Raw genomic sequence first — 56510 nt, 5'->3', positions numbered from 1 at the left:
CGTGGAAGGCGACGAGGAGGGGCCGCGGGCCGTCGGCGGCCGGGGCGGGGGGCCGGTGCAGGAGGTACTGGCGGACGTCGCCGTCCACCCGGAGCTGGGCGCGGACCTCCGGCGCCGCGGTGGCAAAGGGGGCGGGGGCCGTCGACGACGCTCCCGGGCGCCCGGAATCGGCGTCGCCGTCGGTGCCGGTGCCGGTGCCGGTGCCGGTGGCGCAGCCGGCCAGGGGGAGGACGAGGGCGAGGGCGAGCCCGCCGGCCCACCGACGGGCGCGGAGCGCGGGGTCACGGTCACGGTCACGGAAGGAGCGCATGGCCCGAGGAGAGCAACCCCGCCGAGCCCCTGTCCAAGACCGATATCAATGTCGGATCGATCAATCCCCGATATGATTACTGGTCGTGGACCTGGTGCGGCACCTGGAGTGCTTTGTGGCTGTTGCAGAAGAGTCACACTTCGGGCGTGCCGCCACCCGGCTCGGCATGGCCCAGCCGCCCCTGTCGCAGCGCATCCAGCGGCTGGAGAAGGAGCTGGGCGTCCGGCTCTTCGAGCGCACCAGCCGCCAGGTGGCGATCACCGAGGCGGGCACGCTGCTGCTCGCCGAGGCCCGCGAGCTGCTGGCCCGCGCCGAGTCACTGCGGACCGCGGCCCGCCGCATCCGGGACGGCGAGAGCGGTCTGCTGCGCGCCGCCCTGTCCCCCGACATCTCCGGCGAGACCGTCGCCGCGCTGCTGGCCGACTTCCGCCGCCGGCACGCGGGCCTCGAACTGGAGCTGCACGAGCTGACCACCGCCCAGCAGCTCGCCGGGTTCGCCGCCCACGAGCTGGACGTCGGCCTCATCCACCACCCGTGCGACGTCACCGGCCTGGAACTGGGCCCGGTGCTCCGCCGCGACCTCGGCGTCCTGCTGCCGCGCGGCGCGCCCCAGACGGAGCTGGACGCCGTGCCGCTCGCCGCCCTCACCGGCTACGACCTGGTCCTCTTCCCGCGCGCCGACGCGCCGGCGGTCTACGACGACCTGCTCACCGCCTGCGCCCGGGGCGGCTACACACCCGCCGCGGTACGGCACGGCCAGGGGGCCAGCTTCGTCCGCGGCCTGGTCCTGTCGTCCGGGGCCGTCGCCCTCGGCCCCCGCGACACCCGGCTCGTGGCCCCCGGCGACCAGGACCTGGTCTGGCGCCCGCTGGCCGGGGCCGCGCCCGCCTGGCGGCACTCCGCGGCCTGGCCCAAGGGGCGCGGCGACGCCGCCGTCGGCGCCTTCGCCGACGCGGCCACCCACGCCCTGCGCACCACGGCCGGCGCCCACTCCGAGGCACCCGCCCGGCCCCTGCACCTTCGCCCGGCATCGGAGTACTGGCTTTGACCGACACCGCCGCCTTCGGCCACCGACCCACGCACCCCACCACCCCCACCGACCCCGACCAGCGCCGCCCGACGGCCCCCGCACGAAGCGGCCCACCCACCACGGCGGCAGCCCGACCGGTGACCCCCCACACCGACACCAGCACCGGCACCGGCGCCAGCGCCGGAGGCCCGGCCATCACCGCCGCCGCCCCGCTCCGGCACCGACCTACGCACCCCACCACCCCCACCGACCCCGGCCACCGCCGCCCGACGGCCCCCGCACGAAGCGGCCCACCCACCACGGCGGCAGCCCGGCCGATGGCCCCCCGCCCCGACACCGGCACTGGCACCGACACCGGCACCGGAGATCCGGCCATTACCGCCGCCACCACCCCCCGGCACCGACCCACGCACCCCACCACCCCCCATGACCCCGACCGAGCACGCCCGGCGGCCGCCGGTCGGCCGATGGGCGCCGGCCCGGCGCCGGAGGAGGGGGCATGAGCGACACCGTCACCGCCGCCCGGCTGGACGCCGCGTTCGCCGATGCCGGGGTCACCGGGTGGCTGCACGCCGTGGACATCGACTCGGGGGCGCAAGTCGGGGCCGGGGCGGACCAGCCGGTCTGCACGGCCAGTGTCCACAAGCTGTGCGTGCTGGTGACGCTGCACGAGCTGGCGGCGGCCGGGGAACTGGACCTCACCGAGCGGATCGAGTGCCCGCCGACCGGCCGCACGCCCGGGCCCACCGGGCTCGCGGCCATGCTCGACCCGGTCCTGCTGTCCCTGCGCGACGCCGCGTTCCTGATGATGTCCGTCAGCGACAACACCGCCGCCGACCTGCTGCTGCGCCGGGTCGGCCTGGATGCCGTCAACCGCACCGCGGCCCGGCTCGGCCTCACCCGGACGCGGGCGGTGTACGGCTTCGGGGAGATGCTGGGCACCATGCGCGAGGACGCCGGGCCCGACGGAGCGCGGGCGCTGACCGACCCGCACGTCATCACCCGGCTGCGCGCCCTGGACCCGGCCCGTACCAACCACAGCACCCCGCGGGACATGACCCGCCTGCTCGGCGCGGTGTGGCGGGACGAGGCCTGCCCGCCCGAGTACGGCGCCGCGATGCGCCGGATCATGGGCCTTCAGGTGTGGCCGCACCGCCTGGCCTCGGGCTTCCCCTTCGACGACGTGCACGTGGCCGGCAAGACCGGCAGCCTGCCCACCCTGCGCAACGAGGTCGGCGTCGTCGAGTACCCCGACGGCGGCCGCTACGCCGTGGCCGTCTTCACCCGCACCGCCCACACGGCGGCCGTACTCCCGGCGGCGGATGCGGTGATCGGCACCGCGGCCCGGATCGCGGTGGACGCCCTGCGGGCACCCTGACGGCCGACGGCCGAGGGCGCCGCGTCACCCCGCGTTGTCGCGCCAGCGTCCGCCGGTCGGCGCCGAGTCGAAACGGGTCGACGCCGAGCCGTTGCCGCTGAAGTCGTTGCCGGAGACCCGGCCGCCCGTCCAGGTGGCCTCGTCCGCGATCCACACGGCGTGGATCTGGGTGCGGGGGTGCCCGTCGTCCCGGACGCGGTTGCCCTGCACGTACGGGTGGGTCACGGCAGCGGCGGCGGTGAGACCGGCGCGCGGGGCCGGGGAGTCCGGGAGGCGGTAGGCGGTGCCGGGCGCGGGGGTGCCGTCGGGCCAGGCGGTGCCGGCGCCGGGGCGTACGGGGGCGAGGGTGAGCCGGGTGGCGGTGTTGTCGGTGACCACGGCGGTGACCTCGGCCCCTCCGGGTCCGCCGCCGACCGTCAGCTCCTTGCCGCGGTGGCCGCCCGGGAGCCAGTCGGCCCGCGCGTCGGTGAGCGACAGCGGCCCGCAGCGGACGCCCTCGCCGCCCCCTGCCGTCCGGGCCGCGGCCCGACGGCCGTTGCCGCGGATCCGGTTGCCGACGATCGCGGGCTCGTGCAGCGGGGCGTCGACGCGGACCCCGTCCAGCGCGTTGTCGTGGATGTCGTTGGACTCCAGGACGATGTCCGTGGCGGGCTCCTGGTCGCCGCCGGCCAGGTTGTGCTCCCAGTAGCCGTACCGCCCGTTGTTGCTGACGCGGTTGCCGTGGAAGCCGTACGGCCCGGGGGTGTTGCCCAGCGCTATCCCGTCCCCCGCGTTGCCGTCGATCACGCACCCGGTGACGAGGCCGCCGCGCCCGCCGACACTCGTCGTGCCCTGCGCCGACACGTCGAACCCGGCGACGTGGTTGCCGAGCATCGAGCAGCCGGTGACCAGGAGGCCGTCGGCGCCCCAGTCGGAGATGCCGTAGCGGTTGTCCTCGGTGTGGCAGGCGGTGATGCGGATGCCGCGGGGCGGGACCCAGTCGTCCTGCTGGAGTTCGAGGAAGATGCCGTTGGTGCCGTTGCCGCGTGCGGTGCAGTCGGTCACCGCCAGCCGCTCGACCGGCCCCCACCCGCCGACCCCGATCCCGATGCCCGCGCCACCCATCTCCTCGCCGGGGTCCTGCCGCCCGCACCGCTCGGCCAGCACCCCCTCCACCACCGTGTCCTGGAGGAAGTCGCACCCGAAGCCGGTGGCGGCGGTGTCGTGCACGTACAGGTCGCTGAAGCGCCCGCGCAGCACGTACTGCAGGCCCAGGCCCTTGGCCAGGACCTCGTACTCCTCGGTCGCCACCCCCAGACCGTCGATCTCGAAGTGGGCGAAGGTGACGTCGGCGATGTGGCGGTCCGGTCCCGCGCCGTGCTGCGCGGTGGTGAACCAGGCGAGCGGCACCGGCAGCGCGGGGGCGCCCGGGTTGGAGAGCGCGAAGCAGGTGGCGCCGCGTCCGGCACCGATCAGCGAGACGCCGCTGCGCCAGAGCACCGGCTCGTTCCGGATCACGTACCGCCCGGCGGGCACGCGCACCGTGCGCGGCCGCCCGTCCTCGGCGGTGGCGTCGCCCAGCACGTCCACCAGCTCCTGAAGGGCCGGCCGGTCGTCGGCGGTGCCGTCCCCGGCCAGGCCGTACTCATGGGCGTCCGCCGTCAACGGCGCGGTCATGGGCTGCTCCTTCCACCGGTGGCGCGGCGCGGGACGGACGGCGGCCCGAGGCCGGCCGGCACCGCCCCGTGCCGACCGGGTACCAGCCACCGGCCCGCCCCAATCGCGCGTTCGCGCGTCAGGACACAGGCACGGACACGGGCGCGGACACAGGCACGGACCCGGGCAGTGGCACAGGCCGGGACATAGACAGGGACATATCAGGCGCTTTATCTCATTTGGGGGTACATAATCAGAACATGAGTACGGCAATGTATGTACTGCTGGCCGCGCCCTCGGGCGGAGCCAAAGTGACAGTGGTCTTCATCATCGGACTGGTGATCGCCGGGGCGTTGGTCTGGGCGGTACGCGTCGGCATGCGGGTCATGGACCGGGAGCCGGACCGCCCCCGCGCCGACGAACAGCCGCACCTCCCGGACACCGGCGCCGTCCACGAGGAGCGCGAGATGCGCGAACCCGACGAGATCCCGCTGAACAACGACGGGAGCCCGCGGCTCATGCCCTACGAGCTGCACCACTCGGGCAGCCGCCGCGGCGAGGACCAGAAGCGGCGCCGCTGGCTGCCGGGGTCGAGCGGGGCCTTCGGCAGCGGTGGGCCGGGACACGTCTGAGGCCGTGGGTGACGCCGCCCCCGGCGCCTTCACGGACGAGGTCTACGCGGCCCGCATGGACCGCACCGCGTACCAGGCCGCCGCCCTCGGGCTCGCCGGGGTGCTGGTCACCCCCGGCCCCGACCTGGTGTGGCTGTGCGGCTACCGGCCCACCGCCCCCATCGAACGCCTCACCCTCCTCGTCCTCACCGCCACCTCCCAGCCCCGGCTGCTGGTGCCCGCGCTCGACCGCCCGACCGCCGAGGCGTCCCCCGGCGCGGGCGCCGTACGGGTCTCCGACTGGTGGGAGGGACAGGACGCCTACGCCGCCGCGGCCGGTCTGCTGCGCCCGCACGGCCGGTACGCCGTCTCCGACGCGACCTGGGCGCTGCACCTGCTCTGCCTCCAGGCGTCCCTGCCGCTGGCCACCTACCAGCCGCTGTCCGTCGTACTGCCCATGCGGCGCGCGGTGAAGGACGAGCAGGAGATGGCCCGGCTGACGGCCGCGGCAGCGGCGGCGGACACCGCGTACGAGGAGGTCCTCGGGCTGCGTTTCGGCGGGCGCAGCGAGCGCGAGCTGGCCGCCGACCTGGCCGGGCTGCTGCGCGCACACGGGCACAGCCGCGTCGACTTCACGGTGGTCGGCGCCGGACCCCACGCGGCCGACCCGCACCACCGGCCCGGTGACCGGGTCATCGGGGACGGGGACATGGTCGTCCTGGACTTCGGCGGCCTCAAGGACGGCTACGGCTTCGACATCGCCCGCACCGTCCACGTCGGAGCGCCCACGGACGAGGAGCGGCGGGTCCACGAGACCGTCCGGGCCGCGCAGCGGGCGGCCTTCGGGGCGGTGCGGCCCGGGGTGTCCTGCCAGGAGGTCGACCGGGCGGCCCGCGCGGTGATCGAGGAGGCCGGGCACGCCGGGCACGGCGCGCGCCGCACCGGCCACGGCGTCGGCGTCACCACCCACGAACCGCCCTATCTGGTGGAGGGCGAGGAGCAGCCCCTCGAACCGGGCATGTGCTTCTCCCTCGAGCCCGGCATCCACCTCCCGGACCGCTTCGGCGTCCGCATCGAGGACGTCGTGACCTGTACGGAGGATGGGGGCCGACGGCTCAACACCACCTCGCACGAGCTGGCGATCGTACGCTGACGGCTTCGCCGGGGCCGGGGAAATCCGCTCGCGCCCGCGCCCGGCGCCGCAGTACCGTCGTCCCCATGAAGCGCGTCCGTCCGTTCTTGGAGACGACGCCGGGGTTCGTCCCGGCGCGCTGACTGCTGACCAGAAGTCCGAAGCCCCGGGGCGAGCGCCCCGGGGCTTCGTCACGTGGTGCTCGTCCCGTGGACCGTTCCGAGGGAGACCACCGTGCACGACCGGAACCACGCCCGGAACCACGACCGGGACCACGACCACCGGCGGCTGGGCCGCGAACTGGCGCTGTTCGACACCGACCCCCTCATGGGCGCGGGCCTGCCGTACTGGCTGCCCGACGGCGCGGTCGTGCGCCACACCCTGGAGGAGTACGTCCGCGAGGCGGAGCGCCGGGCCGGCTACCGGCACGTCTACTCCCCCGTCCTCGGCAAACGCGAGCTGTACGAGATCTCCGGACACTGGGAGCACTACCGCGACGACATGTTCCCGCCGATGGAGCTGGGCGCCGAGGAGGTCGTACTGCGCCCGAGCCTGTGCCCGCACCACGCCCTGGTCTACCGCTCCCGCGCCCGCAGCTACCGCGAACTGCCCCTGCGCATCGCCGAGCTGGGCGCCATGTACCGCTCCGAGCCCTCCGGCGTCCTGGGCGGACTGTCCCGCGTGCGGGCCATCCACCTCAACGACGCGCACATCTTCTGCACCCCGGACCAGGCCGCCGCCGAGGCCCGCGCCGCCCTCGGCCTCATCCGCCGCGCCCACGCCGACCTCGGCATCCGGGCCGCCCGCCACCGCCTGTCCCTGCCGGGCCCCGGCGGCAAGTACGTCGCCGACCCGGAGCTGTGGCGGCGGGCCACCGCGCTGCTCGAAGAGGCCCTGGACGGACTGCCGTACGAGGCGGTGGAGGGCGAGGCGGCCTTCTACGGCCCGAAGATCGACGTGCAGATCGAGGACGCGGCCGGACGCGAGTCCACCTTGTCCACCGTCCAGATCGACTTCCACCAGCCCGAACGCTTCGGCCTGCGCTACCTCGGCCCCGACGGCGCCAGGCACCGCCCGGTCATGGTGCACCGCAGCGTCATCGGCAGCGTGGAGCGAGCGGTCGCCCACCTGATCGAGGCGCACGGCGGCGCGTTCCCGGCGTGGCTGGCCCCGGTGCAGCTGGTGGTGCTGCCGGTGGCCGGGGCGCAGCGGGAGGCGGCGTACGCCCTTGTGCGGCAGGCCACCGACCTGGGCCTGCGGGCCGAGGTCGCCGACCCGGAGCGCGGCAGCCTCGGGGCCCGGGTCCGGGCGGCGCGGAAGGTGCCGTACCAGGCGGTGATCGGCGTCCGGGAGGCGCAGGACGGCGACCTCGTCGACGTACGCCTGCGCGACGGCCGCCGGCCCGGACAGCTGTCCGGCACCGAGCTTCTGCACCGCATCACCGACCGCGTCGAGGCACGCGGCCCCGAGCTGTGGCCGTCCGACTGAGCCCGCCCGCCCGGTGCGGGGCCGCGAACCCGGCGGTCCGCGCCGGGCGGGACGGCGCCGTCGTGGTGCCGGGCTGCGGGGACCCGGCCGGGCCCGCGTAGGGTCACCGGCATCGGCGTCCCCGCGAAGCAACAAGGAGCCCCCGGCCGTGCGCACCGTCTCCGAGCAGCAGCAGCCCATTCCGGTGATCATCGACTGCGACACCGGCATCGACGACGCCCTGGCCCTGCTGCTGGCGGTCCGGCACCCGCGCCTCGACCTGCGCGCGGTGACCTGCGTGGCCGGGAACACGGACGTGGCGGGGGTCGTCCGGAACACGCTGACGGTGCTGGAGCGGGCCGGTGCCCCGGACGTCCCCGTCGCCCGGGGTGCCGAGCGGCCGCTGATCGAGGGCGTGCGCACCGCGCGGCACGTGCACGGGGCCGACGGCATGGGCGACCTCGGGCTGCCCGCGCCCACCCGCGCCCCCGCCGACGTGGACGCGGTGACACTGCTGCGCCGGGAGATCCTCGCCTCCCCGCGGCCGGTCACCCTGATCCCCACCGCGCCGCTGACCAACATCGCGCTGCTGCTGCGCACCCACCCGGAGGTCACCGGCAACATCGAGCGGATCGTGTTCATGGGCGGCGCGGTGGCCACCGGGAACGCGACGCCGGTCGCCGAGTTCAACGTGTGGCACGACCCGGAGGCCGCCGCGATCCTGCTCACCGCCGGGGTGCCGATCACCATGTACGGCCTCGACGTGTTCGAGCGGGTGATCGTGCCCGGCACCGACGTACGGCGGCTGCGCGCGAGCGCCGAGCCCGGCACCCGGCTCGCCGGGGAACTGCTCGCCCACCGGGGCCCGGCCACCGACGCCGCGGACCCCGGCGGCGGGCTCGGCGACGCGGGCGCGGTCTGCGCGGTGATCGACCCGGCGGGCCTGACCACGCACCGGCTGCCCGTCGAGGTGTCCCTGGCCCCCGGGCCGTCCCGCGGCCAGACCCTGGTCGACCGGCGGCTGCGCGTCGGCGAGTCCGAACTGCACGACGGCATGCGCGAACAGCCCCTGGTGGACGTGGCGTTGGACGTGGACGTGACCCGGTACGTGGAGCTGTACCTGGGCACGGTCGAGCGCACGGGAGCGTAGCCACCGGCGCGTCGCGGGCGCACGGGTTCCCTTTTCGGGTGATCTGGACAGACGTACCAGACCGGTTCGTGTCGTCCGACGTACCGACTCGGCATCTCGAAGGAGGCCGCGTGACCGTACGCAGCACCGCCAGCACCCCCGACCTGTCGTCCAAGGATCCCAACTGGTGGCGGCAGGCCGTCATCTACCAGGTCTATCCCCGCAGCTTCGCCGACGCCGACGGCGACGGGCTCGGCGACCTGCGCGGCGTCACCCAGCGCCTGACCCACCTGGCCGCCCTCGGCGTCGACGCCCTGTGGCTCAGCCCCTTCTACCCCTCCGAACTCGCCGACGGCGGCTACGACGTCGACGACTACCGCGACGTCGACCCGCGCCTGGGCACGCTGGACGACTTCGACGAGCTGGCCGCCGAGGCCCACCGGCTGGGCCTGAAGGTGATCGTCGACCTGGTGCCCAACCACACCTCGCACCGCCACGCCTGGTTCCGGGAGGCGCTGGCCGCCGGTCCCGGGTCGGCCGCCCGCGACCGGTACGTCTTCCGCGACGGCCGCGGCGCGCACGGCGAACTCCCGCCCACCGACTGGCAGTCCGTCTTCGGCGGCAGCGCCTGGCAGCGGGTGCCCGACGGGCAGTGGTACCTGCACCTGTTCGCGCCCCAGCAGCCCGACCTGAACTGGGAGAACGAGCAGGTCCGCGCCGACTTCCGCACCACGCTGAAGTTCTGGTGCGACCGGGGCGTCGACGGCTTCCGGGTCGACGTCGCGCACGCGCTGGTCAAGGACCTGACCGAGCCGCTGCGCGACCTCGGCGCCCCCGAGCTGAGCGGCGAGGCGGCCCTCGCGCAGTTCGCGCCCGGCACCCACCCCTTCTACGACCGCGACGACGTCCACGAGGTCTACCGCGACTGGCGCAAGATCCTCGACGCCTACACCCCGCCCCGCACGGCCGTCGCCGAGGCCTGGGTCCCGGGCCCCCGGCGCGTGCTGTACGCCCGCCCGGACGAACTCGGCCAGGCCTTCAACTTCGAGTACCTCCAGACCGGCTGGGACGCCGCCGAGCTGCGCGAGGTCATCACCGGCTCACTGGCCGACGCGCGGGCCGCCGGTGCCTCGGCGACCTGGGTGCTCTCCAACCACGACGTCGTCCGGCACGCCACCCGCCTGGTCCTGTCGCCGGACACCGACACCGACGCCTGGCTGCTGTCCGGCGGCCGGGCGCCCGCCGTCGACCCGGCGGCCGGGCTGCGCCGGGCCCGCGCGGCGACGCTGCTGATGCTGGCGCTGCCCGGCTCGGCGTACCTCTACCAGGGCGAGGAGCTGGGTCTGCCCGAGGTGGCCGGCCTGCCCACCGAGGTACTCCAGGACCCGATCTGGGAGCAGACCGGCCACGTCCGCAAGGGCCGCGACGGCTGCCGGGTGCCGCTGCCCTGGACGACGGAAGGGCCCTCGTACGGCTTCGGCGCGGGCGGGGCGTGGCTGCCGCAGCCGCCGGACTTCGCAGCGTACGCCGTCCAGGCCCAGGACGGGGTGGCGGGCTCGACGCTGGAGCTGTACCGCACGGCGCTGCGCCTGCGCCGCAAGCTGCTCGCCGGCGAGTCGCTGACCTGGTCGGACGACGTACCGGCGGGGGTGCTGCGGTTCGACCGCTCGGACGGCTGGCGCTGCGTCACCAACCTCTCCGGCACGGCGGTGGACCTGCCGGCCGGCGAGGTGCTGCTCAGCAGCGCGCCCCTGGAGGACGGCCGGCTGGGCCCGGACACGACGGTGTGGCTGGGCCTGTAACCGGTCCGCGCGGTCGCCCGGCGCTCACCCGGACGGCCGCGCACGCTGGTGGCGCGGCGGGGACGGTGGTGCCGTGGAGACGTGACCGATCCTGAACGGCGCCGGTCGCACCGGCCCGCCAGGAGGCACCGATGCAGCACGCCCCCGCCGCCCGACCGTCACGCGCCCCCGCCGCCCGACCGTCACGCATCCCCGCCCTCCGTCCGCTGCCCGGTGCCGCGCTCGCGGCGGTGCTGGCGCTGACGGCGACCGCCTGCGTCGGTGGCGGGCGGGGCGCGGACGAGGCGGACGGCACCGTGTCGCCGACCGCGCAGTCCCCGGCCGCGCTTCCGTCGTCCGGCCTGCCGCCGGTGCTCACCCGGGGGCAGGCGCGGGCCGCCCTGATCACGGCGGCCGACCTGGGGGAGGCGTGGGAGCCGACGCGGGGTGCCGCGACCTGGCGGGACGAACTGCTCAAGGCCACCGCCGACCGGCCCGACTGCCGACGGCTGCTGGACGTCCTCTACACCGAGGACCTCTTCGGCTCGGACGCCGCCACCGCGCCCCGGGCCACGGCCGCCCTGGACGACACGGAGGACGGGGCCCAGCTGCACTACCGGGTCACCTCCTACCGCGCCGCCGACCTCGACCGGACGCTGGCGTGGCTCGGGACGCTGCCGGACACGTGCGGGCACTTCACCGCACGGCCCGCCCGCGGCACCGCCCGGGACGTCCGCGTCACCGGCCTGGTCCTGCCGGAGGCGGGGGACGCCCGCCGGGGCCTGCGGGTGACGGTGGGCGGCACGGCGCCGGACGACGGCTCCGGCGGGGAGGCCCGCGACGGGATCCTCACGGTGGACCTGGTCGCCGTCCGCCTCGGCGACGACGCGATCAGCCTCACCAACGGCACCCTCGGCGAACCGGCCGACGACACCACCCGGACGTCCGTCGACATCGGCACCGGCCGCCTGGCGGAGGCCCGGCGACAGGGCCGGGCCCAGGTCTAGGGGGTGTCGTTCGGATCGGGCCGGCCGGGGTCGACGGTGCCTTGTGGCCGACCCGAGCGGGGTCTGGTGCGTGCGGCTGCAAGGCGGAGGAGGGCGACAGGGCAGAGCCCTGGCAACCGACGACAACGCCGCAGACGTGCGTGCCAGACCCCGCGACCCCGGCAAGATCCAAACGACACCCCCGGCGGGGACTACAGCGGCGGCTGGGCGGGGGCCGGGCCCAGAGTGGTCGTGCCGGGCGCGGTGCGGTGCCCGAGGCCGGTGCGGTAGGCGTCCAGGGCCGCCTCGACGCGGCCGGTGCGGCGCAGCAGGTCGCCGAGGAGACGGCACAGGTCGGCCAGGTCGCCCGCCGCGCCGGCCCGCTCCAGCAGGCTCAGCGCCCGGACGTAGTGCTCCTCGGCGGCCTCGGTGTCCCGGGCGTCCTCGGCGATGATGCCGAGCAGCCGGTGCGCGCCCGCGGAGTGCACGGCGCCGCGTTCGGAGGAGAGGTCGTCGAGGACCCCGTGCAGCAGCTCGGCGGCCTCCTCGGACTTGCCGCGCCGGTGCAGTACGTCGGCCAGCTCGACGGCGACCTGGCTGCTGTACAGGGCGGCGCGGGTGGCCGAGAGCATGGCGAGGGCCTCGCGCATCTCCGCCTCGGCGCGCGGCAGTTCGCCGTTCTGGGCGCAGACGTAGCCGCGCATCCAGTGGCAGTTGGCCAGCTCGGTGCCCAGTTGCAGGGTGCGGTACAGCTCGGCCGCCTTGGCGAGCGAGGCGTCGGCCTCGGCGAGGCGGCCCTCGGCGAGCAGGGTGCGGGCGACCGAGCGGTGCATGCGGGCCACCAGCGCGGGGTCACCGGCGCTGGGCGCGAGGGCGAGGGCGAGTTCGGCGGCCTGCGCGGCGCGCGCGTGGGCGCCCATGTCCATGTACGGGCCGATCGCGCTGGCGTAGAGCAGCAGCAGCGCGTCGGGATCGTGCAGACCGCCGCGGTTCAGCTCGTCCAGGGTGGACTCCAGCAGGTACACGGCGTACCGCAGTTCACCGGCGAGGTAGTGCGCGAGCGCGCGTCCGCGCAGGGCGGGGACCCGGGCGGGCAGCGGGGCCCCGGCGTCGACGAGGCACTGCTCGGCCCGCTCGAAGTACTGGCGCCCCGCGGCCAGTTCGCCGGTCTCCACGGCACACTCGCCGAGCCCGAGCAGCGCGGCGGCCCGCTCCTCGGCCAGCTCGTACGTCTCGGCCTCGGCGAGCAGCCCGGTGTACTGCGCGGCCGCCTGCTCCGCGCCCTCGGTGGCGAGGGTGCGCTGCGCCTCGGTGAGCCTGAGCCGCAGGTCGGTGGCGAGGCGGGCGGGCCGTCCGGTGACCAGCTCCTCGTATCCGACACCGAGCCGGTCGGCGAGGTGCCGCAGCGCCTCGTCGGAGGGGCGGACGCGGCCGGCCTCCAGGGTGGAGATGTAGGCGGGTGTGTACGCCGGTTCCGCGAGCTGGCGCTGGGTCATCCCGCGCTCGGCGCGCAGGCGCTGCACCCGGCGTCCGATGTCGTTTCGGTCGTCACGGTCCCCCACTGCCAACTCCCCATGAGGCTCTTGCCGTTCGGCGCGGACGGCTCTAGGTTAAACCGCGTATTAAGCGCGCTTAACCGCGCTTGACACAATCCCTCATCCCCCAGAGGACACCGTGCCCGTACGCTTCCGCACCGCCGAACGTTACGCCAGAGCGCTCACCGCCGCCGTCGCCGCCGTGGCCTGCCTGCTGCTGGCCGCCAACGCGGGCCCCGCGGACACGGCACCGTCCCCGGCCCCGGCCCAGGAGGCCGCCCCGCCCGAGGAGGGCCCGGCCCCGGAGGACGGCTAGGACGCCCGTCGGGAGGGCGCCCCCGGTCCTGGGTCTGGAGCCGGTGCGTTCAGCCCTGGGTCTGGAGCCGGCTCAGTTCGCGCTGGACATGGTCCAGGGCGCCCTCGCGGCGGCCCGGTACGCGGCCGCGCAGCGCGGCGAGGGCCGCGCCCAGTTCGCGGGCCGGTCCGGCGTCGCGGATCCGTCCCCACTGGTGGTGGGCCCGGTCGACGGCCGCCTCCACGGCGGGCGCCTGCGGGAGCTGCCCGGCGCCGAGCCGGGCCTCGGCCACCGTCAGCCAGGACCGGCAGCTGCGCACCGGGTCCCCCGCGAACATGGCCAGGTCGGCCCGGACCTCCGCCCAGTGCAGCGCGTCCTCGGAGGCGGGCCCGTGCGCGTGGGCCGCGGCCCGCTCGTGCCGGGCGGCGAACGCGTCGGCGTCCCCGTGCCGCCCGGAGCGCACGGCGGCGGCGATGACGGCGTGCGGGTCGCCCGCCACCGGCCCCGGCGCCGTCAGCACCAGGTCGGCGCCAGTCACCGCGCCGCTGCCCGGGGCGTCGGCGGCGGCGCGGGCCAGCGCCTGCTGGTGCAGCTCGTCCGGCGGCGGCCGGTGCCCGCTGCGCAGGATCGTCGCCACGCCCCGCATGTACGACGGGACGGCCACCGCCCGCCGTGCGGGCGGCGGCGCGACGCGGCCGTAGACGGCGTTGTTGCGCCCGGAGTCCAGCGGGCTGGTCCGCAGCCACTGCCAGGTCTCGTGGTCGGCGTGCAGATCGAGCAGCAGCGTCGTCGCGCCGCTCGGCCGCAGCCGCAGCTCCTCGCGGATCCAGTGCCAGGGCAGTGCCGTGTAGCGGACGGTCGACGGGGTCGTGCGGGCCAGCGCCAGGTGCGGCAGGCGCTGGCGCCGGTCCAGCTGGAGCTGTCCGGCGACGTAGACCGTGAGCGGTCCGGGGGCCGCCGCCGCGGCCCTCAGCCGGGTCAGGACGGCCTGCGGCTCCAGCGGGTCGGCGAGCTCGACGACGTTCGCCGTGTCCGTGCCGGAGAGCACGGCGGGCGGCACGGCCGCGAGCACGGGGAGCACGGAGGCGGCGTCCACCAGGCATCCGCGGCCCACGGGCGACGCCGCGAGCAGCAGCACGGTTCCGGGCATGTCCCTGTCCCCTCCCCCTGTCGATCACGTACGTCGATCACGTACGGCAGCACCGTAACCGCTGCGGCTGCGAAGCGCGGCACTCAGCCGCCGCCGGACGGCTCCCGGCCGGCCGGTGTCCGCCGTACCGCGAAGACCGTGGTGTCGTCGGCCACCCGCCCCCGGCAGTGCCGCAGCGTGCCGTCCCGGACGAGGGACACCAGCCGCGCGGGCACGGCGCTGCGCGGGTCGGCGGCGAGGGCGAGGGCGATGTCGTCGGCCGGCCGGTAGAAGACCCCGGCGGGGTCCCGGGCCTCCGTCACCCCGTCGGTGACCAGCAGCAGCGTCTCGTCCTCGGCCAGGTGCAGCCGGTGCACCGGCGGCGTCCCGGACCGGCCGGTGGGCGCCAGTTCGGCCATCCCCAGCGGCAGCCCGCCCACGACCGGCAGCAGGCGCACCCCGCGGGGGCCGACCGCCATCGGGGGCTCGTGGCCGAAGACGACGCAGTCCACGGCGTCCGCGATGTCCACGGCGTCCGGCGGGCCGGGCGGGAACCCGATCAGCACGGCGGTGGCGAACCGGTCGCCGTCGGCCCGGCCGAGGGCGGCGGTGTGCTCGCGGTGGCGCACCATGCGGGTCTCCAGGCGCTCGGCGACCGTCGCGAGGTCGGCTTCGTGGTACCCGGCCTCGCGGAAGGTGCCGAGCAGCGCGGCGGCCGTCTCCACCGCGCCGAGCCCCTTGCCCTGCACGTCGCCGACGAGGACCCGGGTGCCGTGCGGTCCGGGCTGGATGTCGTAGAAGTCGCCGCCGACGCGGGCCTCGCTGTCCGCGGAGAGGTAGACGGCGGCGTGGTCGAGGCCGCCGAAACCCACCGGGAGCGGGCGCAGCACGGTGCGGCGGGTGGTCTCGGCGATGTCCCGCATGTGCAGCATGCGCCGCTCGCCGCCGACCCGGACGGCGGCCACCCCCACGGCGACGACACCACCGAGGGCGACGAGCAGCAGGCCGGCCATGCCGGTCTCCTCCCGGTGCTTCCAGACCAGGTCTGCCATCATGTAGACGGCTGTCGACAGCACCGCGAACACGGCCGTGCTCCACACACCGCAGATCGCGGCCGCGACGCCGGGGACGAGCACGGTCCAGGCGATGATCTGGAACACGTTGGTCGTCACGTCGGCCACGGCGATGCCGACGAGCATGAGCAGCGGGAACAGCCACGCCGCACTGTGGCCGCGCACGCTCAGCAGCTCGTGCCGCGACAGGGCGTCGCCCCGGCCCGCGGCCCGGACGAGCCCGCCCAGCAACTCCCACCGGCCACGCACCGGCCCGCGCACGCGACCCCTCACGGGGGAAGCGAAGCACGCGCCGCACCGCCCCGCATCCTGACTTGCCAGTCGGCGGACCCGGGTGTGCGCTGGTAGACGGGGGCAGACGGGGCGAGGCGAGAGGAGTGCTCTCATGGTTCACGCGGTACCCACACGCACAACGTCCACCGGCGCCCGCACCGGCGGCACCGGTACCGGAAGGGGTACGGGAAGGGACACGTCCGGGCGCCGGATGCCCGACGTCTTCGGCGCGCGGACCCACCTGCTGGCGAAGTGGGCGATGCCACTGGCGATCGGCCTGGTCTACGGCTACTGGGCGGCGTCCGTCCGCCGCCACGGCGGCCCCGTCACCGGCTGGAACCTGCTGTTCGGCTTCATGACGGTGCTCGCCTTCGCCCTCCTGTGGTACGTGGTCCGCGCCGTGGCCGACCGGCTGCCGCGCGAGGGCCACGCGGTGCTGTGGGGGGCGTTCGCGGGCAGCGCCCTGGGCTTCCTCTACTCGGGCAGCGGCGTGGCCATGTTCACCTGCGTCCTGGTGTCCCTGCTGCTCGCGGCGGCGGTGACGGCCGGGCTGTACTACTTCTACGCCACCCGCCAGGACGCCGAGGAGGCCCGGGCGGCCAGGCACCGCACCCTCACCCGCACCACCTGACCGGCTCGTCCCCGGGGGCCATATGCAGTCACGCCGGTCGCCCGGCGGGGGCGCGGGGGTTTGCCTGGGAGGGTGTCCCCCCGCCTCCGGAGCGCCCTGTCGGCCGCCCTGATCGTCCTCGCCAGCCTGCTCGCCCCGTGCGCCACGCTGGCCGGCTGGGCGATGCACGGGCCGGCCGACACGGGCCGCTACGTCGCGTCCATGGCCCCGCTCGCCGACGATCCGGACGTGCGGGACGCGGCCGCCGACACGCTGGGCGCCGGGTTCGCGGGGCTCGTCGACGAGGTCGCGGCGGGACCCGTGGACGGCAGCGTGCGGCTCTTCGTGCGGGACGCGGCCCGCTCGTTCACCCGGACCGAGGCCTTCCACGAGGGCTGGGACGCGGCGAACCGCACCGTCCACGCCGCCGTGCTGCGCGCCCTGCGGGACGACGGCGCGGCCGGACACGCGATCACCGTCGACCTGGCCCCCGTCACCGAACGCGTGCGGGACCGGCTCGCCGAGGACCACGTGCCCTTCGCCCGGCGCATCCCGGTCCGGCACACCGCGGTCACCGTGCTCCCGGCCCGCCAGGCGGACCGGCTCAGGGAGGGCTACCACGTGCTCGACGTCGCCGCCTTCTGGCTGCCGCTGGCGGCCGTCGTCTTCGCGGTCACCGCGATCGCCGTCGCCGCCCGCCGCCGCCGCGCCGTCACGGCCGCCGGGATCGGCACCGCCCTCGGCGGCGCCCTGCTCGCCCTCGCCGTCCTGGCCGGCCGCCGGCTCACCGTCGCAGAACTCCCCGGCCCGGTGGACGGCCCCGCCGCGGGCGCCGTGTACGACGCCCTCACCGAAACACTGCGCACCGCCTCCTGGCTCCTCGTCGCCCTCGGCCTCGCGGTCGCCCTGGTCTCGTGGCTCACGGGCCGGTACGGGCGCCCACCGCGCCGCCGGTCCGCCGAGGAGCCCACCGCGGAGCCTGCCTCGAAGCCCTCCGCCGAGCCCGGCCCGCCCCGGCCGACGCGCACCCGGCTCTGAAACCCCTTGGCGGGGACCGCGCCCGGGCGGCTAACGTCGCCGCCCATGACCGAGCGACGGACCGAGAGCGGCACGACGACCCTGTGGCGGCCCACCGGCCCCGAGGAGCTGGCGCTCGTCGAGGCCTCCGGCTGGACGGCCTGGCCCCCGCGCCTGCCCGAGCAGCCGATCTTCTACCCGGTCCTCAACGAGGACTACGCCGTCCGCATCGCCCGCGACTGGAACGTCCCCGCCTCCGGCTCGGGCCACGTGACCCGGTTCGAGGCCGACACCGCCTTCCTGGCCCGCTACCCCGTACGCCGGGCAGGCGGCGAGACCATCCTGGAGCTGTGGGTCCCGGCGGAGGAGCTGGCGGAGTTCAACCGGCACATCGTGGGCCGCATCGAAGTCGTCCGGGAGTTCCACGCCCCGGCGTAGATCCGGGCATCGCACCGCGAGCGAAGGGCCGGGACTTGGACACCGAGACCGACACGGCGAACGGCACGTGGACGGACGCCGACGGCGGACGCACGCCCCGCCGCACCGGACGGCGCCCCGGAGCCTGGTGCGCGGCGCTGCTGTTCGCCGGGGTGAGCGTGGTCGTCGGCTGCCGGACCGCCGACAGCGACGGCGTCACCCCCGTACCGCAGCTCCTCGCCTTCCTGCCCTGGCTGCTGGTGCCGACCGGCGCCGGGCTGCTGCTCACGCTGCTCGCCCGGTGGTGGACCGGCGCGGTGTGGGGCGTCGCGCTGCTCGGGCTCCTCGCGTGGTTCATCGAGCCGTACGGCAAGAGCGTGGAGCCCACCGGGCCGCCCGTCGCCGAGGTCCGGGTGCTGACCTCGAACGTGGAGTTCGGGCAGGGCACCGACGCGCTGATCGCCGCCGTGCGCCGCGAGAAGCCCGACCTCGTGTTCGTACAGGAGTGCGAGCGCACGTGCGGCGCGGCGCTGCGGCGCGACCTGGCCGCCGGCTATCCGCACCGGCGGGCCGTCGAGGGCGACGGCTCCAAGGGCTCCGTGATCCTGAGCGCCTTCCCGCTCCGGGCCGCCCCCGCCGTCCCCGGCACCCTGGGCATGCCCGCCGCCGTCGCCGACGTACGCGGCCACCCCGTACGGCTCCGGCTCGCCCACCCGATGCCGCCGCTGGCGGACCGGGTGGACCTGTGGCGCGAGGAGCTGGCCGCCCTGCGCGACGCCGCCGCGGGGGACCGCGGGACGCCCACCGTCCTGGCCGGCGACTTCAACGCCTCGCAGGACCACGCCGCCTTCCGCCGCATCCTGGACACGGGGCTGCGCGACGCGGCCCGGCTCGCGGGCCAGGACCGCACGCCCAGCTGGCCCGTGCGGACCCTCCCCGTGTTCGGCACGCAGATCGACCACGTCCTGGTGTCCGGGGACTTCGCCGCGCGCGACGCCCGGTTCCTGGCCCTGGCCGGCACCGACCACCGCGCGCTGGTCGTCGATCTGACCCTGCACGCGGCGGCCGGCTGACCGCTCCCCGTTGCTTCCCGGCCGGCTCAGACGCCGATGTCGCGGCCGTCCGCGCGCCACACCGCCACGACCGCCGGGCGCACGATCTTCCCGGGCCCGTCGGGCCAGGAGCTGGCCGGCTGCTCCACGGAGGCGCCGTCGACCTCGCCCGGGTGCTGCACGGCGACCAGCACCCGCCGGTCCTGGACGAGCGGGCCGCAGGTCTCCGCACCGGTCGGCACGGTCAGGAACTGCTTCAGCTCACCGCGCCGGTCGCCCCGGGTCGCCACGCCGAAGAGCCCGTCGTGGCTGCCGAGCGCGTTGCCGTCGGTGGAGATCCACAGGTTGCCGTGGTCGTCGAAGGCGACGTTGTCCGGGCAGGAGATCGGGCTGACCCGGTCCTTGGGGAAGCCCGCGAAGTAGGTCGCCGGGTCCTCCGGGTCACCCGCGACCAGGAACAGCGACCACCCGAAGCGGGTGGCGTCGGCCCGGTTCCAGCGCTCGGTCAGCTCCAGCACGTGGCCGTGCTTGTTGGAGTTGCGCGGGTTGGCCTCGTCGGGGCCCGCGTAACCGGCCTTGCCCCGGTTGGAGTTGTTGGTGAGCGCGACGTACACCTTGCCGGTCGTCGGCGACGGCTCGATGTCCTCGGGCCGGTCCATCTTGGTCGCGCCGACCTTGTCCCCGGCGAGCCGCGTGAAGACGCACACCTCTTCGGCGCTCATCCCCTCGACGTGCGAGACGGCACCGTCCTCGGTGGCGGTCACCAGCGGAATCCACTCGCCACCGCCGTCGAACTCGCCGTCGCGCGGCAGCGTCCCCGTCCCGTCGATCTCGATGGCGGGGGAGTCGCCGCTGAGCTTGGCGACGTACAGCGTCCCCTCGTCGAGCAGCGAGAGGTTGTGCTCGCGCGCCCAGCGGGAGTTGCCGTGCCGCATCCGCTTGCTGCCGACGAACTTGTAGAAGTAGTCGAACCGCTCGTCGTCGCCGGTGTAGACGACCGGCCGCCCGTCGTGCGTCAGCCGCACGGTCGCGGCCTCGTGCTTGAACCGGCCGAGCGCGGTGTGCTTGCGCGGCGTCGACTCCGGATCGTACGGGTCCAGCTCCACGACGTACCCGAACCGGTGCACCTCGTTCGGCTCCCGGGCGACGTCGAACCGCTTGTCGAACCGCTCCCACTTGCGCTCGGTGGCCCCGGTCCCGATCCCGTACCGCTTGTCGGTGTCCCGGCTGCTGTTGGCGAAGTACTGGTTGAAGTTCTCCTCGCCGTGCAGCGTGGTGCCCCACGGGGTGGTGCCGCCGGAGCAGTTGTTGAGGGTGCCGAGCACCTTGCGGCCGCTGCGGTCGGCGGAGGTCCTCACCAGGTCGGACCCGGCGGCCGGGCCGGTCAGCCGGAACTCGCTGGTGGCGGTGATCCGCCGGTTCAGCCGATGCCGCGACACCGCCGTGAGCCGCCCGCTCCTGCGCTCCTCCTGCACGGCGACGACCGACAGCCCGTGCGCGGCCCAGGCGATCTCGACCTGCTCGCGGGTCGGGTTCTCGGGGTCGTAGCCGCGGAACATGAGCACCTCGTCGGTGTACTCGTGGTTCGCGACGAGGAGCTGGCGGTCGTGCTCGCCCCGCAGCGGCAGCAGCGCGAGGAAGTCGTTGTTGTACCCGAACTGCCCGGCCTGCGCCCCGGCGCTCTGCTTCTCCGGGTCGAAGGCGGGCGCCCCGCGCAGAATGGGTTCACCCCAACGGATGACGACGTCCTGCCGGTACCCCTCCGGAACGGTCACGGCGTCGTCGGTGTTGGGCGCGACGGGCGTGAACCGCAGGCCCCGCGCGCCGGACGCCTTGGAGGGCCTCCCGTGCCCCTTTCCGGCCGCGGGCGCGGCCTGCGCCGACGGCGCCCCCGCCACCCCGACGGCCCCGGCGCCCGCCGCGGCGACGGTCACGACGGCGGCGGCACGCATCATGGAACGGCGGCTGAGCGCACCGGCGATGACATCGCCGACGTACTCGTTGGAGCTGGTGTTCGGCACCTCGTGGAAGCAGGCGTCGCCACACCGGAAACGGCAGGTCATCGCGGACCGGCCGCCAGGATGCGAACCGGACGGCGTCCCGATCAACGGCAGGAGCTTGCGCACTGTGTTCTCCCCTTGAGAATCCCTGTATGCCCTGGTGTCAGCGCGACCGTAGGCGCGCATACGTGCCGGGACCGGGCGTCGCGGTGAACGCCGGGTGAACCCGCGGAATCCTTGGGGGAATTGCGGCGACGACCGGATCCTGCCTTGACGCCTCGCCGCCCGCATGCCAGACCCTGCACAAGATCACAAGCTGGGACCGCTAACCTTACGTGTCCGTCCTGGCCAGGGATTGACGGCACCAACTCACTCGAAGGGTTGCGCACATGGGCATTCTCACTCTCCTGCGGAACGCGTTCGGCCGCTCACGCAAGGAACGGACCGCACAGGCGGAGGGTGCGACGCAGGAGACGGCACCGCCGGTCACCGCGCCGGAGCCGAAGCTCCCGTCCCAGCCCACCGCACCCCCGGAGCCGGCCGAGACCACCTCGGCCGAGCCGGAGCCCTCCCAGATCCCCGAGCCCCGCTCGGAACCCACCCCCGACGAACACGACCTCGTCAAGGCCGCCTTCGCCAACATCACCGTCCCCAAGCCCACCCCGTCGACCCCACCCACGAACCCCGAGCCCGAGGTCGCCCCCGAGGCAAACCCGGAGCCGGAAACCAGCCCGGAGGCAAAGCCCGAGGCAAAGCCCGAGCCCGAGGCGGAGGCAGAGGCGAAGGCGGAAGCCAAGGCAGAGGCGGAAGCCGAGCCGGAGGCGGAAGCCGAGGCGGAAGCCAAGGCAGAGGCGGATGCCGAGGCCGAAGTGGAAGCCAAGCCGGAGGCGAAGGCGCAGCCCGAGGCGGAGCCGGAGGCCACCCCCGAACCCGCAGCCGCCGACGGCGAGGAAGCCCCACAGGGGCCACCCGCACCCGACAACGAAGGCAGCACGGGCGGTGCGGGTGGGAACACGGACGCCGAAGGCGAAGCCGAGGCGTCACAGCCCGCCACCCCGCCGGAGGCACCCCGTAGGGACACGGACGCCGAAGGCGAAGCCGAGGCGTCGAAACCCGCAACCCCCGCAGCACGCCTCCGCTCCCGCGCCCCCGGCCTCACCACCGCCTACAAGGCCGCCGGCGCCGCGCTCAAGAAGCGCGACCTCACCGGCGCCCGCGCCAAGGTCCACCTCGTCCTCGACCGCTCCGCCTCCATGCGCCCGTACTACAAGGACGGCTCCGCCCAGGCCCTCGCCGAGCAGACCCTCGCCCTCGCGGCGCACCTCGACCCCGAGGCCACGGTCCACGTCACGTTCTTCTCCACCGAGGTGGACGGCACCGGCGACCTGACCCTCACCGACCACGAGAACAAGATCGACGAGCTGCACGCAGCGCTCGGCCGCATGGGCCGCACCAGCTACCATGCCGCCGTCGAGGCAGTCCTCGCCCACCACGCCAAGGAAGCGGCCCCCGGCACCCCCGCCCTGGTGATCTTCCAGACCGACGGCGCCCCCGACGCCAAGACCCCCGCCACCCAGTCCCTCACCGACGCGGCGGCGAACCACCCGAACGTCCACTTCTCCTTCGTCGCCTTCGGTGACCCGGAGAACAAGGCCTTCGACTACCTCCGCAAGCTCAAGACGGGCAACGCCTCCCACTTCCTGGCCGGCGAGACCCCGAAGGAGCTGACCGACAAGGAGCTGTACGAGGCCGTACTGGCCACCTGGCGCCCGTAGCCGGTCACAGCAGCGGCACGCACGACCCCTCGGGGGGTGGACGAAGGGGAAGCCCTCCGTCCCCCCCCCGAAACGCGTGTGAGTCGATCTCCGCGGGCCCAGTAGGATTTCGACCATGGCGGCCACTGGAACCGAGAAGCAGGGGGCGAAGGCGTACTACGTCTCGACCCCCATCTACTACGTCAACGACGCTCCTCACCTGGGCCACGCCTATACGACCGTCGCAGGCGACGTGCTCACCCGCTGGCACCGCCAGCGCGGCGAGAAGGTGTGGTACCTCACCGGCACGGACGAGCACGGTCAGAAGATCATGCGCACGGCCGAGGCGAACGGGGTCACCCCGCAGGCCTGGGCCGACAAGCTCGTCACGGAGTCCTGGAAGCCCCTGTGGGAGCACCTCGACATCGCGAACGACGACTTCATCCGCACCACGCAGAAGCGGCACACCGACCGCGTCCAGGAGTTCGTGCAGGACCTGTACGACAAGGGCGAGATCTACAAGGGCGGCTACGAGGGCCCGTACTGCGTGGGCTGCGAGGAGTACAAGCTCCCCGGCGAGCTGCTCGACGGCGAGGGCGAGTACGCGGGCCAGAAGCTGTGCCCGATCCACAAGAAGCCGGTGGAGATCCTCAGCGAGGAGAACTACTTCTTCAAGCTCAGCGAGTACAGCGAGAAGCTGCTCGCCCACTACGAGGCCAACCCGGGCTTCGTCCAGCCCGAGTCCGCGCGCAACGAGGTCGTGAACTTCGTCCGCCAGGGCCTCCAGGACCTCTCCATCTCCCGCTCGACCTTCGACTGGGGCGTGCCGGTCCCCTGGGACGACAAGCACGTCATCTACGTGTGGGTCGATGCCCTGCTGAACTACGCCACGGCGGTCGGCTACAACGAGAACCCGGAGAAGTTCGAGTCGACGTTCCCCGCCGACGTGCACCTGGTCGGCAAGGACATCCTCCGCTTCCACGCGATCATCTGGCCGGCGATGCTGATGGCGCAGGGTCTGCCCCTGCCGGGGAAGATCGCCGCGAACGGCTGGCTGATGGTCGGCGGCGAGAAGATGTCGAAGTCCAACCTGACCGGCATCAAGCCGCAGGACCTGACCACGCACTTCGGTGTGGACGCCTACCGCTGGTACTTCCTGCGCGCGATCGCCTTCGGCCAGGACGGCTCGTTCTCCTGGGAGGACTTCTCCGCCCGCTACACCAGCGAGCTGGCCAACGACTACGGCAACCTCGCCTCCCGCGTGGCGGCCATGGTCGGCAAGTACTTCGGCGGCGAGCTGCCGGCCGCGACGGCCGACGGCGACGCGGAGCAGGCCATCCACGACGGCCTGACCAAGGCCGTGGCCGAGGCCGACCGGAAGATCGGCGAGGAGCTGGACTTCCAGGGCGGCATCCTGGCGGTCTTCGACTTCGTCAAGCAGGTCAACGGCTACATCACCGAGCAGGAGCCCTGGAAGGTCGCGAAGGACGATTCGCCGGAGGGGAAGGCGCGCCTGGCGACGATCCTCTACACGGCCGCGGAAGCACTCCGCGCCGTGGCGGTCCTCCTGAACCCGATCATGCCGGACACCTCCCAGAAGCTCTGGGACTCCCTCGGCGCCGAGCCCTCCCTGGGCGCCCTCGCGGACCAGCAGGTCCAGGACGCGGCGGACTGGGGCCGGCTGCCCGCCGGTGCCACGGTCACCAAGGGCGCGGTGCTCTTCCCGCGTCTCGAGGAGAAGCCGGCCGCGTAACGCGCTCGCTACAGCGGAGGCCCGGGAGAGGCAGAAGCTTCTCCCGGGCCTCCGCGTTTGCGAAGATCGTACAAACAGCCGGCTCACGTGGGGGGAAACCATGGCACTCTTCGGCAACGCGCACAGCATCGACCCGGCCCAGGCACAGCAGGAGTACGCGCGCCTGCTCGGCCAGGGCGAGCAGGTCCACGCGGCCTACCTGCTGATCCGCGACACCATCCTGTTCACCGACCGGCGGCTGATCCTGGTCGACAAGCAGGGCATCACCGGCAAGAAGACCGAGTACCACTCGATCCCGTACCGCAGCATCACGCACTTCGCGGTCGAGACGGCCGGCCACTTCGACCTCGACGCCGAACTGAAGATCTGGCTCTCCGGCTCCCAGACCCCCGTCCAGAAGACCTTCACCAAGGGCGTCGACATCTACGAGGTCCAGGCGATCCTGACCCAGTTCGTGGCCCGGTAGGGCCCGCGCGGGCCAGGGCCTGTCCGGCGGATCAGGTCGCAGGAAATCCACGGCGCCTCATTGTCGCTGGTGAGCGAGGTCTGGTGCGTGCAGCTGCAAGGCGGAGGAGGGCGACAACCCCGCGCGAGCGCAGTCGAGCGTGGGGGGAGTCGGCAACCGACGACAACGCCGCAGACGGGCGTGCCAGGCCCCGCGTCCACGGCATGATCCGCCGGCCAGGCCCTAGATGCGCGAGTTGCGCAGCGACTGCCACACGGCGCCGGCCAGCGCCCGCGTCGCCCGCGGGACCGACAGGTTTTCGTGCTCGCGGTACAGGGCCCAGTTGTACTCCACGAGCGAGAGCTTGTTGGAGGACAGCGATCCCGCCTGATGGGCCCTGTACACCGCGAGCGGCTCGGCCAGCCCCCGGGCGTCGGCGCCGTCCCGCATGATCGACAGCCACAGGGCGTAGTCCTGGCGCTTGCGCATCTCCGGCATCAGCCTCGTGCCCAGGACGTTGCGGTCGTACATGGCGGTGAGAGCACCGATGTGGTCCTGGACCAGCATCGCGCGGTAGTCCACGTGCTCCCGCGCGCGGATCACCCGGCCGTTGGGGACCCAGTCGGTGCTCTCGCCGTCGTGGTCGGCGTCCATCTTGAAGTACGAGGTGAACGTCAGGGGCGCGGTGCCCTCCGCGGCGAAGGCGAGCTGCTTCTCGGTCTTCTCCGGCAGCCACATGTCGTCCGAGTCGAGGAAGGCGACGTAGTCCCCGCGGGCCCGCTCGATGGCGAGGTTGCGGGCCCGGCCCGCGCCGCCCCGCTCCGGCGAGGAGCGGGGCAGGACGCGCTCGTCCTGGGCGGCGAACTCGCGCAGCAGGTCCATGGAGCCGTCGGAGGACTGGTCGTCGGTGACCAGCAGCTCCAGATCGCCGTGGGTCTGCGTGAGCACCGACCGGACGGCTGCGCCGAGGGTGGCCGCCGAGTTGTACACGGGCATCACGACGGACACCAGGGGCACGGCACTTCTCCTTCGTGGTTCGAGAACGGCGGATCGTAACCGGCGGATCGCAACCGGCGGATCGGGAACGACGGTCGCTGCGGTGCGGCCGCCGCGGCCTACTTCGGCTGCGGCTTGCGCACCGTCAGGTGCAGCTCCCTCAGCCGGCTCTCGTCCAGCTCGGTCGGGGCGCCCATCATCAGGTCCTGGGCGTTGCCGTTGAGCGGGAAGGCGATGGTCTCGCGGATGTTGGGCTCGTCGGCCAGCAGCATGACGATGCGGTCGACGCCCGGGGCGATGCCACCGTGCGGCGGGGCGCCGAAGCGGAAGGCGCGCAGCATGCCGGCGAACTCGCGCTCGACGGTCTCGGCGTCGTAGCCCGCGATCTCGAAGGCCTTGAGCATGATCTCCGGCTCGTGGTTCCGGATGGCGCCGGAGGACAGCTCGACGCCGTTGCAGACGATGTCGTACTGCCAGGCGAGGATGTCCAGCGGGTCCTGGTTCTCCAGGGCGTCCATGCCGCCCTGCGGCATCGAGAAGGGGTTGTGGGAGAAGTCGATCTTCCCCGTCTCCTCGTCCTTCTCGTACATCGGGAAGTCGACGATCCAGCAGAAGCGGAAGACGTTCTCCTCGAAGTGGCCGGCGCGCTTGGCGGCCTCGACGCGGACCGCGCCCATGATCTTGGAGACCTCGTCGAACTCGCCCGCGCCGAAGAACACCGCGTGGCCGGGGGCCAGCGAGAGCCGCTTGGTCAGTTCCGCGACGTTCTCCTCGGTGAGGAACTTCGCGATCGGGCCGGACAGCTTGCCGTCCTCGCCGACGCGGACCCAGGCCAGGCCCTTGGCACCCTGCGAGACGGCGTAGTCGCCGAGCTGGTCGAAGAACTTGCGGGGCTGGCCCGAGACGTCCGGGACGGGCAGCGCGCGCACGTGCTTGCCGGCGAAGGCCTTGAACTCCGAGCCCTCGAAGACGTCGGTGATGTCGACCAGCTCCAGCTGGGCGCGCAGGTCGGGCTTGTCGGAGCCGTACTTCAGCATCGCCTCGCGGAACGGGATCCGCGGGAACGGCGAGGTCACGTGGCGGCCGTTGCCGAACTCCTCGAACAGCTCGGTCATGAGCTGCTCGATCGGGCGGAAGACGTCCTCCTGCTCGACGAAGCTCATCTCGACGTCGAGCTGGTAGAACTCGCCCGGCGAGCGGTCGGCGCGGGCGTCCTCGTCGCGGAAGCAGGGCGCGATCTGGAAGTACCGGTCGAAGCCCGAGATCATCAGCAGCTGCTTGAACTGCTGCGGCGCCTGCGGCAGGGCGTAGAAGCGGCCCGCGTGCAGGCGGGAGGGCACGACGAAGTCGCGGGCGCCCTCGGGGGAGGTGGCGGTGAGGATGGGCGTCGCCATCTCGTTGAAGCCGAGGGCGACCATCTTGCTGCGGATCGAGGAGATGACCGACGTGCGCAGCATGATGTTGCGGTGCATGCGCTCGCGGCGCAGGTCCAGGAAGCGGTACTCGAGCCGCCGCTCCTCGTTGACCCCGTCCTCGGTGTTGATGGTGAAGGGCAGCGGCTGGGCGGCGCCGAGCAGCTCGACCTCGCCCACCTCGACCTCGACCTCGCCGGTGGGCAGGTCGGGGTTGATGTTGTCGGCGCCGCGGGAGACGACCTTGCCGTCGACCCGAACGGTCGATTCCTTGGTGAGCTTGTCCAGCGCCTCGTACGCCTCGGTGCCCGGACGGGCGACGAGCTGCGTGATGCCGTAGTGATCGCGCAGATCGATGAAGAGGATGCCGCCCAGGTCGCGCCGATTGTGCAGCCAGCCACTCAGTCGGACGTCGGTGCCGACGTCAGAGGAGCGGAGCTCGCCGCAGGTGTGGGACCTGTACCGATGCATCGTCGTTCATCCAGCCTTCGCGGATCGGGGATGGTGTTTCGCGTTTCACGTGAAACAACCCCAGCGTACCGGGCGGCCACGGCTGCCTTCTTCCCGATTGACGCGTCCCGGGGCCGCCACGAGCCCGCCACGGACCCGCTCCCGGCCCGCTCCCGGCCCGCTCCGCCGCCCCGGCGAGCGGTGGCAGCGTCCGACGACCTCTTCTTAAAGTGGGGCAATGCGCACTGGTGAGCCCCTGCCCGAGGTGGGGGACGTCCTTGCCGCCCTCGCGACCGGACTGTGGCACTGGGACACCGCCACGGGTGAGGTCACGGTGGACGGAGAGGCCGCCCGCCTGCTCGGCCTGCCCGCCGGACCGGCGACCCTCACCGAGGCGCAGGTGAGGGCCCGGCTGCATCCGGTGGACTGGAACGAGATCACCGGGGTGGTCCAGCTCGCCGTCGCCGAGGGCACTCTCGCCGAGGTGCGGATCCGGATCATGGACGAGCGCGGCCATGTCGTCCGGGTCGTACGCAGCCGCTCCAAGCCCTCCTTCGACACCGTGCGCAAGGCGTACGTGCTGACCGGCACCCTCCAGGAGGTCGCCGAGCCGAGGCCGGGGACCCCCGCGGGGCGCAGCGCGGTCACCGGCGAGTGGCGGCGTTCGCGGGAGGCCTTCCTGCTGGACGCGGGCCGGGCACTGGCCGAGGCGCGGTCCACCGAGGAGGTGCTGCGGGTCGCGGCGGGGCTGTCGATGCCGGGGTTCTCCCCGGACGGGCTCGCGGTGTTCGGGGTCTCGGGGGACCGCCTCACCGTGATCGGGCACCACGGGCAGCCGGAGAACGAGGCCAACCCGTTCGTGGACATGTCCCTGGAGACCGACTACCCGGCCGCCGAAGTGGTCCGTACCGGCCGCGCGGTCTATCTCTCCTCCCCGCAGCAGTACCGGTCCCGCTACCCCATGACGTGGTCGCTCGCCGAGCGCTTCGGCCGCCGCTCCTGGGCCTACCTGCCGCTGACCGTGGCGGGCCGGACGATGGGCGCCTGGATGGCCGCCTTCGCCTACCCGGTCGCGTTCACGCCGGACGAGCGCTCGGTGCTGACCACGGTGGCACGGATGCTCGCCCAGGCCCTGTCCCGGGCCGGCGCCGCGGAGAACCAGCGGGAGCTGGCCGAGGGGCTGCAACGCTCGATGCTGCCCATGCTCGGCCCGGAGATCCCCGGCATGGACATCGCCGCCCGCTACGTCCCCACCGGCGGCGGCCTCCAGGTCGGCGGCGACTGGTACGACATGATCCCGCTGCCCGGGGGCCGCTTCGCCCTGGTGATCGGGGACGTCCAGGGCCACGACGTGCGGGCGGCCGGGCTGATGGGGCAGCTGCGCATCGCCCTGCGCGCCTACGCCTCCGAGGGGCACCGTCCCGACGCGGTGCTCGCCCGTGCCTCCCACTTCTTCCACGGCCTCGCCACGGCCGAGGACGACCCCGGCGACCTGCGCTTCGCGACCTGCTACTACGCCGAGGTCGACCCCGCCACCGGCACCGTGGAGAGCGCCCGCGCGGGACACCTGGACCCGGTGGTGCGGATGGCGGACGGGACGGCGCTGATCCTCGCCACGGCGGGCGGGCTGCCGCTGGGCATCGACCCGGACACCGACTACCCGACGACGCGGCTCGCCCTGGAACCCGGGGACACCCTGATGCTGTGCACGGACGGCCTGGTCGAGACCGGCGGCCACGATCTGCAGAGCGGCTGGCACCGCCTGCGGGTGATCCTGGAGGAGCACGTCGGCGGTCTGGAGGAGCTGGCCGACGCGCTGGTCCAGGCCGTGCACGGCCCCTCCTCGCACCACACCGTCGGCCCGCTGGCCGACCGCCGGGAGGACGACATCGCGCTGTTGCTGCTGTGCCGGCAGGGCGAAGGCTGCGGCTGCGGCGAATCCACCGCGACCCGGGCGCCGGTGCGCCGCACGATGCTGACGGTCGCCCAGGCCGAGCCGGCCCGGATCGCCACCGCCCGGCAGCATCTGCGCGACCTGCTGCACGACTGGCCGGGCGAGGAGCAGCGCGACGCGGCGGTGCTCCTGCTCTCCGAGATGCTGACGAACGTCCTGGTCCACACCGACACCGACGCCCTGCTCGTCGCCGAGGTGGCCGGGGAGCCGGGCGAGCGGCGGATCCGGGTGGAGGTCACCGACAACGGCGACGATCTGCCGCACAAGCGCAGGCCGGGCGAGATGGCGTCCTCCGGACGCGGGCTGATGCTGGTCGAGCTGCTCGCGGACGCGTGGGGCGTCGCCCCGCGCGGCGAGGGCAAGAGCATCTGGTACGAGCTCTACGAGTCCGCGGCCCCGGTCGACGGTGCCGGTCCCGCGTCCGGCCCGGAGGCGGCCGTCGAGACCCCGTAACGCGCTTGCAGCTCGTGCACGACCCCGAACGCCGCCGCGGTCAGCGGCACGGCCAGGAGCATCCCCAGGATGCCCGCCACCGACGCGCCCGCGGTGAGCGCCAGCAGCACGACGGCCGGGTGCATCTGGACGGTACGGCTCTGGATCATCGGCTGGAGCACGTGTCCCTCCAGCACCTGCACGGCCAGCACCACGCCGAGGGCCCACAGCGCGATGACGAACCCCCGGTCGGCCAGCGCCACCAGCACGGCGACGGCCCCGGAGATGAACGCGCCGAGATAGGGGATGTAGGCGCCGACGAAGACCAGCGCCCCGAGCCCGACCGCGCCGGGGACGCGCAGGACGAGCAGGCCGACGGTGATGCAGAACGCGTCGATGAGGGCGATCAGAGTCGTCCCCCGCATGAAGCCCTCGACGGCCCCGAAGGCCCGCCGGGCCACGGCCTCGACCGTGTCGGCGCCGCCGGGCGGGGCGAGGGCGCGCACCGTGGTGACGGCGCGGTCGGAGTCGCGCAGGAAGAAGAAGACGAGCAGCAGGGCGAGCACGGCCATGGCGATCATCTCGCCGACGACGCTGATCCCGGTCACCACGCCGGAGGCGGCCGTACCGCCGAACTTGCCCAGCAGCTCGCGCGCGTTGGAGGCCAGGTCGTCCAGCGAGGTGCCCGCCGCACCGAAGTGGTCGGCGATGCCCTGGGCCGCGTCCCGCAGCGAGGTGACGATCTGGTCGCCGGTCTCGACGAGCGCGGAGACCACGATGTACACCGCCCCGCCGACCACGGCCAGCACGGCCGCGCAGGTCAGCCCGGCGGCCAGCGACCGCTGCACATGGGCCTTCACCAGCCGCGCGTGCAGCGGCCTGAGCAGCGCGGTGCCGAGCAGCGCGAGCAGCGCCGGAGTCACCGCGGTGCGGAACTCGACGCAGAGCCGGATCGCGACGTAGACGACACCGCTGGCGAGCAGGATGACGGCGCACCAGGCGGCGAACCGGCGCACCGGACCGGGGAGCAGCTGCACGCCCCCACCCGATCACGCACCGGGCGGGCTGTCCTGCGCGGACGGCCCGCCCGGGTGAGGCGCTGTCAGGCCCCGGGGCCCTCGCCCGACATGCCGTGCACCGCCGGGACGGTGCCGAGGCGCCCCTTCTGGAAGTCCTCGAAGGCCTGCATCAGCTCGTCCTTGGTGTTCATCACGAACGGGCCGTAGTGGGCCATCGGCTCCCGGATCGGCCGGCCGCCGAGCAGCACGACCTCCAGGTCCGGGGTGTGCGCGTCCTGCTTCTCGTCCGCGCGGACGGTCAGCGAGCCCCCGGCGCCGAAGACGGCGGTCTGCCCGAGGTGCACCGGACGCCGCTCGGCACCCACGGACCCGCGTCCGGCCATGACGTAGGCGAGGCCGTTGAAGTCCTCCCGCCAGGGCAGGGTGACCTCGGCGCCCGGCGCCAGCGTGGCGTGGACCATCGTGATCGGCGTGTGCGTGATGCCGGGGCCGTCGTGCCCGTCCAGCTCACCGGCGATGACGCGCAGCAGCGCGCCGCCGTCGGGGGAGGTGAGCAGCTGGACGCTGCCACTGCGGATGTCCTGGTAGCGCGGGGCCATCATCTTGTCCTTGGCCGGCAGGTTCACCCACAGCTGGAGCCCGTGGAAGAGACCGCCCGACATCACCAGTTGCTCCGGCGGCGCCTCGATGTGCAGCAGCCCCGAGCCCGCCGTCATCCACTGGGTGTCGCCGTTGGTGATGGTGCCGCCGCCACCGTTGGAGTCCTGGTGGTCGAAGATCCCGTCGACGATGTAGGTCACGGTCTCGAAGCCGCGGTGCGGGTGCCAGGGCGTGCCCTTGGGCTCCCCGGGCGCGTACTCCACCTCACCCATCTGGTCCATCATGATGAACGGGTCGAGGTGGCGGTAGTTGATCCCGGCGAACGCGCGGCGCACCGGGAAGCCCTCGCCCTCGAAACCGCTGGGCGCGGTGGTCACGGTGAGCACGGGACGTGCGACGGCGTCGGCGGGTGCGGATACGCGGGGCAGCGTCAGCGGGTTCTCGACGGTCACGGCGGGCATGTCGACCTCCTCGGGCGGCGTGCGCCCCACTTTAGTTGAGCATTGAACTTCTTGCCACCTGGAACCACGAAAGCCCGGAGGTCATTCCCTCCGGGCTCACGGGCATCCGTTCGGCGGCGTCTAGCCGTACATGCGCCGCATGGCGAAATCGACCATCTGTTCGACGGCTTTGGCGTCGAACACCATCCGGTGCTCGCCCTCCATGTCCAGGACGAAGCCGTAGCCGGTCGGCAGCAGGTCGATCACCTCCGCCCCGGTGATCACGAAGTACTTCGACTCCTTGCCCGCGTACCGGCGCAGCTCCTTCAGGCCGGTGAACATCGGGATCACGGGCTGCTGGGTGTTGTGCAGCGCGAGGAAGCCGGGGTTGTCGCCGCGCGGGCAGTAGACCTTCGAGGTCGCGAAGATCTGCTGGAAGTCCTCGGCGGACATCTGGCCGGTGGTGAAGGCGCGCACCGCGTCCGCGAGCGAGGGCGGGGACGGCTCGGGGTACAGCGGCGGCTGCTGCCCGTACCCGCCGCCCATCGGCTGCTGCGGGGGCGGGGCGTACTGCTGCTGCTGTTGGCCCGCGGTCTGGTCGTAGCCGTACATGCAGCACAGAGTAACGAGTAACGAGTCACAGATGGGCGGCCCGGGGTTGCTTCTTATTACCGACGGGTAGCATCATCGTAGCTACCAGTTGGTACGTGTACGGATGCGAGGAGCGAGTGCCTCGCCGATCTCTCAAGGGAGCGTCGCCATGGGGCACTACAAGCCGAATCTCCGGGACATCGAGTTCAACCTCTTCGAGGTGCTCGGCCGCGACAAGGTCTACGGCACGGGCCCGTTCGCGGAGATGGACACCGACACCGCCAAGAGCGTGCTGGAGGAGCTGACCCGCCTCTCCGAGAACGAGCTGGCCGAGTCCTTCGCCGACGCCGACCGCAACCCGCCGGTCTTCGACCCGGAGACCAACACCGCGCCGGTCCCGGCCTCCTTCAAGAAGAGCTACCAGGCCTTCATGGCCTCCGAGTACTGGCGGCTCGGCCTGCCCGAGGAGATCGGCGGCACCACCTCGCCGCGCTCCCTGATCTGGGCCTACGCGGAGCTGATCCTCGGCGCCAACCCGGCCGTGTGGATGTACTCCTCGGGCCCGGCGTTCGCCGGCATCCTCTTCGAGGAGGGCAACGAGGTCCAGAAGCACATCGCCTCGATCGCCGTCGAGAAGCAGTGGGGCTCCACCATGGTCCTCACCGAGCCGGACGCCGGTTCGGACGTCGGCGCCGGCCGCACCAAGGCCGTCGAGCAGGCCGACGGCTCCTGGCACATCGAGGGCGTCAAGCGCTTCATCACGTCCGGCGAGCACGACATGTCGGAGAACATCCTCCACTACGTCCTCGCCCGCCCCGAGGGCGCCGGACCCGGCACCAAGGGCCTGTCCCTCTTCCTGGTCCCGAAGTACGAGTTCGACTTCGAGACCGGCGAGCTGGGCGAGCGCAACGGCGTCTACGCGACCAACGTCGAGCACAAGATGGGCCTGAAGGCCTCCAACACCTGCGAGATGACCTTCGGCGACCGCCACCCCGCCAAGGGCTGGCTGATCGGCGACAAGCACGACGGCATCCGCCAGATGTTCCGCATCATCGAGTTCGCCCGCATGATGGTCGGCACGAAGGCGATCTCCACCCTCTCCACGGGCTACCTCAACGCCCTGGAGTACGCCAAGGAGCGCGTCCAGGGCCCCGACCTGGCCAACTTCATGGACAAGGCGGCCCCCAAGGTCACCATCACGCACCACCCGGACGTGCGCCGCTCCCTGATGACGCAGAAGGCGTACGCCGAGGGCATGCGCGCGCTCGTGATGTACACCGCCTCCGTCCAGGACGAGATCCAGGTCAAGGAGGCGAACGGCGAGGACGCCTCGGCCGAGCACGCCCTCAACGACCTGCTCCTGCCCGTCGTCAAGGGCTACGGCTCGGAGAAGGCCTACGAGCAGCTCGCCCAGTCGCTCCAGACCTTCGGCGGCTCCGGGTTCCTCCAGGAGTACCCGATCGAGCAGTACATCCGCGACGCCAAGATCGACACCCTGTACGAGGGCACCACGGCGATCCAGGGCCAGGACTTCTTCTTCCGGAAGATCGTCCGCAACCAGGGCACCGCGCTGAACTCGCTCGCCGAGGACATCAAGAAGTTCCTCGCGCTCGCCACCGGCGGCGAGGAGCTGTCCGGCGCCCGCGAGCACCTGGCCAAGGCCGCCGTCGAGCTGGAGGCCATCGTCGGCCTGATGCTCACCGACCTCGCGGCCACCGAGCAGGACGTCAAGAACATCTACAAGGTGGGCCTCAACACCACCCGCCTGCTACAGGCCTCCGGCGACGTGATCGTCGGCTACCTGCTCCTCAAGGGCGCGGCGATCGCCGCCGAGAAGCTGCCGACCGCCTCCGCCAAGGACAAGGCCTTCTACACCGGCAAGATCGCCGCCGCGAAGTTCTTCGCCGCGAACGTCCTGCCCGGCCTGACCCTGGCCCGCAAGGTCGCCCAGGGCGTCGAGCTGGACCTGATGGAGCTGGACGAGGCGGCGTTCTAGGACGGGCCCCGCGCCGGAAGCCCGTTGCGCACACCTCCACGAGGGCCCGCTCCCGCCGGTCGGGAAGCGGGCCCTCGCACGTCGTTAAGGTGAACCCCATGAGCGCACCCTCCCGCTTCGACCGCGGCCACACCGACGACCTGATGACCTTCCTGTCGGCGAGCCCGACCCCGTACCACGCCGTGGCGAGCGCCGCCGCGCGGCTGGAGAAGGCCGGTTTCCGCCAGGTCGCGGAGACCGACGCCTGGGAGGCCACGAGCGGCGGCAAGTACGTGCTGCGCGGCGGCGCGATCGTCGCCTGGTACGTCCCGGAGGGCGCCGCGGCGCACACCCCGTTCCGCATCGTCGGCGCCCACACCGACTCCCCCAACCTGCGCGTCAAGCCCCGCCCGGACACCGGGGCGCACGGCTGGCGCCAGGTCGCCGTGGAGATCTACGGCGGCCCGCTGATGAACTCCTGGCTCGACCGGGACCTGGGCCTGGCCGGCCGCCTCTCGCTGCGCGACGGCTCCACCCGCCTGGTCGACGTCGACCGCCCGCTGCTGCGCGTCCCGCAGCTCGCCATCCACATGGACCGCAACGTCTCCACGGAGGGCCTCAAGCTCGACAAGCAGCGCCACCTCCAGCCCGTCTGGGGCCTGGGCGACTCCGTGCGCGACGGCGACCTGATCGCGTTCCTGGAGGACGAGGCGGGGCTGGCCCGCGGCGAGGTCACCGGCTGGGACCTGATGACGCACTCCGTGGAGCCCCCGGCGTACCTGGGCCGCGACCGGGAGCTGGTGGCGGGCCCGCGGATGGACAACCTGCTGTCGGTGCACGCCGGGACGGCCGCCCTGGCCTCGGTCGCGGCCTCCGGCGCCGACCTCCCCTACATCCCCGTGCTGGCCGCCTTCGACCACGAGGAGACCGGCTCCCAGTCGGACACGGGCGCCGACGGACCGCTGCTCGGCGGCGTGCTGGAGCGCTCCGTGTTCGCGCGCGGCGGCTCCTACGAGGACCGGGCGCGCGCCTTCGCCGGCACCGTCTGCCTGTCCTCCGACACGGGCCACGCCGTCCACCCCAACTACGCGGAACGGCACGACCCGACGCACCACCCGCGGATCAACGGCGGACCCATCCTCAAGGTCAACGTCAACAACCGCTACGCCACCGACGGTTCGGGCCGCGCCGTGTTCGCCGCCGCCTGCGAGAAGGCGGACATCCCCTTCCAGACCTTCGTCTCCAACAACTCCATGCCGTGCGGCACCACCATCGGCCCCATCACCGCGGCCCGGCACGGCATCAGCACCGTCGACATCGGCGTGGCCATCCTGTCGATGCACAGCGCCCGGGAGTTGTGCGGCGCCGACGACCCGCACCTGCTGGCCAACGCGCTGGTGGCCTTCCTCCAGCCGTAGCCGGCAGGGCACAACCCCGCCCCGCGGCATGAGGGTTGAAGCCGGGGGTACCCGCACGGAACCGGATCGGCCGGAAACCCGGAACCGACCGGATCTGACAGGGAGGCAACACTCATGGGCCTCGGCGGGTGCATCATCCTCATCGCCGTGGGAGCCATCCTCACGTTCGCGACCGACTGGGACATGCAGGGCGTCAACCTCGACCTGGTCGGTGTGATCTTCATGGTTGTCGGCCTGATCGGCGTCGCCACGTTCAGCAGCATCGCCCGGCGCCGCCGCGTCGTGATGCCGCCGACGACCCCGGTCGTCGAGGAACGGCCCCACCACCACACGCAGGACGGCTACCGCGACGGCTACGGCGCCTGACGGCGCCGGCGCGTCCACCGGCGCCGCCCCCGGCTTCACCCCGCCCACGGCCGGTTCCGTCAGAAGGCGCCCGGGGTCAGCGCGTGTCCGCTGGTCGCGTCCACATGGCCCGGCACCTCGTCGTGCCGGTCGCCGACGGTGAGTGTCCCGGTCGGTTCGAACAGCAGGATGGCCGTGGGAACGGGCGCGTACGGCTTGTGTTCCGTGCCGCGCGGGACGGTGAAGACGGACCCCTTCGGCAGGACGACGACGCGCTCGCCGGCGGGCTCGCGCAGGGCGATGTGCAGTGTGCCGTCGAGGACGAGGAAGAACTCGTCGGTGTGGTCGTGCACGTGCCAGACGTGCTCGCCCTCGACCTTCGCGACGCGGACGTCGTAGTCGTTGACGGCGGTGACGATACGGGGGCTCCACTGCTCGGCGAAGGAGGCGAGGGCGGAGGCCAAGGAGATCGGTTCCTGAGTCATGGCGCCATCGTCCGGGGTGACGGGGGCGCGGACGAGTGCTAGGAATCGCATATGTCGCAAGGATCCTCTCAGCTCTCGCGCCCGCATCGTGTCGCGGTGATCGTCGACGAGGGCACCAACCCGTTCGAGGTCGGCTGCGCCACCGAGCTGTTCGGGCTGCCGCGGCCCGAGCTGGGGCTGCCGGGACCGCTGTACGAGGTGACGCTGTGCGCTCCGGATCCCGGGATCCGCATGAATCACGGGTTCTTCACCCTCACCGACGTGCCGGGGCTGGACGCCGCGGACGACGCGGACACGCTCGTCGTACCCGGACGGCCGGACAACGTGGTGCCGCGCGTCCCCGCCGTGCTGGACGCCATCCGGCGCGCACACGCCCGCGGCGCACGCGTGGTGAGCCTGTGCACCGGCAGCTTCGCACTCGCCGAGGCCGGTCTCCTGGACGGGCGGCGGGCCGCGACCCACTGGCTGTGGGCGGAAACCTTCCGCCGGCTGCACCCCCGCGTCCGGCTCGAACCGGACGTGCTGTTCGTGGACGACGGCGACGTCCTCACCGCCGCGGGCAGCGCGGCGGCACTGGACCTCGGACTGCACCTCTGGCGCCGGGACCACGGCGCCGAGATCGCGAACGCCGTGTCCCGGCGTCTGGTGTTCGCCGCGCACCGGGACGGCGGTCAGCGGCAGTTCGTGGAGCGGCCGGTGCCGGACGTGCCGGACGAGTCGCTGGCGCCCCTGCTGGCGTGGGCGCAGGAGCGGCTGGGCGAGCCGCTGACGGTGACGGACCTGGCGGCGCGCGCGGCGGTGTCCCCGGCCACGCTGCACCGGCGGTTCCGGGCGCAGCTCGGGACGACGCCCCTCGCCTGGCTGACCGCCGAGCGCGTGACCCTCGCGCGGCGGCTGATCGAGCGCGGGGAGGAGCGGCTGGACGCGGTGGCGGCCCGCAGCGGACTGGGGACCGCCGCGAACCTCAGGGCGCGGCTGCGACGCGAGACGGGACTCAGCCCGTCGGCCTACCGGCGGCGTTTCGGGACGGGTGCGGGGGAAGCGGTCAGAACATGAGATTCCTCGTGTACGACCGGCTCCTCGGTATCGGTGACGACTACTGGATCGAGGACGACCAGGGCAACAAGGTCTTCCTCGTCGACGGCAAGGCGATGCGGCTGCGGGACACCTGGGAGCTGAAGGACCCCCAGGGGCGCGTGCTCATCGACATCCACCAGAAGATGTTCGCCCTGCGCGACACGATGGTGATCGAACGGGCCGGCGAGCCCCTGGCCCGCATCAAGCGCAAACGACTCTCCCTGCTGCGCAACCACTACCGGGTCGTCCTGGCCGACGGCACCGAACTGGACGTCAGCGGCAAGATCCTCGACCGGGAGTTCGCCGTCGAGTACGACGGCGAACTGCTGGCCGTCGTCTCCCGGCGGTGGCTCACCCTCCGGGACACCTACGGCGTGGACGTCGTCCGGGACGACGCGGACCCGGCGCTGCTGATCGCCCTGACGGTGTGCGTGATCCACCTGGCGGAGAAGGAACGGGAGGACGACTGAGGACCGGCTGACCGGCGGCTCCTCACGCCGTGCGGCGGACGGCGCGGCCGAGGAGCAGCGGCACGGCCAGGTGGTGCACCGGTGCGGCCAGGGACCACAGCATCCGGCCGCTGCGGCCCTCGAAGTTCACGTACGTCGCCCAGAGCAGCCGCACGGCGTCGACGGTCACGACGTTGCGGACTGTCAGCGACGGGGCGCGGGCCTCCACGGCGATGCGGTCCGGCCCGGACTCCACCGTGCGCCATCCGATCACGTGCCGTGCCGAGACCCTCGGTCCCAGGCGCAGGCCGAGCACGCCCGACCAGCCCGCCCGGAGCAGGGCCCGCAGCAGCGCGGGAGTGTCCTCGAAGGTGGTCCGCGCCCACTCCTCGGCCGTACGGCGGGGGAGCCCGGCGAGCGGAAGCGCGAACGCCGACGCGAAGTGGGCGCCGGCGGGTTCCACCCGGACGCGGCGGATGGCGGAGGTGCTGGTGCGTGCCATACCCGTAATTCTGGGCGCCGCGACCGAGCGTCAAACACGCTGGGTCACGACCCCTCACACTCCGAACTCAGCCGCGCGGCGGCTCCAGCCCCAGCACCCGGTCCTTCAGGGCCGGGAACTGCTCCCGGGTCCGCGCCACCCGCTCCGGGTCGAACTCCACCGCGAGGACCTCCTCGTCCGCACCGGCCTCCGCGAGCACCTCGCCCCAGGGATCCACCACGATCGAGTGACCGGCCTGCGGAACTCCGGCGTGCGTCCCGGCCGTTCCGCAGGCGAGCACGAACGCCTGGTTCTCCACGGCCCGCGCCCGGGCCAGGAGCGTCCAGTGGGCCCGACGGCGTTCCGGCCAGCCCGCCGGGACGACCAGGATCTCGGCACCGGCGTCGACGAGGGAGCGGAAGAGCTCCGGGAAGCGCAGGTCGTAGCAGGTCGCCACGCCGAGGGTGGTGTCCGGCAGCCGGACCGTCACCGGTTCGCGCCCCGCGCCCATCAGCACGGCCTCGCCCTTGTCGAAGCCGAAGCGGTGGATCTTGCGGTAGGAGGCGGTGAGATCACCGGCGGGGGAGAAGACGAGAGAGGTGTTGTAGAGCCGCCCGTCCGGGCCGCGTTCGGGGACCGACCCGGCGTGCAGCCACACGCCCGCGTCGCTCGCCGCCTTCGCCATCGCCTCGTACGTCGGGCCCCGCAGCGGCTCGGCCGCCGCGTCGAACTCCTCGAAGGCGAACGCGCCCGTGGTCCACAGCTCCGGCAGCACGACGAGGTCGGCGCCCGCCTGCTCCCTTACCAGAGCCGCCGCCCGCACGCGACGCGCTTCGACCGTTTCGTCCTCGTTCACGGCGATTTGAATCAAAGAGGCGCGCACACTACCACCGTCCTGGCATTCGAGCCGTCCACACGGGCCTACGATCGTCACACGAAAGCACTGCCGGGGTGCCGCACAGCAGCGTAACTTAGCGTTCCAAGACACCCGCCGACTGCCGCCACCGCCACTGGCACCGCCGCCACCAACCGCCCGTGTACCGACCGCCGAGGGGTCCCGTTCCGTGAGTCTGCATCCCGCCCTCCAGCCCTACGCCGACGCCTGGACTCACTCCATCGAGGCGATATCCGAGCTGGTCCAGCCGCTTGTGGAAGCAGAGTGGAACCGCCGCACCCCCTGCCCGGGCTGGTCGGTGCGCGACATCGTCTCGCACGTGCTGGGCCTGGACTCCGAGATGCTCGGCGACCCCCGCCCCATCCACACCCTCCCGCGCGACCTCTACCACGTCACCAACGACCACCAGCGCTACATGGAGATGCAGGTCGACGTCCGCCGCCACCACACGGCGCCGGAGATGACGTCCGAGCTGGAATACATGATCATCCGGCGCAACCGCCAGCTGCGGAACGAGTCGCGGGACCCCGGCACGAAGGTGCGCGGCCCGCTCGGCACCGAGCTGACCCTGGAGGAGGCGATGCGCCGGCACGCCTTCGACGTGTGGGCGCACGAGCAGGACCTGCGCACGGCCCTCGGCCGCCCCGGCAACCTCGACTCCCCCGGCGCGCACGTCGCCCGCGACGTGCTGCTCGGCGAACTGCCCGCCGTCGTCGCCGAGCGGGCGGACGCGCCGCGCAGCTCGGCCGTCGTCTTCGACGTGCACGGCCCGGTCGAGTTCCTGCGCACCATCCGCGTCGACATCCAGGGCCGCGGCACCCTCGAATCGTCGCCGGCCCTCGGCCCCGCCGCCACCCTCACCCTCGACTGGGAGACCTACTTCCGCCTGGCCTGCGGCCGGGTGACCCCGGAGGCGGCGGCGGACCGCATCAAGACGGAGGGCGACCCGGACCTGACGGCGGCGATCCTGCGCCACTTCACCGTCACGCAGTGAGGTTCCAGCCCGTTGGGGGTGCCCCCTCCGGGGGAGTTTGCGGACGCGGCCGTTCAGGCTGAAGCGGGGACCCGGGGGCGGCAGCGCGGCAGCCCCCGGCCCGGCCCGCACCCACGCCGGGTGCCTACACGGGCACGTGCACCGTCTCCACCCGACTCGCGACCAACCGCTCCCGCTCCCGCAGCGCGGCCCGCTTGCGCAACCGCAGAATCTGCGTGACACCGAGCGCCTGCAACACGAACACCGAGGAGAACGCGACGGTGTAGTCGTCCCCCGTCGCGTCCAGCAGCACCCCCACCGCGAACAGCGTGGTCATCGACGCCACGAAGCCCCCCATGTTCGTGATCCCGGACGCCGTCCCCTGCCGCTCCGCCGGATTCGCCGGCCGCGCGAAGTCGAAGCCGATCATCGACGCCGGACCGCACGCCCCCAGCACCGTGCACAGCACCACCAGCAGCCACATCGGCGCGTGCTCGGCCGGGTAGGCCAGCGTCACCGCCCAGAGCAGCGCCGTCGCCCCCACCGTGCCGAGCGCCAGCGGCAGCCGCGCCGCGTGGTGCCGGGCGATGACCTGGCCGTAGACCAGGCCGACGGCCATGTTGGACAGCACGACGAGGGTGAGCAGCGTGCCGGCCGTGGCCCGGGACAGCCCCTGCGCCTCGACCAGGAACGGCATCCCCCACAGCAGCAGGAACACCATCGCCGGGAACTGGGTGGTGAAGTGCACCCACAGCCCGAGCCGCGTCCCCGGCTCCCGCCAGGACATGGCGATCTGCCGCCGTACGTACGCGGCCCCCTGGTGCGGCAGCGGCTCCGGCTCGTGGCCCTCGGGGTGGTCCTTGAGGAAGAGCAGCAGCAGGACGAAGACGACGACACCCGCCAGCGCGCTGCCCGCGAACGCCGCGGTCCAGCCGATGCCGTGCAGCAGCCGGGCGAGGACGAGCGTGGAGACCAGGTTGCCCGCCATGCCGACGAGACCGGCGAGCTGGGCCACCATCGGCCCGCGCCGGGCCGGGAACCAGCGGGTGCCGAGGCGCAGCACGCTGATGAACGTCATCGCGTCCCCGCAGCCCAGCAGCGCCCGCGAGGCCAGCGCCATGCCGTACGACGGGGAGAAGGCGAAGCCCAGCTGCCCCGCCGTGAAGAGCACGACGCCGAGGCCCAGCACCTTCTTGGTGCCGAGCCGGTCGACCAGCAGGCCGACGGGTATCTGCATACCGGCGTAGACCAGCAGTTGGAGGATGGAGAAGGTGGACAGCGCGGAGGCGTTGACGTGGAAGCGGTCGGCGGCGTCGAGACCGGCGACCCCGAGGGACGTACGGAAGATGACGGCGACGAAGTAGACGGAGACGCCGATGCCCCACACGGCGATCGCCCGCCGGCCCCCGGCCGGATCACCGGGCAGGACACGGCCGGCCGAGGTGGCCGTACTCATCGGACCTCCCCCCGCGCCAGGTGCGAGAACCAGCCCACGTGCCGGCCCACCACGGCGACGGCCGCCTCCGCGTCCCCGGCACGCAGCGCGTCGAGGATCTCCTCGTGCTCGGCGAGGGTGTGGGCGATCCGGTCGGGGTGGGAGTGCATCACGGCGACGCCCATGCGCAACTGGCGGTCGCGGAGCTGGTCGTAGAGGCGGGAGAGGATCTCGTTGCCGCCACTGCGGACGATCTCGGCATGGAAGCAGCGGTCGGTGACGGAGGCGGCGGCGAAGTCACCGGCGGCGGCCTGCTCCTGCTGCCGGGCGAGCAGTTCCTCCAGCCGTTCCACCAGCCCCGGCGGGGCGGGTACGGCCTTCCTGGCCGCGTGCTCCTCGACCAGCAGCCGGGTCTCCACCACGTCGGCGATCTCCTGCGCGGAGACGGGCAGGACCAGGGCGCCCTTCTTGGGGTAGAGCCGGATCAGCCCCTCGGCCTCCAGCCGCAGCAGTGCCTCGCGCACCGGGGTGCGGGAGACGCCCACGGCCTCGGCCAGCTCGCCCTCGGTGAGCAGCGTCCCGCCCTCGTACCGGCGTTCCAGGACGCCCTGCTTGACGTGGGTGTAGACGCGGTCCGCCGCGGGGGGTTGCTTCACTGCCGTGGTCATGCCGACAGGATAGATACAACAGGGACACAAGAGGGATCCGGTCCAGTATCCGGACGCCGACTCGGCCCGCTCACCCCTCGGAGGGAACCGGAGGCCTTCCCCCGGCCCCGCCGCGCAACCATTCGCCTCCCTCGGGTGTCGGACTGTCGCGGCCACCGCTCCATCGACCACAACTCGGCCGCACTCCAGGGGAATTCACCATAATCGGGGTAATCAACTCAATGAACGCCATTCCGGGCGCCACCGCATCCGTCCGTCCGCGCAGGGCCCTCGCCGCCGTCCTGACCGGCGCCGCCGTCCTCGCCACCGGCGTCCTCGCCACCGCTCCGGCACAGGCCGCCGCACCCGACCGCGCGCTCGCGGCACCCGTACGGGCCGCCGCCGTGCCCTCGATCGCCGCCAGGGGCGGCTTCGTGATGAACAACGCGACCGGCAGGTCGCTCTACACCAAGGCCGCCGACACCAGGCGCTCCACCGGCTCCACCACCAAGATCATGACCGCCAAGGTCGTCCTCTCCCAGCCGAAGCTGAACCTGGACGCGAAGGTCACGATCCAGATGGCGTACAGCGACTACATCGTGTCGAAGAACGCCTCGTCCGCCCGCCTGATCGTCGGCGACAAGGTGACGGTCCGCCAGCTGCTGTACGGGCTGATGCTGCCGTCCGGCTGCGACGCCGCGTACGCGCTGGCAGACAAGTTCGGCTCGGGCAGGACGCGGGCGGCGCGGGTGAAGTCCTTCATCGGCAAGATGAACGCGACCGCCAAGAGCCTCGGCCTGAAGAACACGCACTTCGACTCGTTCGACGGCATCGGCAACGGCAAGAACTACTCCACGCCGCGCGACCTCACGAAGATCGCGAGCAGCGCGATGAAGAACTCCACCTTCCGCACCATCGTCAAGACCAAGAAGTACACGGCGAAGACGAGGACGAAGAAGGGCGGCACCCGCACGATGGCACCCTGGACCAACACCAACACCCTGCTGGGCAGTTACAGCGGAGCGATCGGCGTGAAGACCGGGTCGGGGCCGGAGGCCAAGTACTGCCTGGTCTTCGCCGCGACCCGGAAGGGGAAGACGGTGATCGGCACGGTCCTGGCGTCCTCGTCGTCGGCGCAGCGCGCCAAGGACGCCACGAAGCTCATGAACTACGCGTTCACGAAGTAACCCGCCCCCCGCCGCACCGCCACGAAGGGCCCGTCGCCGACGCGACGGGCCCTTCGTGCTGCGCCGGCCTCCCTGTACCGATGAAGCACATGGTGATAGTTTCATTAGCACCATGCTGCTGAGTCTGGACAAGACCGACACCCGCCCCCTGCACGAACAGGTGGCCGGCGCCCTCCGGCGCGCCATCGCCGAGGGGGAGTGCGCCCCCGGGGACCGCCTGCCCTCGGCCCGCGACCTCTCCGAGGCCCTGGACGTCAACGTCAACACCGTGCTGCGCGCACTGCGCGGCCTGCGGGACGAGGGCCTGCTGGAATTCCGCCGGGGCCGGGGGGTGACGGTGGCCGAGGGCGCCCGGCCCCACTCCGAACTGCAGATCCGGGTACGGGAACTGCTCGCCGAGGCGGCTCGGCTGGGCTACAGCAGGACCGATCTCATCGACATGATCAGGGGGATGCCATGAGGGACACGACAGCGGCACGGCGGGCGACGGCGGCGGTCTGGACGGCCGGGGTCACAGCCGTGCTCGCCGCGATGCCGCTGCTGGCGCGGGACCGGCTGCCGGACCGGCTGGCGACCCACTGGGGCCTGAACGGCGAAGCGCCCGACGGCTCGATGCCCCTGTGGGCGGCGTCCCTCGCCCCCGCGCTGATCTGGCTGGTGACGGCGGCCGCGGTCACCGTCCCCCTGATGCGGGCGGGCCCGCCGGCCCGTCCCTGGACCACCGTGACCCTGCTCCCCATGGGCATCGTCCTCACCGGCGCGCAGGCCGCGGTCATCCGGGCCAACCTGGACCGCGCGGACTGGCACGAGGCCCGTCAGCCCACCGCCTGGGTCGTCGCGATCCTGGCCGGGGCCGTACTCGCGGGCGTGGCCGCCTGGCTGCTCGTCACCCGGCGGCGCGGCACCCACGACGCCGCGACGCCCGACGAGGGCACCCCCGCGCTGGACATCCCGAAGGGCCGCCGGCTGGTCTGGTTCTCCCGCACCGCCAACCCCTGGCTCCAGCTGATCGCGGCCGCGATCGGCCTGGTGGCCGTGGGCGCACTGGTCGCGCTGGCCGGTGGCGTGGCCGCCCCGGGCGCCCTGTGGGCGCTGTTCGCCGGCTGCGCCGCCGGGTCCCTGGCCTGCGGGGTCTTCTCCTCGGTCCAGGCCCGGGTCTCGGAACGGGGCCTGGAGGTCTCCTTCGGCCCGCTCGGCTGGCCCGGACGGCGCTGGGCACCCGGCGACATCGACACGGCCCGGATGGAGGTCCGCCGCCCCGCCGAGGTCGGCGGCTGGGGCTACCGGCTGAGCGGCCTCGGCACCACGGTCATGCTGCGCGCCGGCGAGTGCCTGGTCATACGCCCCCGGGGCCGCCGAAGCGACTTCGCCATCAGCATCGACGACGCCGAACGCGGCGCGGCCCTCCTCAACACCCTCCGCACGGACCCGACCCGGGGCTGAACACAGCGGCCCCGGGGGCCTGTTACACGCCCCTCGGGGACCACCGCAGCTCTTTCGATCATCTTCGCTCGCAGTCGTGAACATCCGCGAATCTGGCTGGCATATGCCCCTGACTCCGCCCTACGTTCCGCGACGGAGGTGGTTCACATGAACGAACCGAGCGAACGAAAGAACTTCGCCAAGCAGAACGACGCGATCGACGTCAGCGACTTCGTCTACGCGGCGACCGGCGACCGGCGCCCGGGTGCGCAGGCTGACCATGCCGGGCGGAAGCCACTGGTTTCCGGCAGCGGACGTGTGCAAGGAGTTGGGATACACCACGACCCGAAAGGCCCTTCTCGACCACGTACCGGAGGAACACCGAGACAGTCTCGAGACTGTGACTGGAAGTCACAGTCTCAGCATTCCCGCAGGTAGAAAGTGGCGACGAGACTTGCAACTCATTGATCTGCAAGGTCTCATCCTGCTCGTCAACGCCTGCACCAAACCGGCCTGCGCCCCCTTCAAGCAGTGGGTCGCCGAAGTCGTCGAGACCGTGCAGCGCGAGGGTTCTTACTCTCTGGACGAGGCGGAGGTGCAGCCCACCGAACCCGGTGCCCCCGTCGCCTACGCCATGCCGGACCAGGTGGCCGATGCCATCGTCCGGCTGGAGGCGCACAACCTGAAGCTGGACGAGGAGTTGGCGGAGGGCCAGCGCACGTCGATCGCACTCCAGCGGGAGATGCTGGCCACGCAGCAGGCCACACTCGCCGTCCAGCAGTCCACCCTCGCCGTGCAACAGGCCATGGTGCACGCCTTGGAGCGCATCGCGGACCGGTTCGACACCCTGGTTCTCCACCAAGGGTCTCCCCGCGGCCACCTCGCCCCGGTACCGACCACGGAGTCCCTACTGGCCGACTGGCGGCAGCGGTTGTCCGTGACGGAGGACGTGTGGACGGTCGCCCGGGCCATCGCACCGGTGCTGGTGGAGAAGGGTGAGCTGCGGGAGCCGCTGGAGTCGATCGCCGGCCGTACGGGCCTCTCCGTACGGCGGGTCAACGAATGCCTGCGGCTGCTGCGCACCCACGCCTGCATCCGCTCACGGGGCGGGGCCGAGGACGGGGCTCCGGTGTACGTGCTGCACCGGGGCTGAGCCCGGCACAACAAGAGGGGCGTCGCAACTCGAGCTTGCGGCGCCCCTCCGTCGTGAAGGTACCCGGTTCGTGGCCGTCAGGCCCAGCTGATCAACCGCTTCGGCTGCTCCAGGACCGCCGCGACGTCGGCGAGGACCTTGGAGCCCAGTTCGCCGTCGACCAGGCGGTGGTCGAAGCTCAGCGCGAGGGTGGTGACCTGGCGGGGCTTCACCTTGCCCTTGTGGACCCACGGCTGGAGCTTGATCGCGCCGACCGCCAGGATCGCGGACTCGCCCGGGTTGAGGATCGGCGTGCCGGTGTCGACGCCGAAGACGCCAACGTTGGTGATGGTCACCGTGCCGCCCTGCATGGCGGCCGGGGAGGTCTTGCCCTCCCTGGCCGTCGACACCAGCTCGCCCAGCGAACCCGCCAGCTGCGGCAGGGTCTGCGCGTGGGCGTCCTTGATGTTCGGAACGATCAGGCCGCGCGGGGTGGCGGCGGCGATGCCCAGGTTGACGTAGTGCTTGACCACGATCTCCTGGGCCGCCTCGTCCCAGGACGCGTTGACGTCCGGGTTGCGCCTGATCGCGACGAGGAGGGCCTTGGCGATCAGGAGCAGCGGGTTCACCCGCAGGCCCGTGTACTCCTTGTCCTGCTTCAGCTCCTCGACCAGCTTCATCGTGCGCGTCACGTCGACCGTCACGAACTCGGTGACGTGCGGCGCGGTGAACGCCGAACCGACCATCGCCGCCGCCGTCGCCTTGCGCACGCCCTTGACCGGGACACGGGTCTCGCGCGTCGTGTCGTACGACGACGGGGCCGACGGGGACGGAGCGGGCGCGGCCTGCTCGGAACGCGGGGCCGCCGCCTGGGCCGGCTCGGGCGCCGACACCGCCGCGTGCACGTCCTCGCGGGTGATGATGCCGTCCGGGCCGGACGGGACCACGGTCGCCAGGTCGACGCCCAGGTCCTTGGCGAGCTTGCGCACCGGAGGCTTGGCCAGCGGGCGGTCGCCGGTGACCGGCGCGGCCGGTGCCGCGGGCGCCGCGGGCGCTGCCTGGCCGTGGCCGTTCAGCTCGGCCTGGATCGCCGCCGCCGGCGTCTGCGCGGCGGCCGGGGCCTCCGCGCCCTTGCGGGGACGGCGCTTGGTCGAGGAGGTGGAGACCCCGTACCCGACCAGGACCGGCTGGCGGCCCTCCGGCTTGGGCTCCTCCGCCACGGCCTCCTGCACCGGCTCCGCGGCCGCCGCCGCGCCGTCGCCGACGGCCACCGCGATGATCGACGTACCCACGTCGACCGTGGTGCCCTCGGGGAAGTGCAGCTCGCGGACCACGCCGTCGTAGGGGATGGGCAGTTCGACGGCGGCCTTGGCCGTCTCGACCTCGCACACCACCTGGCCGTCGGTGACCGTGTCACCGGGCTGGACGTACCACTTGAGGATCTCGGCCTCGGTGAGCCCCTCGCCCACGTCGGGCATCTTGAACTCACGCACGGAGCTGTCCGTCATCGTCGTCACGCTCCCCTCCTCAGTACGCCAGCGAGCGGTCGACGGCATCGAGCACCCGGTCCAGGTCGGGCAGGTACTCCTCCTCCAGGCGGGCCGGCGGGTACGGGGCGTGGTAGCCGCCGACCCTCAGCACCGGGGCCTCCAGGTGGTAGAAGCAGCGCTCCGTGATCCGGGCGGCGATCTCCGCGCCGGAGCCCAGGAACACCGGCGCCTCGTGGACCACGATCAGGCGGCGGGTCTTCTCGACCGACGCCTGGATCGTGTCGAAGTCGACCGGCGAGATCGAGCGCAGGTCGACGACCTCCAGGGAGCGGCCCTCCTCGGCGGCCGCGTCGGCGACCTCCTGGCAGAGCTTCACCATCGGGCCGTACGCGGCCAGCGTGAGGTCGGTGCCCTCGCGCACCACGCGCGCGGTGTGCAGCGGGCCGGGGATGGCCTCCTTGTCGACCTCGGCCTTGTCCCAGTACCGGCGCTTGGGCTCGAAGTAGATCACCGGGTCGTCGCTCTGGATGGCCTGCTGCATCATCCAGTACGCGTCCGCCGCGTTGGACGGGCTGACCACCTTCAGGCCCGCCACGTGCGCGAACAGCGCCTCGGGGGACTCGGAGTGGTGCTCGACCGCGCCGATGCCGCCGCCGTAGGGGATGCGGATGACGACCGGCATCTTGACCTTGCCCAGCGAGCGGGCGTGCATCTTCGCCAGCTGGGTGACGATCTGGTCGTAGGCCGGGAAGACGAACCCGTCGAACTGGATCTCCACCACCGGCCGGTACCCGCGCAGGGCCAGGCCGATGGCGGTGCCGACGATGCCGGACTCGGCCAGCGGCGTGTCGATGACCCGGTCCTCGCCGAAGTCCTTGTGCAGACCGTCGGTGACCCGGAAGACGCCGCCGAGCTTGCCGACGTCCTCGCCCATGATCAGGACCTTGGGGTCCGACTCCAGCGCGCGGCGCAGCGACTCGTTGATCGCCTTCGCCAGCGCCATCTTCTCCGCTGCCATGTCAGACCCCCTCTGCGTCTGCGAACGATGCCTGGTACGCGGCGAACTGCGCCCGCTCCTCGTCCACGAGCGCGTGCCCGTCCGCGTACACGTTCTCGAAGATGGCGAACCGGTCCGGGTCCGGCATGGCACGGACCACTTCGCGCACTCGTTTGCCCAACGTCTCGCTCTCGGCCTCCAGTTCCGCGAAGAATCCCTCGTCCGCATGGTTTGCGGACTCCAGGAAGCGGCGAAGGCGCAGGATCGGGTCCTTCGCCTCCCAGGCGGCGCGCTCGTCGTCGTGCCGGTAGCGGGAGGGGTCGTCCGAGGTGGTGTGCGCGCCCATGCGGTACGTGTACGCCTCGATCAGCGCCGGTCCCTCGCCGCGCCGGGCGCGGTCCAGGGCCCAGCGGGTGACCGCGAGGGAGGCCAGCACGTCGTTGCCGTCGACGCGGACGCCGGGGAAGCCGAAGCCCTGGGCGCGCTGGTAGAGCGGCACCCGGGTCTGCTTCTCGTTGGACTCGGAGATCGCCCACTGGTTGTTCTGGCAGAAGAACACCACGGGCGCGTTGTAGACGGCGGCGAAGTTGAACGCCTCGCTGACGTCGCCCTGGCTGGAGGCGCCGTCGCCGAAGTACGCGATCACGCCCGAGTCGGCGCCGTCCTTGGCCACGCCCATCGCGTAGCCCGTGGCGTGCAGCGCCTGCGAGCCGATGACGATGGTGTACAGGTGGAAGTTGTTGCTGTTGGGGTCCCAGCCGCCGTTGTTCACCCCGCGGAACATGCCGAGGAGGTTGGTCGGGTCGACGCCGCGGCACCAGGCGACGCCGTGCTCGCGGTAGGTCGGGAAGACGTAGTCGTCCTCGCGGGTGGCCCGGCCGGAGCCGATCTGGGCGGCCTCCTGGCCGAGCAGGGAGGCCCACAGGCCCAGCTCGCCCTGGCGCTGCAGGGCGGTGGCCTCGGCGTCGAAGCGCCGGGTGAGCACCATGTCGCGGTACAGGCCGCGCAGCTCGTCGGGGGTGATGTCGGCGACGTACGAGGCGTACTCGGCGTGAGCGGCGTCCTCGACGCGCTCGCCCTCGGGCGTCAGCAGCTGCACCAGCTCCGTGTCGGAGCCCTTCTCGGCAGCGGTACGGGTGGTGCTGGTGGTGCGAGTCGTGCGCTTGCCGGTGCCGGCCTTGCTGCCGGTGGTCCCGGCCGCCTTGCTTCCGGCGCTGCGTCGCGGCTTACGCGCGGCAGTGCTCTCGGTCACGTGTGCTCCTCCGTCGGTCCGGCCCCCGGGTTCGCCGGAAGCCAGTGCGGCTCACCTGCGGCCCGGCGGACGCACAAGGGTGGGTGCGGCCCGATCGGGAACAGGCGTGACAGGTGCCCCGGCGAGCGCCCTGCGAACAGCACGTTACCCAGTGCTCCACATTTCTGTGAAACCCCTCCTGACCTGCGTTTTTACTCGGATTTCCAAGTAAATCGGCGAAGGACGGAAGTTCTACTGGTCACAGCCTTGCAGGGGGCCGGAACAACGGCACGTTATCCCGGCCACCCCGGGCACGGGAAGAGTCGGTGTGTGACACTGACCGCGTGCGCGAAGACGGAAAAATCCGGGTATTCCTCCTCGACGACCATGAGGTGGTCCGGCGCGGGGTGCACGATCTGCTCTCCGGCGAGGCCGACATCGAGGTGGTGGGCGAGGCCGGTACGGCCGCCGAGGCGCAGGCCCGGGTCACGGCCACCCGCCCGGACGTCGCGGTGCTGGACGTACGACTGCCCGACGGCAGCGGCGTGGAGGTCTGCCGCGACATCCGCTCCCGGGACGAGTCCGTCCGCTGCCTGATGCTGACCTCCTTCGCCGACGACGAGGCCCTCTTCGACGCGATCATGGCGGGCGCCTCCGGCTACGTCCTCAAGGACATCCGCGGCGCCGAGCTGCTCGGCGCCGTGCGGGAGGTGGCGGCCGGCAAGTCGCTGCTCGATCCGGCGGCCACCGCGCGCGTGCTGGAGCGGCTGCGCGGCGGCGGGACCAGGCCCGACGACCGGCTGGCCCGGCTCACCGAGCAGGAGCGCCGCATCCTGGAGCTGATCGGCGAGGGGCTGACCAACCGCGCGATCGGCGAGCGGCTGCACCTTGCGGAGAAGACGATCAAGAACTACGTGTCGAGCCTGCTGGGCAAGCTCGGCATGCAGCGGCGCTCCCAGGCCGCCGCCTTCGTGGCCCGCCTGGAGGCCGAGAACCGCTGACGGTCCTCTCCCCCGCCCGGGCGCGCACCGGGCCTGCCCGGGACGGCTTACTCGGGACTTACGTCCTCTCCTGCCGGGGCGGGCGGCCCTGTTCCCGGGCCCCGGGCTCCCGCACAGTGAGACCATGCCCTCCGACGAACAGCTCGCCGTCGGCCTGCTCGGCCGCACCGCCTACGGCCGGGCGGCCACCACCCTGCGCGCCCTGCCCTTCCTCGCCCACGCGCGGCACATCGTGGCCGACGGCCGGGTCCTGCTGCGCATGCCCAGGAGCTGGGGGTACCACCGGGTGTGCGCCGGGAGCGTCGTCGCGTACGGAGCGGACAACCTGACCTCCGCGCGGCCCGGCGAGAGCCTGTGGACCGTGCAGGTCGTGGGCCGGTGCGAGACCCACGAGCCGAGCACCGCCGAGCTGGAGCGGTTCGGTCCGACGCCGGACCGGGTGGACGGCGAGCCCTTCGAGCCCGCCTACCTGCGCGTCGACCCGCAGTTCGGCACGGTGCACTTCACGGACGGGTCGGCGGGGCCGCTCTGACCTGCCCGTGACGCCGGACCGGGTGGACGGCGAGCCCTTCGAGCCCGCCTACCTGCGCGTCGACCCGCAGTTCGGCACGGTGCACTTCACGGACGGGTCGGCGGGGCCGCTCTGACCTGCCCGGGGCGGCGTCCCCGCAACGCGACGCGCGCGTGGAGCCCGTTTCCGGGCCGCACGCGCGCGTAGGGATCGGGGTACGGGTCAGCCCTCGCCGCCCTCGGACCCGCCCGGGGCACCGGTCGCGCCGCCCGTCGGATCGCCACCGCCGGTCGGCTCACCACCACCGGTCGGCTCACCACCACCGGTGGGCTCACCGCCGCCGGTCGGGTCACCCGTCGGATCACCGGTCGGGTCACCCGTCGGATCGCCGGTCGGGTCACCGGTCGGATCGTCCGTCGCGGTCTCCGACGGCGACCACGTCGGTGTGTACGGCTTGTCCCAGTCCCCGTCGCCGGTGCCGCCCCCGCCCGAGCCCTGCTCGGTGCCCGGGTCGGTGGTCTCCTGCGTCGCCTCGTCGCTGGGCGAGGAGCTGGGCGACTCCTCGCCGGTGCTCTGGGAGGTGGTCGCCGACGGGCTCTTGTCCGTCTCGGTGCCGCCCTTGCCGTCGTCGCCGTTGTTCAGGGCGAGCGCGACGCCCGCCGCGATGGCGATCACCGCGAGGACGGCCAGTATCCAGAGCTTGCCGCGGCCGGTGCCCTTGTTGCCGGCGCCCTCGAAGCCGCCGTCGTCCCCGTCGTAGCGGCCCGGCAGGATCGGCTGCGGGATCTGCTGGGTGCCCGACGCCCCGTGGTCGGCGGGGTGCGGCATCACCGTCGTACCCGCGAGACCGGCCGACGGGGTGTGCCGGCCGTCGTGGGCGGCGACCGGGCCGGTGTTCCAGGTGCCGGTGTGGCCGCCCTGCTCGTACAGCATCTGCAGCCCGTACTGGACCAGGCCGCGCATCTCCTCGGCGGTCTGGAAGCGGTCGTCGGGCTCCTTGGCCAGCGAGCGCATCACCAGGCCGTCCAGCTCCGGCGGGGTGGCGTCGGAGACCTCGGACGGGGGCGTCGGGATGTCCTGCACGTGCTGGTAGACCACCGACAGCGGGGTCTCCCCGGTGAACGGCGGGCGCAGCGCGAGGAGTTCGTAGAGCAGGCAGCCCGTCGCGTACAGGTCGGAGCGGTGGTCGACGGCCTTGCCGAGGGCCTGCTCGGGGGAGAGGTACTGCGGGGTGCCCATGACCATGCCGGTCTGCGTCATCGTCGACTGGGCGCCGTGCAGGGCGCGCGCGATGCCGAAGTCCATCACCTTGACCGCGCCGGTGTTGGTGATGATGACGTTGGCCGGCTTGATGTCGCGGTGCACGATGCCGTGCTGGTGCGAGTAGGCCAGCGCCTCCAGGACGCCGGAGACGATGATCAGCGCCTGCTCGGGGCCGGGCGCCTCGGCGTTGAGGAGGAGGTCGCGGATGGTGCGCCCCTCGACGATCTCCATCACGATGTACGGCACGGACTGGCCGCCGACGACGTCCTCGCCCGAGTCGTACACGGCCACGATGGCGTGGTGGTTGAGGCCGGCCACCGACTGTGCTTCGCGCGTGAAGCGGGCCTTGGAGACGGGGTCCTCGGCGAGGTCGGCGCGCAGCAGCTTCACCGCCACGGTGCGCCCGAGGCGGACGTCCTCGGCGGCGAACACCTCGGCCATGCCGCCCCGCCCGAGCCTGCGGGTCAGCCGGTACCGGCCGTCGCCGACCAGGCCGCCGTTGCCCCAGTTCTCCGGCGCGTCAGACATACCGCCGCCAGATGCCTCGGGTTCGGACGGGCCCTGGGCGCGCTGCTGCTGTGCCATCAGTCCTCGCCGTCGTTTCTGCCCGCGGTACGCGCGGTGTTGTTACGGTCTCCGTCGGCCACGCTACAGCCTTCGTGGGGGCCTCCGGTCCGGGATGGGCGCCGGGACCGGACATGAGACGGACCGGTCATGAAACCCTGGTTCCGTACTCTCGTGCAAATTCCGTGGAGCGGCAGTACGCCGGCTGTAACGCTTCCGCGACGCTTCTTTCGCGTACGGTCACGGAACGGGCACCGCGCTTGACGTGTCGGTGCCCTGGGGCAGACTTGGCCGGGAATAGCACTTTCGATCACGAGCGCGCGTGCCGCTGCCACCGGCGCCCGCCGCCTATGGGGGACGCAGAGACATGAGCCAGGACGGCGGACAGGGACGGTATGCGGGGCGGGCTCTCGCCGGCGGCCGTTACCAGCTGCGCGACTTGCTCGGCGAGGGCGGCATGGCCTCCGTGCATCTGGCGTACGACTCGGTGCTCGACCGCCAGGTCGCGATCAAGACACTGCACACTGAGCTGGGTCGCGAACAGGCCTTCCGCGAGCGCTTCCGCCGCGAGGCCCAGGCCGTGGCCAAGCTCACGCACACCAACATCGTCTCGGTCTTCGACACCGGCGAGGACGACCTCGACGGCATGACCACTCCGTACATCGTCATGGAGTACGTCGAGGGCCGCCCGCTCGGTTCGGTGCTCGACGAGGATGTGCGGCAGCAGGGCGCGATGCCCGCCGACAAGGCGCTGAAGATCACAGCGGACGTGCTGGCCGCGCTGGAGATCAGCCACGAGATGGGCCTGGTCCACCGGGACATCAAGCCGGGCAACGTGATGATGACCAAGCGCGGCGTGGTCAAGGTGATGGACTTCGGCATCGCCCGCGCCATGCAGTCCGGCGTGACCTCGATGACGCAGACCGGCATGGTCGTCGGCACCCCGCAGTACCTCTCGCCGGAGCAGGCCCTCGGCCGCGGCGTCGACGCCCGCTCCGACCTGTACTCGGTCGGCATCATGCTCTTCCAACTGGTCACCGGGCGCCTGCCGTTCGACGCCGACTCGCCGCTGGCGATCGCGTACGCGCACGTGCAGGAGCAGCCGGTGGCCCCGTCCGCCGTCAACCGCGCCCTGCCCCCGGCGGTGGACGCGCTGGTGGCCCGCGCGCTGAAGAAGAACCCCAACGAACGCTTCCCCAGCGCCGAGGCGATGCGCGACGAGTGCCTGCGCGTGGCGGCCTCCTTCCAGGCGGCCCCGCCGAGCATCGTGCCCGGCGCCCAGACGTCGAGCGGCGCGGGCGTCGGCTCCGCCGTGTTCCCGCCAGTCGGCCAGGGCACCCCGGCCCCGACGGGCCCCGTCCAGACGCCGTACCAGCCGACGCCGTCCCCCGGCCCGAACCCGTACGGCACCCCGGCCCCGGCGGCGCACTCACCGGCGTACGGCTATCCGCAGCAGGCGGGCTACCAGACGCCCGCGCCGGCGCCGTACGCGCAGCAGCAGGGCGCGGCCACGCCCCCGCCGTACAACCTGACGCCGTCGGCCCAGGGCTCCGGCTCCGGTTCGCCGGGCGGCAAGAGCAACAAGCCGGTGATCATCGGCTCGATCGTGGTCGCCGTCGTGGCCGTCGGCGGGCTGATCGCCGCGCTGCTGATGAACGGCGGCGGGGACGAGGACCCGGAAGCCGGTGGCGGCGGCTCCTCCACCGCGTCGGTCTCCGCGTCGCCGTCGAAGGCGGCGGGCTATCGCGGGCCCGACAAGGAGAAGACGATCGAGAAGGACAAGTGCACCGAGCCGCAGGAGTCGTACAACGACCCCGACAAGATCCAGGTGCCGGACTTCACGTTCAAGTACATCGGCTCGGTCAAGGAGTGCTTCAACGCCGCGGGCTGGCAGATGAAGGTCGTCGAGGTCGACGAGAACACCTACGGCGAGGGCTCGGTCCGGGACCAGTTCCCCACCGCCGGCACGGACGTCGACCCGGAGAACATGCCGGAGATACAGCTCAAGGTCTCGACGGGCAACCCGCCGTCCGAATGAGCCCGTGAGGTGACGGGCGGCTGACGTCGAAGGGCCCGGCAGCGTGTGCTGCCGGGCCCTTCGCGGTGTCGGTGGTCGTCGTTCCGCAGTGGGTCGTCGTGACTAGGGCGTCGTCCTACAGGTAGGGCCCGCCGGAACGGCCGCCCGGGTGCGGGGGCTCCTCGCCCTCCGGGACGGCGCCCGGCGGAAGCGCGCGGCGCATCTGCTCCAGCTGGGCCCGCGCGGCCATCTGCTGGGCGAACAGCGTGGTCTGGATGCCGTGGAAGAGGCCCTCCAGCCAGCCGACCAGCTGGGCCTGCGCGATCCGCAGCTCCGCGTCGGTCGGGGTGCCGTCGTCCGTGAAGGGCAGGGAGAGCCGCTCCAGCTCCTCCACCAGCTCCGGGGCCAGACCGTCCTCCAGCTCCTTCACCGAACTGGCGTGGATCTCCTTGAGACGGACCCGGCTCGCCTCGTCCAGGGGGGCGACCCGCACCTCTTCGAGCAGCTGCTTGATCATGCTGCCGATCCGCATGACCTTGGCGGGCTGCTCCACCTGCTCGGTCACCGGAATCTCGCGGGAGTCGTCGTCCCCGCCGCCGCTGAGCGCCATTCCGTCCTGGCCGACGACCAGGATCTGGGGGTTCTCCGGCGACCTGTCGTTCCTCGGCATCTCCATGCGGCCATTGTCTCGCACCCCCGGTCCCCGGCCGGGCGGTGCCCCCGCGGAAACCGCACCGACGCGTTCGGCGGCGCCCGGAATGCCGGTGCCGGCGACCGGTGTGAGGCTTGTTCCGTCGATTCTGTTCCGT

Annotated in this window: 50 protein-coding genes and 1 pseudogene (1 of these 51 running past the window's edge); 30 read left to right on the top strand and 21 right to left on the bottom strand. The window is 72.9% G+C overall.

Translation table 11 applies throughout. The annotated features are described in order from the left end of the window. On the bottom strand, positions 1-310 hold the start of the coding sequence (locus tag R2E43_RS19585) for an alpha/beta hydrolase family esterase (protein WP_319129200.1). 740 nt of this gene lie to the left of the window's left edge; only the first 310 of its 1050 coding nucleotides appear in the window; its start codon is at positions 308-310; its stop codon lies beyond the left edge, outside the window. Positions 311-395: 85 nt separating this feature from the next. Between R2E43_RS19585 and R2E43_RS19580 the strand changes: the two genes are divergently transcribed. Next, entirely contained in the window at positions 396-1358 is a 963-nt protein-coding gene (locus tag R2E43_RS19580; protein WP_011029226.1) for a LysR family transcriptional regulator, read from the top strand. 481 nt (positions 1359-1839) lie between these two features. Further along, positions 1840-2718, top strand: a complete 879-nt coding sequence (locus R2E43_RS19575; RefSeq protein WP_011029227.1) for a serine hydrolase — start codon at positions 1840-1842, stop codon at positions 2716-2718. Between the two features lie 24 nt (positions 2719-2742). Here the strand turns inward: R2E43_RS19575 and R2E43_RS19570 are convergent, their stop codons facing one another. Continuing rightward, positions 2743-4374, bottom strand: coding sequence for a right-handed parallel beta-helix repeat-containing protein (locus R2E43_RS19570; protein ID WP_189283182.1), 1632 nt, complete (start codon positions 4372-4374; stop codon positions 2743-2745). A gap of 239 nt (positions 4375-4613) precedes the next feature. Between R2E43_RS19570 and R2E43_RS19565 the strand changes: the two genes are divergently transcribed. From R2E43_RS19565 to R2E43_RS19540, 6 genes are all read left to right on the top strand, one after another. Then, complete coding sequence (locus tag R2E43_RS19565) at positions 4614-4985, top strand: DUF6479 family protein (RefSeq protein ID WP_016326645.1); 372 nt, start codon at positions 4614-4616, stop codon at positions 4983-4985. 4 nt (positions 4986-4989) lie between these two features. Then, a complete protein-coding gene (locus R2E43_RS19560; RefSeq protein WP_011029228.1) occupies positions 4990-6117 on the top strand; it encodes an aminopeptidase P family protein in 1128 nt (375 codons plus the stop codon). A 213-nt stretch (positions 6118-6330) separates the two neighbouring features. Further along, positions 6331-7584, top strand: a complete 1254-nt coding sequence (thrS, locus tag R2E43_RS19555) for a threonine--tRNA ligase (RefSeq protein WP_332056408.1) — start codon at positions 6331-6333, stop codon at positions 7582-7584. Between the two features lie 148 nt (positions 7585-7732). Further along, positions 7733-8713, top strand: a complete 981-nt coding sequence (locus R2E43_RS19550; protein ID WP_003975162.1) for a nucleoside hydrolase — start codon at positions 7733-7735, stop codon at positions 8711-8713. A gap of 110 nt (positions 8714-8823) precedes the next feature. Then, positions 8824-10494 (top strand): glycoside hydrolase family 13 protein, encoded by a 1671-nt coding sequence (locus R2E43_RS19545; protein ID WP_332056407.1) that lies wholly within the window; start codon positions 8824-8826, stop codon positions 10492-10494. A 131-nt stretch (positions 10495-10625) separates the two neighbouring features. Further along, positions 10626-11480 carry a hypothetical protein gene (locus tag R2E43_RS19540; RefSeq protein WP_051815049.1) on the top strand — a complete coding sequence of 285 codons (855 nt, stop codon included), beginning with the start codon at positions 10626-10628 and terminating at the stop codon, positions 11478-11480. Positions 11481-11671: 191 nt separating this feature from the next. On the opposite strand, the gene R2E43_RS19535 is transcribed toward R2E43_RS19540, so the two are convergent. Continuing rightward, positions 11672-13021, bottom strand: a complete 1350-nt coding sequence (locus tag R2E43_RS19535) for a helix-turn-helix domain-containing protein (RefSeq protein WP_003975159.1) — start codon at positions 13019-13021, stop codon at positions 11672-11674. A gap of 112 nt (positions 13022-13133) precedes the next feature. On the opposite strand from R2E43_RS19535, the gene R2E43_RS19530 reads away from it, so the two are divergent. After that, positions 13134-13310: a hypothetical protein gene (locus R2E43_RS19530; protein WP_037897068.1), complete on the top strand. Its 177-nt coding sequence runs from the start codon at positions 13134-13136 to the stop codon at positions 13308-13310. A 49-nt stretch (positions 13311-13359) separates the two neighbouring features. Here the strand turns inward: R2E43_RS19530 and R2E43_RS19525 are convergent, their stop codons facing one another. Next, a complete protein-coding gene (locus R2E43_RS19525) occupies positions 13360-14439 on the bottom strand; it encodes a hypothetical protein (RefSeq protein ID WP_011029232.1) in 1080 nt (359 codons plus the stop codon). Positions 14440-14522: 83 nt separating this feature from the next. Next, the gene (locus tag R2E43_RS19520) at positions 14523-15752 is read right to left on the bottom strand and encodes a PP2C family protein-serine/threonine phosphatase (RefSeq protein ID WP_265696422.1); all 1230 of its coding nucleotides are present in this window, start codon (positions 15750-15752) and stop codon (positions 14523-14525) included. Positions 15753-15975: 223 nt separating this feature from the next. Between R2E43_RS19520 and R2E43_RS19515 the strand changes: the two genes are divergently transcribed. The 4 genes from R2E43_RS19515 to R2E43_RS19500 all read left to right on the top strand — a co-directional run bounded on the left by R2E43_RS19515 (position 15976) and on the right by R2E43_RS19500 (position 18881). Beyond that, positions 15976-16395: a hypothetical protein gene (locus tag R2E43_RS19515; protein WP_003975155.1), complete on the top strand. Its 420-nt coding sequence runs from the start codon at positions 15976-15978 to the stop codon at positions 16393-16395. A 72-nt stretch (positions 16396-16467) separates the two neighbouring features. Next, entirely contained in the window at positions 16468-17412 is a 945-nt protein-coding gene (locus tag R2E43_RS19510) for a hypothetical protein (protein WP_329431433.1), read from the top strand. Between the two features lie 45 nt (positions 17413-17457). Then, a complete protein-coding gene (locus tag R2E43_RS19505; protein ID WP_003975153.1) occupies positions 17458-17829 on the top strand; it encodes a hypothetical protein in 372 nt (123 codons plus the stop codon). 35 nt (positions 17830-17864) lie between these two features. Continuing rightward, positions 17865-18881 carry an endonuclease/exonuclease/phosphatase family protein gene (locus R2E43_RS19500; RefSeq protein WP_210984895.1) on the top strand — a complete coding sequence of 339 codons (1017 nt, stop codon included), beginning with the start codon at positions 17865-17867 and terminating at the stop codon, positions 18879-18881. Between the two features lie 26 nt (positions 18882-18907). On the opposite strand, the gene R2E43_RS19495 is transcribed toward R2E43_RS19500, so the two are convergent. Further along, entirely contained in the window at positions 18908-20986 is a 2079-nt protein-coding gene (locus R2E43_RS19495) for a PhoX family protein (RefSeq protein WP_093456507.1), read from the bottom strand. A 263-nt stretch (positions 20987-21249) separates the two neighbouring features. On the opposite strand from R2E43_RS19495, the gene R2E43_RS19490 reads away from it, so the two are divergent. From R2E43_RS19490 to R2E43_RS19480, 3 genes are all read left to right on the top strand, one after another. Beyond that, positions 21250-22635 (top strand): VWA domain-containing protein, encoded by a 1386-nt coding sequence (locus R2E43_RS19490; protein WP_332056406.1) that lies wholly within the window; start codon positions 21250-21252, stop codon positions 22633-22635. A gap of 115 nt (positions 22636-22750) precedes the next feature. After that, positions 22751-24367 (top strand): methionine--tRNA ligase, encoded by a 1617-nt coding sequence (gene metG, locus R2E43_RS19485; protein WP_093456509.1) that lies wholly within the window; start codon positions 22751-22753, stop codon positions 24365-24367. Between the two features lie 100 nt (positions 24368-24467). Further along, positions 24468-24833 carry a PH domain-containing protein gene (locus R2E43_RS19480; RefSeq protein ID WP_003975148.1) on the top strand — a complete coding sequence of 122 codons (366 nt, stop codon included), beginning with the start codon at positions 24468-24470 and terminating at the stop codon, positions 24831-24833. Positions 24834-25055: 222 nt separating this feature from the next. Here the strand turns inward: R2E43_RS19480 and R2E43_RS19475 are convergent, their stop codons facing one another. Together R2E43_RS19475 and aspS are read right to left on the bottom strand one after the other, a co-directional pair. Further along, on the bottom strand, positions 25056-25829 hold the full coding sequence (locus R2E43_RS19475) for a glycosyltransferase family 2 protein (protein ID WP_003975147.1): 774 nt from the start codon (positions 25827-25829) through the stop codon (positions 25056-25058). Positions 25830-25927: 98 nt separating this feature from the next. After that, positions 25928-27691, bottom strand: coding sequence for an aspartate--tRNA ligase (gene aspS / locus R2E43_RS19470; RefSeq protein WP_030863363.1), 1764 nt, complete (start codon positions 27689-27691; stop codon positions 25928-25930). Between the two features lie 217 nt (positions 27692-27908). Between aspS and R2E43_RS19465 the strand changes: the two genes are divergently transcribed. After that, positions 27909-30077, top strand: a complete 2169-nt coding sequence (locus R2E43_RS19465; RefSeq protein WP_332056405.1) for a SpoIIE family protein phosphatase — start codon at positions 27909-27911, stop codon at positions 30075-30077. Here the strand turns inward: R2E43_RS19465 and R2E43_RS19460 are convergent. From R2E43_RS19460 to R2E43_RS19450, 3 genes are all read right to left on the bottom strand, one after another. Then, positions 30005-31093 (bottom strand): AI-2E family transporter, encoded by a 1089-nt coding sequence (locus R2E43_RS19460; protein WP_003975144.1) that lies wholly within the window; start codon positions 31091-31093, stop codon positions 30005-30007. The genes R2E43_RS19465 and R2E43_RS19460 overlap by 73 nt on opposite strands. Positions 31094-31158: 65 nt before the next feature. After that, a complete protein-coding gene (locus R2E43_RS19455; protein WP_003975143.1) occupies positions 31159-32136 on the bottom strand; it encodes a pirin family protein in 978 nt (325 codons plus the stop codon). A gap of 120 nt (positions 32137-32256) precedes the next feature. Beyond that, positions 32257-32727: an SseB family protein gene (locus tag R2E43_RS19450; RefSeq protein ID WP_003975142.1), complete on the bottom strand. Its 471-nt coding sequence runs from the start codon at positions 32725-32727 to the stop codon at positions 32257-32259. Positions 32728-32875: 148 nt separating this feature from the next. Here R2E43_RS19450 and R2E43_RS19445 point away from each other — a divergent pair, with 148 nt between their 5' ends. From R2E43_RS19445 to R2E43_RS19435, 3 genes are all read left to right on the top strand, one after another. Next, the gene (locus R2E43_RS19445) at positions 32876-34702 is read left to right on the top strand and encodes an acyl-CoA dehydrogenase (RefSeq protein WP_030863368.1); all 1827 of its coding nucleotides are present in this window, start codon (positions 32876-32878) and stop codon (positions 34700-34702) included. A 98-nt stretch (positions 34703-34800) separates the two neighbouring features. Beyond that, positions 34801-36099, top strand: coding sequence for a M18 family aminopeptidase (locus tag R2E43_RS19440; protein ID WP_003975140.1), 1299 nt, complete (start codon positions 34801-34803; stop codon positions 36097-36099). A 114-nt stretch (positions 36100-36213) separates the two neighbouring features. Continuing rightward, complete coding sequence (locus R2E43_RS19435) at positions 36214-36465, top strand: DUF6458 family protein (RefSeq protein WP_003975139.1); 252 nt, start codon at positions 36214-36216, stop codon at positions 36463-36465. Between the two features lie 59 nt (positions 36466-36524). Here R2E43_RS19435 and R2E43_RS19430 read toward each other — a convergent pair whose 3' ends face one another. Continuing rightward, positions 36525-36929, bottom strand: a complete 405-nt coding sequence (locus R2E43_RS19430; protein ID WP_011029240.1) for a cupin domain-containing protein — start codon at positions 36927-36929, stop codon at positions 36525-36527. A 51-nt stretch (positions 36930-36980) separates the two neighbouring features. On the opposite strand from R2E43_RS19430, the gene R2E43_RS19425 reads away from it, so the two are divergent. Both R2E43_RS19425 and R2E43_RS19420 read left to right on the top strand, forming a co-directional pair. Further along, on the top strand, positions 36981-37985 hold the full coding sequence (locus R2E43_RS19425) for a GlxA family transcriptional regulator (RefSeq protein ID WP_030863373.1): 1005 nt from the start codon (positions 36981-36983) through the stop codon (positions 37983-37985). Further along, on the top strand, positions 37982-38476 hold the full coding sequence (locus R2E43_RS19420) for an LURP-one-related/scramblase family protein (RefSeq protein ID WP_003975131.1): 495 nt from the start codon (positions 37982-37984) through the stop codon (positions 38474-38476). The genes R2E43_RS19425 and R2E43_RS19420 overlap by 4 nt, the downstream gene beginning before the upstream one ends. A gap of 22 nt (positions 38477-38498) precedes the next feature. Here the strand turns inward: R2E43_RS19420 and R2E43_RS19415 are convergent, their stop codons facing one another. Together R2E43_RS19415 and R2E43_RS19410 are read right to left on the bottom strand one after the other, a co-directional pair. Then, positions 38499-38957 (bottom strand): DUF2867 domain-containing protein, encoded by a 459-nt coding sequence (locus R2E43_RS19415; protein WP_003975130.1) that lies wholly within the window; start codon positions 38955-38957, stop codon positions 38499-38501. A 67-nt stretch (positions 38958-39024) separates the two neighbouring features. After that, positions 39025-39819 (bottom strand): carbon-nitrogen family hydrolase, encoded by a 795-nt coding sequence (locus R2E43_RS19410; RefSeq protein ID WP_003975129.1) that lies wholly within the window; start codon positions 39817-39819, stop codon positions 39025-39027. A 181-nt stretch (positions 39820-40000) separates the two neighbouring features. Here R2E43_RS19410 and R2E43_RS19405 point away from each other — a divergent pair, with 181 nt between their 5' ends. Further along, positions 40001-40825: a maleylpyruvate isomerase family mycothiol-dependent enzyme gene (locus R2E43_RS19405; RefSeq protein ID WP_003975128.1), complete on the top strand. Its 825-nt coding sequence runs from the start codon at positions 40001-40003 to the stop codon at positions 40823-40825. A gap of 124 nt (positions 40826-40949) precedes the next feature. Here the strand turns inward: R2E43_RS19405 and R2E43_RS19400 are convergent, their stop codons facing one another. Then, positions 40950-42260: an MFS transporter gene (locus R2E43_RS19400; protein ID WP_003975127.1), complete on the bottom strand. Its 1311-nt coding sequence runs from the start codon at positions 42258-42260 to the stop codon at positions 40950-40952. Continuing rightward, positions 42257-42907: a GntR family transcriptional regulator gene (locus R2E43_RS19395; RefSeq protein WP_003975126.1), complete on the bottom strand. Its 651-nt coding sequence runs from the start codon at positions 42905-42907 to the stop codon at positions 42257-42259. The genes R2E43_RS19400 and R2E43_RS19395 overlap by 4 nt, the downstream gene beginning before the upstream one ends. A gap of 221 nt (positions 42908-43128) precedes the next feature. On the opposite strand from R2E43_RS19395, the gene R2E43_RS19390 reads away from it, so the two are divergent. The 4 genes and pseudogenes from R2E43_RS19390 to R2E43_RS19375 all read left to right on the top strand — a co-directional run bounded on the left by R2E43_RS19390 (position 43129) and on the right by R2E43_RS19375 (position 46648). Beyond that, positions 43129-44073 carry a D-alanyl-D-alanine carboxypeptidase family protein gene (locus R2E43_RS19390; RefSeq protein ID WP_011029243.1) on the top strand — a complete coding sequence of 315 codons (945 nt, stop codon included), beginning with the start codon at positions 43129-43131 and terminating at the stop codon, positions 44071-44073. 112 nt (positions 44074-44185) lie between these two features. Beyond that, positions 44186-44533 (top strand): GntR family transcriptional regulator, encoded by a 348-nt coding sequence (locus R2E43_RS19385; protein ID WP_003975124.1) that lies wholly within the window; start codon positions 44186-44188, stop codon positions 44531-44533. Then, positions 44530-45516 (top strand): DUF1648 domain-containing protein, encoded by a 987-nt coding sequence (locus tag R2E43_RS19380; protein WP_003975123.1) that lies wholly within the window; start codon positions 44530-44532, stop codon positions 45514-45516. Before R2E43_RS19385 ends, R2E43_RS19380 begins: the two co-directional genes overlap by 4 nt. Before the next feature lie 147 nt (positions 45517-45663). Beyond that, positions 45664-46648 (top strand): annotated as a pseudogene (locus tag R2E43_RS19375) (BRO-N domain-containing protein). A gap of 77 nt (positions 46649-46725) precedes the next feature. On the opposite strand, the gene R2E43_RS19370 reads toward R2E43_RS19375, so the two are convergent. The 3 genes from R2E43_RS19370 to pdhA are packed head-to-tail and all read right to left on the bottom strand — an operon-like array spanning position 46726 to position 50366. Next, positions 46726-48144 carry a dihydrolipoamide acetyltransferase family protein gene (locus R2E43_RS19370; RefSeq protein WP_016326662.1) on the bottom strand — a complete coding sequence of 473 codons (1419 nt, stop codon included), beginning with the start codon at positions 48142-48144 and terminating at the stop codon, positions 46726-46728. Between the two features lie 10 nt (positions 48145-48154). Continuing rightward, the gene (locus tag R2E43_RS19365) at positions 48155-49135 is read right to left on the bottom strand and encodes an alpha-ketoacid dehydrogenase subunit beta (RefSeq protein WP_003975119.1); all 981 of its coding nucleotides are present in this window, start codon (positions 49133-49135) and stop codon (positions 48155-48157) included. Position 49136: 1 nt separating this feature from the next. After that, positions 49137-50366: a pyruvate dehydrogenase (acetyl-transferring) E1 component subunit alpha gene (gene pdhA / locus R2E43_RS19360; RefSeq protein WP_319129178.1), complete on the bottom strand. Its 1230-nt coding sequence runs from the start codon at positions 50364-50366 to the stop codon at positions 49137-49139. A gap of 323 nt (positions 50367-50689) precedes the next feature. Between pdhA and R2E43_RS19355 the strand changes: the two genes are divergently transcribed. Beyond that, positions 50690-51346, top strand: a complete 657-nt coding sequence (locus R2E43_RS19355; RefSeq protein ID WP_003975117.1) for a response regulator — start codon at positions 50690-50692, stop codon at positions 51344-51346. A gap of 124 nt (positions 51347-51470) precedes the next feature. Continuing rightward, positions 51471-51878, top strand: a complete 408-nt coding sequence (locus tag R2E43_RS19350) for a hypothetical protein (protein WP_106518357.1) — start codon at positions 51471-51473, stop codon at positions 51876-51878. 201 nt (positions 51879-52079) lie between these two features. On the opposite strand, the gene R2E43_RS19345 is transcribed toward R2E43_RS19350, so the two are convergent. After that, a complete protein-coding gene (locus tag R2E43_RS19345) occupies positions 52080-53705 on the bottom strand; it encodes a protein kinase domain-containing protein (RefSeq protein ID WP_016326665.1) in 1626 nt (541 codons plus the stop codon). A gap of 346 nt (positions 53706-54051) precedes the next feature. On the opposite strand from R2E43_RS19345, the gene R2E43_RS19340 reads away from it, so the two are divergent. After that, positions 54052-55722, top strand: a complete 1671-nt coding sequence (locus tag R2E43_RS19340) for a protein kinase domain-containing protein (RefSeq protein WP_030863380.1) — start codon at positions 54052-54054, stop codon at positions 55720-55722. A 115-nt stretch (positions 55723-55837) separates the two neighbouring features. Here the strand turns inward: R2E43_RS19340 and R2E43_RS19335 are convergent, their stop codons facing one another. Then, positions 55838-56377 carry a bacterial proteasome activator family protein gene (locus tag R2E43_RS19335; RefSeq protein ID WP_003975113.1) on the bottom strand — a complete coding sequence of 180 codons (540 nt, stop codon included), beginning with the start codon at positions 56375-56377 and terminating at the stop codon, positions 55838-55840. Positions 56378-56510: the final 133 nt, after the last annotated feature.

The organism is Streptomyces violaceoruber (assembly GCF_033406955.1).
Classification (GTDB): Bacteria; Actinomycetota; Actinomycetes; order Streptomycetales; family Streptomycetaceae; genus Streptomyces; species Streptomyces violaceoruber.
Note: the sequence above shows the minus strand (reverse complement) of the source record. Positions and strands in the feature narration are given on the sequence as shown.

Excerpts from the sequence above, each read along its gene's own strand:
- R2E43_RS19575 (WP_011029227.1), top strand. The coding sequence starts at position 1,840 with ATGAGCGACACCGTCACCGCCGCCCGGCTGGACGCCGCGTTCGCCGAT.
- R2E43_RS19570 (WP_189283182.1), bottom strand. The coding sequence starts at position 4,374 with ATGACCGCGCCGTTGACGGCGGACGCCCATGAGTACGGCCTGGCCGGG.
- R2E43_RS19565 (WP_016326645.1), top strand. The coding sequence starts at position 4,614 with ATGAGTACGGCAATGTATGTACTGCTGGCCGCGCCCTCGGGCGGAGCC.
- R2E43_RS19540 (WP_051815049.1), top strand. The coding sequence starts at position 10,626 with ATGCAGCACGCCCCCGCCGCCCGACCGTCACGCGCCCCCGCCGCCCGA.
- R2E43_RS19525 (WP_011029232.1), bottom strand. The coding sequence starts at position 14,439 with ATGCCCGGAACCGTGCTGCTGCTCGCGGCGTCGCCCGTGGGCCGCGGA.
- R2E43_RS19515 (WP_003975155.1), top strand. The coding sequence starts at position 15,976 with ATGCCCGACGTCTTCGGCGCGCGGACCCACCTGCTGGCGAAGTGGGCG.
- R2E43_RS19505 (WP_003975153.1), top strand. The coding sequence starts at position 17,458 with ATGACCGAGCGACGGACCGAGAGCGGCACGACGACCCTGTGGCGGCCC.
- R2E43_RS19490 (WP_332056406.1), top strand. The coding sequence starts at position 21,250 with ATGGGCATTCTCACTCTCCTGCGGAACGCGTTCGGCCGCTCACGCAAG.
- metG (WP_093456509.1), top strand. The coding sequence starts at position 22,751 with ATGGCGGCCACTGGAACCGAGAAGCAGGGGGCGAAGGCGTACTACGTC.
- R2E43_RS19480 (WP_003975148.1), top strand. The coding sequence starts at position 24,468 with ATGGCACTCTTCGGCAACGCGCACAGCATCGACCCGGCCCAGGCACAG.
- aspS (WP_030863363.1), bottom strand. The coding sequence starts at position 27,691 with ATGCATCGGTACAGGTCCCACACCTGCGGCGAGCTCCGCTCCTCTGAC.
- R2E43_RS19465 (WP_332056405.1), top strand. The coding sequence starts at position 27,909 with ATGCGCACTGGTGAGCCCCTGCCCGAGGTGGGGGACGTCCTTGCCGCC.
- R2E43_RS19455 (WP_003975143.1), bottom strand. The coding sequence starts at position 32,136 with ATGCCCGCCGTGACCGTCGAGAACCCGCTGACGCTGCCCCGCGTATCC.
- R2E43_RS19450 (WP_003975142.1), bottom strand. The coding sequence starts at position 32,727 with ATGTACGGCTACGACCAGACCGCGGGCCAACAGCAGCAGCAGTACGCC.
- R2E43_RS19445 (WP_030863368.1), top strand. The coding sequence starts at position 32,876 with ATGGGGCACTACAAGCCGAATCTCCGGGACATCGAGTTCAACCTCTTC.
- R2E43_RS19440 (WP_003975140.1), top strand. The coding sequence starts at position 34,801 with ATGAGCGCACCCTCCCGCTTCGACCGCGGCCACACCGACGACCTGATG.
- R2E43_RS19435 (WP_003975139.1), top strand. The coding sequence starts at position 36,214 with ATGGGCCTCGGCGGGTGCATCATCCTCATCGCCGTGGGAGCCATCCTC.
- R2E43_RS19430 (WP_011029240.1), bottom strand. The coding sequence starts at position 36,929 with ATGACTCAGGAACCGATCTCCTTGGCCTCCGCCCTCGCCTCCTTCGCC.
- R2E43_RS19425 (WP_030863373.1), top strand. The coding sequence starts at position 36,981 with ATGTCGCAAGGATCCTCTCAGCTCTCGCGCCCGCATCGTGTCGCGGTG.
- R2E43_RS19420 (WP_003975131.1), top strand. The coding sequence starts at position 37,982 with ATGAGATTCCTCGTGTACGACCGGCTCCTCGGTATCGGTGACGACTAC.
- R2E43_RS19415 (WP_003975130.1), bottom strand. The coding sequence starts at position 38,957 with ATGGCACGCACCAGCACCTCCGCCATCCGCCGCGTCCGGGTGGAACCC.
- R2E43_RS19400 (WP_003975127.1), bottom strand. The coding sequence starts at position 42,260 with ATGAGTACGGCCACCTCGGCCGGCCGTGTCCTGCCCGGTGATCCGGCC.
- R2E43_RS19395 (WP_003975126.1), bottom strand. The coding sequence starts at position 42,907 with ATGACCACGGCAGTGAAGCAACCCCCCGCGGCGGACCGCGTCTACACC.
- R2E43_RS19390 (WP_011029243.1), top strand. The coding sequence starts at position 43,129 with ATGAACGCCATTCCGGGCGCCACCGCATCCGTCCGTCCGCGCAGGGCC.
- R2E43_RS19385 (WP_003975124.1), top strand. The coding sequence starts at position 44,186 with ATGCTGCTGAGTCTGGACAAGACCGACACCCGCCCCCTGCACGAACAG.
- R2E43_RS19380 (WP_003975123.1), top strand. The coding sequence starts at position 44,530 with ATGAGGGACACGACAGCGGCACGGCGGGCGACGGCGGCGGTCTGGACG.
- R2E43_RS19365 (WP_003975119.1), bottom strand. The coding sequence starts at position 49,135 with ATGGCAGCGGAGAAGATGGCGCTGGCGAAGGCGATCAACGAGTCGCTG.
- R2E43_RS19350 (WP_106518357.1), top strand. The coding sequence starts at position 51,471 with ATGCCCTCCGACGAACAGCTCGCCGTCGGCCTGCTCGGCCGCACCGCC.
- R2E43_RS19345 (WP_016326665.1), bottom strand. The coding sequence starts at position 53,705 with ATGGCACAGCAGCAGCGCGCCCAGGGCCCGTCCGAACCCGAGGCATCT.
- R2E43_RS19340 (WP_030863380.1), top strand. The coding sequence starts at position 54,052 with ATGAGCCAGGACGGCGGACAGGGACGGTATGCGGGGCGGGCTCTCGCC.
- R2E43_RS19335 (WP_003975113.1), bottom strand. The coding sequence starts at position 56,377 with ATGGAGATGCCGAGGAACGACAGGTCGCCGGAGAACCCCCAGATCCTG.